Genomic DNA, 44,425 nt, shown 5'->3' with positions numbered 1-44,425 from the left:
GACGTCCGCCGCCACGTATTCTGTCTGTCTGCCGGATAATGCGTTAACTATCACACTTTCTGCCGACGCGTTCGGGCTGGCGGTGACAACAGCGGTGTTTGCCCGTATCGCGGTGCTGGATGAACCCAATGAGGATGCGTACTGGTTCGGCGAACTGCGTGAATATGCGCGGCAACACCCGGAAACCGAACTGATACGCGCAGTACTGGATTTAAGTACGCCGGAGAAGGTGCTGAGCCCATCATTAACCCGCAGTTTAAATAATAATCACAATTGAGATTGCCAACACAGGATGTTGCGGTTAATCCTGCTCTTTTCTTAAGCGCCTGACCAGTATGAGTTATCCCGTGATGCTTATCTCGTCAGAACATCCGTAGCAGTATTGGGCGCGATGATGCGAAGTTGGTGGAATGGCAGCGACAGTGATTTAGAGAGCCATAAAAATCTGATAAAAATTGCCGATGAAAAGGGCACTGTTCCAACACGTGTCCGTTACCGGTTTGTCGAAGATGTAAAAACCGGGCAATCAATCCCCGTGGGATACCATACCAATGAAGAAAGCGGGTTAGAACAGGTCAAAGTTCGCCATGTACAATACAATAGTTCACTCAACCAATATGAGTTTTGGGAAGATGATGCAGATTCACCAACACTGGTTTGGTATGCAGATCCACAAACAGGCGGAATATCGCAAAATGAAATTAGTGGTCAGTATGGGAAGCATGATACCTCAATAAACGTCAAAGTTATCCCGCTTGATCCAACGCTCACCAGCCAAACGCCCGGCTTACCGATCCCAGAACAGCGAACATGGCGGGACGGAATACTTGTTAACCCGCAGCAAGATCCGAATGAAATCGCGGGGAACAAAACGGAAACGCCGATCTCAGATGGCACAGACCACGGGCCGACGAAGACGACCACCCCCTTACAGGAGCATGATTTCCGGGATTATATTCTGATTTTCCCGATCTCGAATATACCAGCGATTTATGTTTATTTGAGCGATCCTTATGGTGGAACGGAAAAAGGTAAATACAGTGGTCGTACCTATGATCCAGATAAAGCGGGTGGCCCTATTCAAGATTTAGATTGGAGAAATGTTGAAATTACACAAGAAGGATTAGATAAAGTTAAACTACATACCAGCAGATTTGAAGAAAGTATTGATAATACAATAATGATCGAGCGTTTAGAGAAAATTCTATCAGGAGAGATACTTACCACCGATTATGATAGGCGATACTACACACATGAAATAAGGGAATTAGAACGTTATCGTGTTGTAGGTGTTCCCGATGGTGTTCATGATGAGGATATTTGGAATCATGCCCATGCTGCAACCCTAGAGGATTACAAAATTCATGAAAGAACATATCCTCTATATACACCTGAAGCCATTCATGCTGCTGATCTTGCAGAAGAAGCTAAATATAAATAGAGAGATAATAATATGCGTCCATTAAAGCAAATGATAAAAAATGAATCTGTCGAAGATATACTTTTAGTGTTTTCTCTTAAAAGCTCCTACCCATCTATAGATCGTATGTATGTAAGATTTAACTTTGAAGTCATTGAAAAAAATGAACTATGGACGACGTACAAAAGGCTACTAGACGAGGGGAAATTATCTAAAGATGATAAAGGGAAGACAATTAAAGGTCCGAATTGGAAAGAGCCTGAGTTTTCCAGAACAAAAAAGTATAGTAAATTAATTGATTGATTTTTAAAAAGAATTGTTAAAAGCTATTTGTTTAAATAAATAGCTTTTATTTTAAAAGGTTAATACCAAAATATCAGAGCAGTCATGGATGATAAATATCATTGCCCATGTTGTAATCATACTGCCCTTGATGAACTTGGCAAATACCTTATTTGTGACATTTGTGGATGGGAGGATGATCCTGTGCAGTCTAAAAATGCTGACTTTCAAGGAGGAGCTAATGAAATGAGTTTAAATGAAGCAAGAAAAGCATTTTCAGAAGGTAAGAAAATAATCTAACTTTACCTACACTAAAAAGTGTTCGTAAATTATTTTTCCCATATCAAGTTATGTTACACCGCTGACTGACGCGCTGCGCTTGTCTTCTCCGTGCTACCGGGCTAATACATTAACCCGGTAGCACGGAGAGCTGAAAAACACCTGCCAGAAAAAATATTTCCTCACCTGCTCCTCATTTTTCTCCTCACTTTTTATTTTCCTCACTGTGAAAACAGGTGAGGAATTGATAATTTTTTATCCTTAAAAATCAATGTATTTTGTGCTCCTCACTTTTTCCGTATATAGGCGAAAAAAGTGAGGAATACGGTGAGCAGTAAAATTCCTTTCCTCACTGTTCCTCACTTTCTGACTCACTTTTTAATCTTCATTGTTCTGATTCATGATGGTGAGTTCCTGCCCGTGGCGGGTAATCAGTCTGTCTTGCTCCAACTTGGTTAACCAGCGGCTGAAATTCTTCACATTCACGCCCATCGATTTTAAATCATCACGCACAAGGGCAATGCTGCAAGGTTCTTTCAGGGCAGTGCGCGACCGGATACACTGCCATAGTGCCGTATGGTTATCGGTTTTATTGGCGACATGATCCATTTCTTCCTCTTCGACCGGATCGCGTGGCCTGTCAATCAGAGCCAGTGACGTAATATCTTCACCATCTTTATCGGTAAAAAGCTCCACCACGCGCATATCATAGGCTTTGGTGTCCGGCTCTTCGGCATCTTTCATTTTGGTACAGGTGATAACCAGCGAGCCACCTTTTTTCCCTTCCCGGTTGATTTTGTATTCAACATCCAACGCGGCACGGAGGGCGCTGGAACTTCTCGCGCCTTTACTTTCGTCTTTGCCGGAATGGTGCACCACGAGAATGCTTGCCCCTGTTTTGGCTTTCAGTTCGTCACAACCCCGGACAAACGCACCCATATCTTTTGAATCATTTTCATCCGCACCGCCAAAGCAGCGGGCTGACGTATCCAGAATAATCAGGCGCACCGGCTGGCCTGTTTCCGCTTCAACCTGCCGAGCGGCAATCACCAGCTCATGCACTTCGGTAGGCGAGGCCGGAAAAACGGGAGTGTTGATCAGGTACATATTTTCAACCGTCTGCCCGTTGACGATTTCCCATGCTTTGATGCGCCGGGGCAGCCGATCCCACCTTCACCGACCACGTACAGTACAGCACCCTGAGCAACCGATTTTCCAGCCCATGCTTTACCTGTAGCAATATGACAACCCCACGCCCCCGCCAGAAAACTTTTATATGAACCGCTCGCCCCGTAAATGCTGCACAGGGAATGCGCCGGAATAATGCCCTTAACCACGTAGTCTAACTGTGCGTCAAAGCCCTCAGAGCCGACTGAGAGTGGTAACTTTGTTTTACGATTTGGATAAATGCTCTCGACGTTGTCATAACGACGGGTTTCTATTGCGTCACTGCTCATCGGTTCTTTCACCTGATATAACGCCTTATTGAATGCCTGTTGTGCTGCCTCAATGCCGTATTGCTGGCGATAATCATCCCAGTCGGCTTTAGTATTCTGTCGGTGGTAAAGAAATCCAACCATTCACCGCCAGCGCTGCTTTTTCTGCTGAGATCCTGCCAATATTCACTTTCGGTTTGCCGTGCTTATCCAGTTCGTTAGGGCGATGCCAGTCATTATCTGCGGCAATAATGATTTTTACGTCCGGCCAGCGTTCCCGAACGGCTTTGGCGACAGAAAATAAATTGCCTGCATCCAGTGCCGCCAGAGCGCTGCCTTGATGTAACTGGTTAACGGTCAGGGCTGTGGCGTAACCTTCGGTGATGATCACCGTGTTGGGATACGTTTCCAGCGCTGATGCGGCAATAAACGCTCCTTTCTTCTGGCTGCCAGACAGTAATTTTTTCTCGTCATTGGGTTTGATAATCTGTGCGCCGGTGATTTTTTTATCCAGTGTTGTTAGTGCCAACACCATCGAATTATCGGGCAACAGCCTCTGATTAGGGTAGTACAGCCCCTTTGCAGTCAGATAAGGAGACTGTCCAGCAACAGTTTGTGCTATCAGTGCCGCGACTCTTTCGGCAATGGGCTGTGTCGGGTAAGTGATTTCTCTGGCTGGCTTGGGGGCGGGCAAAGGCAGCGCCAGCGCATCCGCGACAACTTTGGCTGCTTCCGTAATTGTGATCCGATTGGTTCTTGCCACTAAATCCAGTCCATCGCCATAGTTCGAGGCATCACACTGGCGGCAGTGCCAGTTGCCGTGATGGTGATCGTCGATAAAATGAAAACGGTCGGTGCCGCCACAAACCGGACAGGCACCATGTTTACCCTTTGCCGGAACATCAATACCGCAAGCGGGCAGCAGGTTTTGCCACGAATACATTGCGGATGTTTTTACGGTCTGGCTCAGATCAAGCGGTTTTGGATTGCCCGCTGTTTTTTGAACTGTAAATTCAGGGCGAGTTTGGGTATGCTGTGTATCAGCCATTATTTTTTACCTTACGAATGGTTGTTGGTGAAACGCCCTGTCAGTGTTACGAGCACTTCGGGGCGTTATATTTTATGTTTCTTATGTCATCGTTTTTTCTGTGTTATGCCGCCCGCGATTCTGCAATACGCTGGGCGATCCAGTCATCAATCTCTTCTGCAATAAAGGCCACTGAGCGAGGTCCGATTTTGATCTGCTGCGGGAATGCGCCGTCGCTAATCAGTTTGTAAATCCACGCTTTGCTGTAACCTGTTCTGCGTTGCACTTCCGGCAGACGGATCAGACTTGTTTTTAATGCTGTCATTGTCATATTCATTCTCCTGTTACCGAGTCCCTGAGCGCTCATTTTGGACGTTGCTTGATGACAGGCGGATTATTTAAAATGCAAGATTAAATGAACAGCGTTAATTGTTTTTCTCCCGATGAAAATTAACGGGTTGCAAATTGTACTAACGGTTCTTTTTGTCGTGCAGCGGTTTGGCAAAGTCATACGGTGTGATGGATTTTTCCCGGTTCGCATCCAGATAATCCGCCCACCACTGCACCATCAGCCGCCGTTCATCCAGATGTTTAGAGGTGTGAATATACGCCGCCCGCACGTTGTTGCGTTCGATGTGGCTGAGCTGGCGTTCGATGGCGTCATCACTCCACAGGCCGCATTCTCCCATTGCACCACGTGCCATTGTGCGGAAGCCGTGCCCGCAGACTTCGGTCTGGGTGTCGTAACCCATTGCCCGTAATGCCTTGTTAACCGTGTTTTCGCTCATGACTTTCACGGAATCATGATCGCTGGGGAACATCACTTCGCAGTTGCCACTCAGCTCCTGCAATGCGTTGATAAGCCGGACAGCCTGACGGCTCAACGGGACAATGTGATCGGTTTTCATTTTCATGCCACGTTCAGAAAAGCGAACGCCTTTGATGGGTTGCCTTGTGGCGGGAATTTTCCACACCGCATTTTCGAAGTCAATTTCCTGCCAGCGGGCAAATCTCAGTTCGCTGGAGCGCACAAACGTCAGCAGCGCCAGCTCGACCGCGATTTTGGTCAGTAAGCGCCCGCGGTAAGCAGACAACCGGTTCAGGAAATCCGGTAAACATTCATGGGGCAGGGCGGGATGGTGACGGGATTTGGTGGTGGTGAGTGCGCCAGTCATATCATTGGCCGGATTGGTTTCCAAAATATCATTCTGGACGGCATAACGCATGATGGCGGTAACACGCTGACGCAGCCGCTGGGCGATATCGTGTTTGCCTTGCTCATCAATGGCCTTGACGGGGGCTAAAAGCTGGCTGGTACGTAATGTGGTAATATCGCGTGAGCCGATATGCGGGAAAATAGACTGCTCAAGGCTGCGCAGCACTTTTTGACGGTGGCTATCGCTCCAGCGTTTGTTACTGGCGTGCCATGCACGGGCGACTTGTTCAAAGGTGTTAACTTTGGCGGGTGTTGGTGTGCCTTTTTTCTCAGCTTTGGGGTCGATCCCCTGAGCCATCAGCTTCTTGGCTTCATCGCGCTTAGCACGGGCATCGGCTAATGATACCGCCGGATAAACACCGAATGCCAATCGGTCTTCTTTCTTATCGGTTGGGCGATAATATTTCATCCGCCAGTATTTCGAGCCGCGTGACGAGACTTCTAAATAAAGACCACCACCATCGGCAAGTTTGTAGGTTTTTTCTTTGGGCTTTGCAGTTTCGATTTGTCGTGCGTTTAGTTTCATTATTAAGAGCATTCCTGTCATCGAACGGTAAGTGCCCCGAATTATGCCCTTCGCTGCATCTTGATTGCAACAGACGAAACTAGACCTAAAAATAAGAAAGGGTGTTGATTTTGCAGGATTTGCTGAGAATTGTTTGACTGGGCTGGACTTCACTGGAAGTTGAAGTGGTGCCCGGAGGCGGAATCGAACCACCGACACGGGGATTTTCAATCCCATCGTAAGTTAATTCAATGTAAAATTTCCTAATTTGTACAATTTGTACGCTTAACCAATTGAATAAGTGTACAAAATGAAAATACTTCCGATAATTTCCCCTAAAGGCGGTGAAGGTAAGTCCACAAAAGCGGCTAATCTGGCCGGATTCTTGGCCGATGCCGGTTTACGTTCTCTCCTGATTGATGGCGATTATTCGCAACCCACATCCAGCAGTATTTTTAACCTGGGCTATGAAGCCCCCGCGGGGCTGTATGAATTGTTGATGCAGACGGTGGATCTGAATCAGCCAAACCAGTTTATTTCACGCTCAGTGATCAACAACCTCGATATCATTGTCTCCAATGATCCCGATGAACTCCTGCCGACGTCGATGCTGCACGCCCCTGACGGGCGTCTTCGTCTGCGCAATATTTTGCAACATCCACTTTTTCATCAATACGATGTCATTATTATTGACTCCAAAGGTGCAACCGGGGTAATGACAGAACTGGTCGTGCTGGCTGCCACACATCATGTGCTGGGGATAATTAAACCGATTTTGCCGGATGTGCGGGAGTTCCTGCGCGGCACGCTGCGGATGCTGACCCGCCTTAAGTCATTTGAAAATTACGGCATTCAGCTTCCGCTGATCCAGATACTGGCCAATGGCATTGAAGGCACTAATTTAGATCGCGACACGCTCAATGAACTGACCGATATTATCGAACAGCAACGGTATGATGCGTCCGCGCTGGGCGGCAGGTGTGTTTATCAGTTGCTGAACACCCGAATAGATCTGCTGGATATCTACAAACTGGGGCATGTTCGTGCCCAGCCCGTTCATCGTCTTGAGTATAAAACCACCCGCAAAAGTCCCGCCGCCGCCCAGACCATGTACAGTCTGGCCTGTGAATTGTTCCCTGAATGGCAAGCGAAATTTGATGCCGTGCTGGTCAACCAACCGACGGGGAACGCGCAATGAATATTATCTGGCGAGCCGTCTGTTTTTGTTATGACAATGCGGAATTACCCTTTACGGATACACAGGATGAATGGTTTGTGTTTGTCGATGCGCCTGATCGTAAAGCGGCACTGGCGAAATACCAGACATTATTACCCATTATCTGGGAAGTGTCGCCTGAGAACGTCGGGCATTTCAGTCCCCGTCATGAAGAGGAATTACGCGAGCTGTCACTGATGTCCGCTACACCGGATGATTTGGCCCTGCTGGAGTGCGGCTGGGAAAATGGCAAACCACAGTATTTGACCGCAAAAGAAGTCTTGTTTTGGGTTTCTTCTCCGCATTTGCAACAGCGTTTAGTGAGGGCACTGAATGCCGTCAACAGGGAGGTGACCCATGAATCTGGATCATGAGGCTTTACAGGCCATCAGTGAAGCGGAACCCAGCTATGCTTATGCCGAGGTGGGCGTGATTGGCGGCCTGGTACTGGAAAATGATCGTTGGGATAGCATTGTTCAGCTGCTGGTTGCCGACGATTTTTTCTTCCCGGCGCACCGAATAATCTATCAGGCCATTGCTGAACTGAGCGAAAAAAACTGTCCGTTTGACCTGATCACCCTGACCGACAGGCTGACACAGTGGGGACAAATAGACAGCGCCGGCGGTTTTGCCTATGTCGCGGAAGTGTGCAAAAACACGCCCAGTGCGGCCAATATTGAAGAATATGCCCGCATTGTGGCGGAAAAAAGCCGGTTACGTCAGTTACTGGCACTGGGTAAATCCCTCAGTGCGGAAGTCTTTCAGCCCAATATTCTGTCAGAAACCCTGATTGAGCAGGCAGAAATCCAGTTGTTTAATCTGGCGGAAAAAGGGGCAGCCCGGCAGCATCAGGCCGTGACCCTGCTGCAAGGCGCAGATACCCTGATTGCCCATCTGGAACGCATACAGGGCAGCAATGGGATCACTGGCACCCCCACAGGATTTCAGGCGCTGGATGAAATGACCTGTGGCTTACAGGCGGGCGACCTCATTCTGCTGGCCGCCCGTCCTTCCATGGGGAAAACGGCACTGGGGCTGGCCTGTTGTCTCGGTGCCCTGCGGCATCGGGACGATGCGGTGGTACAGATTTTCAGCCTGGAAATGCCGATCGCCCAATTGATACTGCGTTTGTCGGCGATGGAAGGCAGCGTAGCATTAAGTGCGCTGCGCAGCGGTCTGCTGGATGATGAACAGTGGGGACGCATCAGCCAGAGTCTGGATCAGTTTGCCCAATGGGATAAGCGGCTGATTATTGATGATTGCAGTCACCAGACCCCCGCGCTATTGCGCGCCCGTGCCCGCCGTTATACCCGCCAATACGGCAAACCCGCTTTGATTATGGTGGATTACCTCCAGTTGATGTGCGCCCCCGGGCAGGAAAATCGCACTCAGGAAATTGCCGATATCTCCCGCAGCCTGAAAGCGTTGGGCAAAGAACTGGGTTGTCCAATACTGGCGTTGTCCCAGCTGAACCGGCAGGTGGAAGGCCGCGCCGATAAACGTCCGAACAACGGCGACCTGCGGGATTCCGGTTCGCTGGAGCAGGATGCCGATCTCATTCTTCATCTTTACCGCGATGAAGTCTACCACCCGGAAACACCGGACGCTGGGATTGCAGAGATCATTATCGGTAAGCAGCGTCAGGGACCGACAGGCACGGTGCGTGTGCGGTTTGACGGCCGGTATACGCGTTTTTCTGATATCGACAGCGGCGGGAGGTAAAGGATGGGACGCAATACGCTGAATTTAGGCAGTGCCTTGTTGCAGCAGGGAAGACAGGCCGTGGCTACCCGCAATGACAGTCAGCCGATGGCGGAAATGCCAATGGTATTGACATTAGATCAGTTACGCCCCAATCCGGATAACCCCCGCACCAGTCGCAACCCGCGTTATGACGATATCAAGACATCGATCAAAGCCCGTGGGCTGGATACGGTGCCGAAAGTCACACGTGATCCGGACGGCGATGAGGTCTATATCTTCAGTGATGGCGGGAATACGCGCTATCAAATTCTGTCTGAGCTGTGGCAGGAAACCGGGGATGAGCGTTTTTATCGCATTCACTGCCTGTTTAAACCGTGGCCGGGGCGCTTACAGTGTGTGATCGGGCATCTGGCGGAAAACGAGCTGCGGGGTGAACTCAGCTTTATTGAAAAAGCGCAGGGTATCCGCAAGGCAAGGGCAATTTATGAAGAGCAGCAACAGAAAAAAATCTCCCTGCGGGAATTGTCAGCGCTGTTGCGTCAGGCGGGTTTCCCTGTCAGCGATGGTCACATCAGCCGGATGGAGCATACTGTGAAATACCTGTACCCGTGGATGCCTAATCTGCTGGAATCCGGGCTGGGTTCGTCACAGATAAGACCTTTACTGGCCTTGCGGCTGGATGCCGAGGCGGTCTGGCAACAGCATGTGACCAGTATAAACCCGGAACCGACCGTCACCTTTGATGAAGTCTTTGGTAACTGCTGCCGCAAGTTTGATTCCCCTGAATCCTGGTCGCCGGAGATGTTCCGGGATGAGCTGATTGGCGATTTATTGCAGGCACTGCCACACCCGCTGCTCAATTATGACCGCTGGGTACTGGAATTAGATCCGAAAGAAAGTAACCGCCGACAACTCTTTGGTGAGCAGGCCGCCACGTTTGATCCTGTGCCAGTGCCGGAAGAGCCTGAGACGAAAAAAACGGAGCAGGTTCGAGTGCCAGACAGAGAATCGAACCCACGAATAATGGCTAAATCCGGTACTGAAACGGTGCAGGCACCTGAGACGAAATGCTCTCCGGTTGATAAGGCACAAACGCCTGCTACGTCTCCCCGAAAAAATCCGGTCATTCCACCTTATCAGCTGGATGGTCCCGATAATCCGCCTGAATCAACGCTGCCTGTTTTTGATGCAGAATGCCTGTCTTTTGCCCAAACCGGGCTGGAGCCGGTCAGTTCGGTCTGGGCGATTTCCCCGATGCAGGATGATATTGAACATCTGCAAAACATGGCATTCCGGCTGGCGTTTGAACTGGCGGAAGTGATCGGCTGTGACAGCGATTTGTTGTCGGAATCGGAGGCGGGTTCGGCGGGATTTTGTCTGGTGAATCCGCAAAATGCCCATCCTTTTTCGCGTTTATTGCACGCCCTGACCGGAGAAACCACGGCTGACAGCAGTGAGCTGACACTGACTGCTGTTCTGCTTGGCACCGCCAGGCGGGAAGAATCTCCTCTGCTGGATGATACCCAGACCGTGAAGTTTCTGCGGCTTATTCGGGTTATTCGCCGCTTGCGTGAGCTTCAGCGTGAGATTGTTCCGGAGACGTTGACGATGTAGCGATGCCAGTGTGGGTGCCTGCTTTTCAGTGTGTTGTTCATTCATTGCGTTTTGACTGGCCTGATAGTGGAGGAAGTGTATGAATCATTTATCGCAAGCCACCAACAGCCTGCTGATGCAGCTGGTGATGGATTTGAAGAACGGCTATATCCGCCGTTGTGAGGCATTGGGGCTGGCACCTGCGGAGATGCTGATGTTGCAGCGCCTGACGATTGAAGATTTGCATTACTTAGGCAACAGCCCGGTGTCGGTGCTGAGCGTTCATGTTCATCACGCCAATCTGGTGCGCATCTTACATCAGGCGCGTATCGAGCAGCAGCGGATGAAACGGATTGACCGGGCACTGGAATTGGGCGGCTCTATTGAGCTGATGCACTATTTTTTTGGCCTGTCCAGTCTGGAAATTGCCGCCCGCCGACGTATTGCCGGCATGGCAGTCCGGCCGGGGCGCGGCTCGTCACTGACGGAAGATGAAAGCCGTGACCTGTGGCAACGCTGGCAGGCGGCAATGATTACCGATGCGGACAGTGCTGAAGGGCTGGATATCATGATGGAGATGGCTGAACACCATGCGGTCTCGCTGACGTCCGTCTGGCGTGCCGTGAAGGACTGGCAGCAGAGTGGTGAAGCGATGCCGGTAAAAAAACAGGCATAAAACAGGGAATGAAGGAAACGATGTCAGGAAAATTAACGGAAATGATCCCTGGTCTGCATGTGCCCACAACCGCACCGTTGTCACTGCGCCATAAAGCGCGACATCAGGTACGGTGCTACCAGCAGGGCGGGCGCAATTACGTCCGGCTGAAAGAAAAAGGCAAGGGGTATCTGAAAATCAATGTGGGCTTGTTCTGGCGGCTGTTAAGCCGTGATAACGGGCAATCGTGGGAGCTGATGCTCCATGAACGCTACAACAATGAAATTCGTAAATCCTAAATATGACTGAAGTTATGTCATTCTGCACCTTGTTGCAACAGGGTGCAGCCCTGACATTATTTTTTAAGGCTAACGCCGCAGAAAAGGGAACATGATGAACCTGTCCGCCGACAGCATAATTGCACACACCATTGCCAAAATGAAAATGCGCCTGGAAAAACAGGCGGACAATGACGTCTCACAACTGCGCAGTGGCCTGCTGTTTATGGGCAATATTCATGATGCCTATCCCCGCCGTCTGTTGCTGGATGATCGCCTGTCGCCACTGGATAAAACGGGCTGGATGATGATCCGTCTGTATGCGCAACACCATGAAGGGGCCGTTTTTCCCAGTTATGATGAATTACAGGTCCTGCTGGCTTCGCCCTATAAAGGCAAAGCCTCCCGTGAAACCGTCAGCCGGGTATTACTGATGCTGCGGATCACCGGCTGGCTGAGTTTATGTAAGCGGATCAGGGATGAACACGGACGGGTGCGGGGCAATATTTATGCGCAACACGATGAGCCGCTGACCTGCCGTGATGCCGAAATGTTAGATCCCCACTGGCTGGATACGGTGGCGGAAGCCTGTCGCAGTAAAAACCGCACCATCAGTCAGACCGCCTGGGCTGTGTTGACCGATATCAAAGACGACCCGATGATGCGCCATCGTCACAGTCATATCCGTTTGCTGGAAGAACGGTTGAATGCCGTGCAGACCCCGCAGCAAAGGGTGATGCGCCAAAACTTTCAACAAGGAAAACAGCTAACCGAACTCAGTCATATAAAGCCGGGTTCGGAAACCGAACTGAGTCAGCAAAAGGAACACACTGTGCTGAATTCGGCATCCGAACTCAATTTTAAATCAACGCGTTATAGTGATCCCGTTAAACCGAACCGTTATGTACGTTCTTTCACACAGGGTGTGAATAAAAAAACATACGTAGACCCGCAGTCCGCTCTTTTTCTGCCAGAGGGACTTTGCCGACAACTGGAGCCGGAAGCGGTGACGATGCTGAACAGCCAGTTGCAGGCGTTGCCTGATGAACAGGCGCAGACCGTGCTGAATTGTCTGGATAAGGCGTTACAGGCCGGAAAAATCGGCAATCCGGTCGGCTGGTTGCTGGCGATGATGAAACGGGCACGGGAGGGAAAATTATATGGACAACCTGAAACCGCTGTTACTACGTCTGCCGCTGCGAAGAAGCTGGTTGAATTCACCCAACATGTTGAGCGTCCCGCTTCACCTTCCTCACAAGCCCATGTCCGCAACATAGTGAAAGACATCCGTCAAAAGCTGACGCTGGCAAAATATCACCGCGATGTTATTGATTAAAAAACGCACGCTGCTGGCAGTGCCAGCATTGACTAAAAAATCGCCTTTTTACGATAAGCAGGCTTTCGGTGGAACGACAGTCTGGTCAGTATGGCACTTTGCTTTTCCTTTATTCCCGATGATGTTTCGGCCAAATCAGGTCGTATGACGCTTCTGTTTTTATTGCTGTATAAATATCATACAGCACTGGCACTGCCAGCACTGAATAAAAAATCGTCTTTTTACCATGAGCAGACTTCCTGTGGAAAGACAGTCTAGTCAGGATGGCACTTTGCTTTTTCTTCATTCCCGATGATGTTTCGATCAAAATCAGATCGTATGACGCTTCTGTTTTTATTGTTGTATGAATATCATACAATGCTGGCAGTGCCAGCACTGACTAAAAATCGCCCTTTTTACGATGAGCAGACTTTCTGTGGAAAGACGGCCTGATCAGGATGGCACTTTGTTTTGTTGTTGTATCAATATCGTACATTGCTGGCACTGCCAGCAGTGCCTGAAAAATAATCGATTTTAACCTCAAGTCAATCCCGTCGATTTTCCTCTTATTCCATAACTGGTTATCCATTGAGTTGCAGACGCCTTTGCCCTAATAGTCTCACCGACTTATCAAGGCAATACAGGAGTTCTTGTGCATGTCTGATTCAGAAGAAAAGCAATCATCTCAACCACATTTACGTGTGGGCGTCTTAACATCTTCATTAACGATTGAACTGCATACCCACTATGCCATCCGTCTGTGGGCAGGGCGCAGACGGGAAGAGATCAGCAATCCACGAAAATTTTCAGACATTCTTGGGATGCCGCAGGTGATTAAACGCGCGGGCACGATCAGTGTGGATGCCGCTGCCGATAATCCGTATGCCGATACCTGGCTGGTGAAGCTGGAACAAGCGCTGGATAAGGCTTCCGTCAATCTCCAGCAAAGTCTTGCCACTTTGCAGGATACGTTGAACGCGGTACCACAGCAGATCACCTTATCCGCCGTTTCCTCCGTCGAACCGCTGAATATCGGGGTTTACAGCCACTCACCATTAGGCTATCGCTGTGTCTGGCTGCTGGTGGGTTACGACCAGCTGGCGATGAAAACGTTTCAGGTTTTTCATTACGGGCTGATTTCACGTTCAGATCGTGATGCCTTTCTGCACAATGGCAGCCGTGCCATCCGCCAGATTTATGGCATTGTACGCTCTTACCGTTCACTGGCGGTCACCCGGCAGGATATTGCGGAAAAAACGCCGGCCGGGCTTGAAGCGATTAAGTGGCTGGGTGAACCCCATCCCGACATTTTGTCAGGCAAGTTGCAGTCGGTTTTCTCGCCGCCATTGCGCCCGGCTGCGCAAGGCTGAGGGAGGGCAACTATGCCACTTTATCTGTGTGAAAAACCCTCCCAGGCCAAAGACATTGCCAAAGTCCTGGGGGTGAAACAGCGCGGGCAGGGATTTCTCTCCGGATCCGGTGTGATTGTCACCTGGGCCATCGGGCATTTGCTGGAGGTGGCCGCGCCCGAACACTATGGCGAGCAATTTGGTCCGCCGTGGCGCATGGAGGTGCTGCCGGTGCTACCTTCGCAATGGCAATGGACAGTCAAAAAAGAGACGGCCGGACAGTTTGCGGTGATCCAGCAATTATTGAAACAGGTCGATGAGGTGATTATTGCCACCGATGCTGACCGCGAAGGGGAAGTTATCGCACGGGAGTTGCTGGAGTATTGCCATTTCACCGGTACGGTCAGGCGTCTTTGGTTGTCGGCACTGGATGAAACCAGCATCCGGCAGGCACTGGCGGCGATATTGCCGGGTGAGCAGACGGCCGCACTTTATCAGGCCGGACTGGGACGGGCACGCGCTGACTGGTTGACGGGCATCAACCTGACCCGTTTGTATACCCTGAAAGCGCAGGCCCTGGGTTTTGGCGATGTGCTGTCCATCGGGCGGGTGCAGACCCCGACACTGGCACTGGTGGTGAACCGGGATAAGACCATCGCCCAGTTTGAGCCAAAACCTTACTGGCAATTGGTGGCTAAACTGGAAAAAGACCGCATGCGTTTTCGGGCCAAATGGCAGCCGGTAACGGATGAGTGTGATGAAGAAAACCGTTGTATTAAGCCGGATATTGTTCAGGCCGTTCAGCAACGTTGTCAGCAGGCAACACACGCCACCGTCATGGATGTCAGCAAAAAACGGGAGAAAACGCCCCCGCCGCTCTGTTTTGATTTGGGGACATTGCAGCAGACCGCTTCCCGTCACTGGGGGATGGGGGCGAGCCAGGTGCTGGCGATTGCCCAGTCCCTGTATGAAACCCATAAAGCGACCACCTATCCGCGTACGGATTGCGGCTATTTGCCAGCGTCCATGCAGGCAGATATTCCTGTCGTGTTGACAGCACTGGCGCGCACCGACCCGGCTATGGAGACCATTATCAGCCAGCTGGATAAACAATGTGTTTCCCGGGTCTGGAATGACAACAAGATCACGGCGCACCATGCCATTATTCCCACACGTCATGCTTTTGATCTCACCCGGTTAACAACCGACGAGTTAAAGATCTACCAGCTTATCCGTCAGTATTATCTGGCACAATTTCTGCCGGCGCAGGAAACCGATGTGACTGCGGTAACACTGGATATCGGCGGGCAATTATTCCGGGTGAAAGGCCGGGTGACTGTGATCACAGGCTGGAAGGCACTGTTTGCAGATGGAACGAGAGAGCACGAAAAGGAAGACGAGCAGGAAGCCGATTTACCCCTGCCGGCCCTTAACCAGGGCGATCGCTGTCAGGTGATTGAGGCAAAAATTCAGTCACTGTACACCAAACCGCCGGCACCGTTTACTGAAGGTACCCTGATTGCCGCGATGAAAAATGCCGCCAGTCTGGTCAGTGATCCGCAATTGAAACAAATCTTGCGAGAAAGTGCCGGGCTGGGTACGGAAGCGACCCGGGCCGGCATTCTGGATACGTTGTTTAAACGCCAGCTGATTGAGCGGAAAAAGAAAGCGATCCACGCAACGCCCTTGGCGCAGGAACTGATTGCCGGGCTGCCAGCGGTACTGACAGATCCGGGCATGACCGCGTTATGGGAACAATCGCTGGAAGATATTGCACAGGGCAAAGCGTCGCTGGCGGTTTTTATGCAAAAACAGGCGCAGTGGCTTTTGCATTTAGTCGAGCGCGGCAAGGCACAGCCGCTGCATCTGACGTTGCCGAAAACCCCCGAATGCCCGAACTGTGGCGGCCGGATGCGGCAACGGCAGGGAAAAACCGCGCCGTTCTGGGGTTGTGTGAACTACCCGGCCTGTAAAGGCATGCTGAATGACAAAGCGGTCACCCAATCGCGCAAAGCCCGGCGGGCAAATCAACGGACATGAAGATCTGATTGTGGATTGACGCCTTGACAGGATACTTTAAGAATTAACCTGTTTCTTAAATGATCGGTGGGCCTGCAACGATCGCCTCCGGGTGGCTGTAAAACTCCCGTAGCCTGAAAGGGAGCGCCTCAACGCGGTACATCTGCCCACCTTTGGAAGCGGATATTGCCAGCTCAACGGCAATGAAGGTTCATTATTCTTTATCAGCGCGTCAGTAACGTATCTGTCTGACACCCGGCGGGGAAAAACCTTCCCGTCAGGGGACAGGATTTTCTCCGTTACCCCTTATTGTTTACCTCCATGGAGAACATCGTATGTCTGAGAACGCAACAGCATTAACCAAAAACGACTATTTCAACCTGAATATCAAGGGACTCGGCTATTTGAATCATATCCGCCATGTCAGCACCGCCAGTGGCACGTTCCTGAGCTGTGTGATTAATGCGTTAAATGGTCCCGGTGATAATCCGGTCTATGTCCGTTTTGATATTACCGTGGTCGGTAAGGAAGCGACCAGTCTGGTGGGTCGTTGCCAGAAGGCCGTAGACGAGGACAAAAAAGTGTTGCTGGGCTTTACCTTAAGTAACCCGTCCACCGATATTTTTACCCTGAAACGCGGCGATCATGCCGGTGAACAGCGCGTCAGCCTGAAAGCCCGCCTGATTAAAGTGGACTGGATTAAAATCGGGCAGGACAAAGTGTATCAGGCCGAACAATCCGATTCGACGCCGCCACAAAACGGTGTTGCGCAAACCGAATATGCAGAAAATTCATTCTGATATTCATTCTACTCCACTGACTTGCCCTGATGTTTCAGGGCAGTCTCTTTGCTAACAAATACAATAGGGTACAGAGATGACTATTCCCCCCATTGGCGTTCTGGCACTGCAATATTGTTATAAGCAATTACCGTTAACGGTGTTGCAAACCCGTGCAGGTTTTTATATCGGCACGATGGATGAGGGCGTCCCGTGCTCTCGTGAATCAACAGAGTATTTTGCCCGCCGTGAGCAGGCGGAGTTTGCCCTGAAACAGGGGCGCTGGACACAACGTCAGTCAGCGTAACAGAAAGGAAATCGATATGTCTTCACGGGGTATCAACAAAGTGATTTTAATCGGTAATCTGGGGCAAGATCCGGAGATCCGTTATCTGCCAACCGGCGGTACCGTGGCAACGCTGTCACTGGCAACATCAGAAAGCTGGCGGGATAAACAAACCGGTGAAATACGGGAGAAGACCGAGTGGCACCGGGTGGTGATCTTCGGCAAATTAGCCGAAATTGCGGCGGAGTACCTGCAAAAAGGCGCTCAGGTTTACATTGAAGGCCAGCTGCAAACGCGCAAATGGCAGGACCAACAGGGGCAGGATCGCTATTCAACCGAAGTGGTGGTGAATGTGAATGGCACGATGCAGATGCTGGGCAGCCGTGGAGATGCAAAACAGACGGCGGTTCAGCAAACTGGGCATAAGCCAGCACCGAAGCCACCGTCTTCTAAACCCGCCAATAAGGAAAGAAAGGTGACTCCGGCAGTACAACCTGCTGTGTTACCGGAAGAGGAGAACGTCGATTGGGATTCAGAGATCCCATTCTAGATCATGTATAAAACAAAAGTATAAAAATAACTTCTTTTATTGGTTGATTTAAATGATAACCCAGCAAATATGCTGGGTTTTTTTGTTTGCCCAGCAAAACTGGCAAGCCTTTCAGACTGAAAGAATTCTGAATCGCCCCGATTGAAAGGAATATAATCCAGCTGGAAAAGATGTTGCCAGACAGCTGCTGGGTCTGAAGGAAGTAAGAGGTGCATAGAGTAAGCGAATCTGAGTTAACTTGATTGGTAGGCAAGCGTACAAAATATCGTGAAGTCCAATACTCAGTCAGATCAACCGGGTAGAGTGGAGTTTCTTACAGGGAGAAGGTGCATTGATCACTTAGCTAACTCATTTTTTCCCAAAATTGTGCCAGTAGTACGCTATACCACCAAGTGGTAACATTCTGACTTGACTCAATTTTTGTAATGCTACAGAGTATCTATTGTACAGGAGGCGATTCAAATCACTCATGAAACAAAAATTACGCAAATATTACGCAAATTTAATTCACAGGAGCTAATTGTATGCACCTTAGCAACTTTGGACTGGATAGCTTAACTTCTGAAATAATAAAATGACAAAAATTGAACAGTTACAACGTTTGGTTGATCGATTCAATAGTGACTTAGATTACTATCGTTCCAGTCGCTATAATGAGACTCAATTAAGAACAGATTTTCTTGATCAGTTCTTCATGATCCTTGGATGGGATATCACAAATTCGAACGGTAAGCCGACGAATGAGCGTGAAGTATTGGTTGAGGAAGGTTTAAGAGCTAGAGCAGGAGAAAACACTAAAAAGCCTGATTACACGTTCCGTTTCTTCTCAGAACGTAAGTTCTTCGTCGAAGCTAAAAAACCGAGTGTTCTGGTTTCAACTGATCCAGAACCAGCAAAACAAGTTCGTCGTTACGGCTTTACAGCAAAATTAAAAATCTCAGTTTTATCAAACTTTGAATACACTGCAATCTATGATTGTTCTAACCAAGTCTCAGAAGACGATACTGCTTTTAATTCCAGAATTAAATTATATCACTTCACTGAGCTAGTTGATAATTTTAATGAAATTCAGCAGATTCTTGGTAAAGACAGCGTGTATTCTGGTCGATTCGATTCTGAATGGTCAGACATTGAAAACAACATTTCGCGCTTCAGCGTTGATGATCTGTTTTTGAAACAAATCAACGATTGGCGTTTGATGCTGGCTAATGAATTCATTACTATCAAACCTGAATTAAGTGAAGAAAAACTAAATGACTTAACGCAGAATTACATCAACAGCATAGTGTTTTTGCGTGTCTGTGAAGACCGAGATTTGGAAGATTATGAGACACTTTATCATTTTGCTCATCAAAAAGATTTTCAATCTCTTATCAGTAAATTACAAGATTCTGATCGAAAATATAATTCAGGCCTATTCGCCCTTGAAAATATTGACGAACTGATTAGTAATAAAAATTCTTGTATTTGGACAATCATCGAACAGCTTTACTTCCCCCAAAGTGCATATTCTTTCTCCGTATTTTCTTCCGATATTTTAGGGAGTATTTACGAAGTGTTTTTGAGTGAAAAAATACGCATTAAGGAGCCTGGCGAAGTAGAGATTCAGCCAAAAGAAGAGCACATTGATCGGGATGTTGTTACTACTCCCAGTCATATCATCAAAGATATTATTCGAAATACTGTTATTGAGTTCTGTAAAGACAAATCTGACGAGCAGATATTAAACTCTAAATTTGCAGATATTGCTTGTGGCTCAGGCGCTTTTTTACTTGAAGTATTTCAGACGATTCAAGATATTTTGATTGACTACTATATTGAACATGATCGTTCGAAATTGCAACAGCTAACTGAGCACAGTTTCAAATTGAAACTCTCTGTTAAAAAAGAGATTCTAACTCGCTGTATTTACGGTATTGATAAAGACTTCAACGCTGTTAAAGCCTGTTCGTTTGGTCTACTTCTCAAACTACTTGAAGGTGAGTCAAAAGAGACTATAGGCCCCAATACGCCAATTCTACCAAAAACAGATAGCAATATTCTTTTCGGAAATAGTTTGATTACTCTGTCTGACAATGTGAAACCAACTGATCTTTTTAGTGTTAATCCATTTAACGTTGGTCATAGCTTTGACGTAATTGTGGGTAATCCACCCTACATGGCAACCGAACACATGAAGCAAATAACGCCAGCTGAACTACCAATTTACAAGAAGAAATACAAATCCGCTTTCAAACAATTCGATAAGTATTTCCTTTTTGTAGAACGTTCAATGCAACTTCTGAAGGATAATGGCTATTTAGGCTATATACTGCCGTCAAAATTTACCAAAGTAGGTGCTGGTAAAAATCTACGTAAATTACTTTCTGATAATAAATACCTTTGTAAACTAATTTCGTTTGGTTCGAATCAAATTTTCAAAAATAAAACAACCTATACTTGCTTATTATTTTTGAAAAAATCTCAGCAAGAAAAGTTTTCTTTCTATGAGGTGAAGAATTTCAAGAAATGGCTCATTCGTGAAGATACATTCTTGCTATCAAGTAATTATGAAGTAGATAAATTGGATTCAGATACTTGGATTTTGGAAAAAGAAACCAATGAAATCTTGCAGAAGATGTACAGTAAGTCCCAGCGATTAGGAGATATCTTAGGTCAAAAAGCGATTGCAAACGGTATTCAAACCAGTGCCAACGATTACTATATTCACAAAGAGATTAAGATCGAACAAGGCTATATTTACTTTGCATACGATGGTCATGAATATCATGTTGAGAAAGAATTGACTCGCCCATACTTTGAAACTCAGCGTTCAGGAGAAGAGCATTTCTATACGTATAAAGACGTAGAGCCGAATGCTTTCGTCATTTATCCATACAAAAAAATAGGTGATAGAGTTCAACTTATAGAATATGCGGATTTAGAGCAGAATTACCCGAAAATGTTCGAATTCTTGCAAGTAATAAAAGATAATTTAGATAATGGCAAACGTTCTATTAAGCCTGATCCTACTACACCTAATGAATGGTATAGATATGGCCGTAGTCAAGCTCTCGAAAACTGCGATGTACCACAAAAGATCATTGTGGGCGTTTTATCAAATGGCTATAAATATTCAATAGACAATAACAGGACCTTCATATCATCAGGGGGAACCGCTGGTTACAGTATCATTAATGTTCCTGAAACTTGTCCTTATTCTATTTACTATATTCAAGCGATTCTATCTTCAAGATACTTAGAGTGGTTTGCTTCGATATATGGTGAAGTATTCAGAGGTGGTTTTGTCGCCCGTGGGACAAAAGTTCAAATACGGATGCCAATCCCAATAATCAATTTTGGCAATATAGAAGAAAAAGCGAAGCATGACGTTATTGCAGATTTACAACAAGGAATGAACAAACTGCATTCAGATATATCCAAAGCAGATACACGCTCGAAAATCGTTTTAGAAAGACAGTTCGACACTGCAAAAGAACAAATGGATAAGTTTATAAAAGATTTGTTCGATCTTGGTGTGCTAGACAGTAGAATCCCTTCTGTTACTGATTTATATAACCATTTGTAATTTAAAAATAAAAAGCAGCTCATATTAAGTGAGCTGCGATTTTGATACATACTATTTACGTAAACGTCTATCTCTTAACTTTTTCCAAATAGACATTAGGTTTTCATTATCTTCATTGGTAAAACCTAATTTAGATAAAATTGCGTCTCCTTGCATTCGCATAGCATCTTCAACTTTACCTTCTTTCACTAGCTGGTTCAGAGTAATCATATCGTGCTTATTACCTTCAATGACTGGGATATAAAGCTTTTCTATTTCAGAAGGAACAAGCTCTAATACCCCACCACCATAATAACGCCCTTCTAACTCTGCTGTGATGGCTGTGAGAGGGTTTAAAAAACTGCACACCAAGTTTTCTGCGCTTGTGAAAGTCGAAGATACACGATAAGCCGTATCTGTTGTGTATGCTCCAAATTGGTTTAAAATCAGTCGAGGAGCTTCGTGACAACGTTTCAGCATGCCAATTTCGGTGCTGTAAACGGATGGCACCTTATACCAAGGCTTGCGAATACGGCACTTATAACGTTCGTGATATTTCTCAGCTTCACCAAGCTCAATATAATCTTTTACCTTTGCAGGAGGCTTTTTAAGCTCTTCTTCGATGTATAAAAAGTTTGTTGGAAGACCTTGATCCTGATTGCTCTCATGTTGTACTTTGTCATACAAGATACCAGGGCAGTGTTGACTACGGCCAAACATAGGATGAGCGTATTGTTCTAATCCATATTGCTTGATAGTTTCGTTATCTACTAAAAAGAACTTGTTGGCTCCTGTTACAATGCCAACATCAACTTTTGCTATGTCTCTGAATTTATGTATAGATTCATGACTAATAAGCTTTTTAATAAGTGACAGTTCGTTCTTTTCCAAGATTGCTTTTGTCCACTTACCTTCTATTGTTTCGCCGTTTATTCCCAAGGTCTTGTTAAATAGCTCATCAGGGGATTCTTCAAGAAAGTCGAAACCATTTACACTAACAATACCAACACCTTCTGATGGCTGTTCAAGCCGTTCTTTCTTCTCAGCTAAAATAATGACAGCCCCTTGCAGAGTATCTTCAAACCAAATCTCTTTCGGGTCGAGTATCACGATTTTTGAACAGACTTGTCCCATATAGCTACGAAGCGATTGAGCATGCATTACGTGAATAATCTCAGAAGGGATAACCATTCCCATTCGACCACCATTCTTAAGTAAAGCAAGAGTCGATAGCAAGAAAGGAACCCAAGCATTTGTATGTTTAGTAAACTTCTGTCCTAATTGCTTAAAAACAAGTTCAGCCTGTTCCTGAAATGATTTTTCAAGAAATTGGTATCTTATAAAAGGAGGATTGCCGATAACAGCATCAAACAAACTATGTTCTAGATTCAGTTGCTTGTTTGCCCAGACTAGAAAATCACCTTCTGTAACAATAGCATTGTCAAAGCCCAAGGTTTGACAACGTTCAGATGCTTTTTGAGCTTCTGTATCAAACAATTCAAAACAAGAAAGCTTAATAGTCTTATCACATTGATTATTGTTAAGTGATTGAATGAATACACCATCACCGCAGCTTGGCTCTAAAACTGATTTAGGCCGTTTACTTAACACCCATTTAGTTACGTAATCTGCTAAGTTCTGAGGTGTGTAGTAACCACCTCTTAGCTTTTGGCTTGTCTGGTCTGCTTTAAATTTCATCATCTACCTTTGAAAAACTCTTAATAAGTTCATTTCTTTTTTCTTCTATATGTTTCTGAGCCTTATCTACAAACCAGTCTTTAAGTGTTTGTTGTTCATGCGCTAATATTGAGTATAGGGCTTTTTTTAATTCTGGATCGACTTCCAAAACTATACGCCCTGATTCACCTTTCGCCATTAGATAACCTATGTGATATTTGTTATGTAACATAAGTTACAGATTTTTAGGCTAAATAGAAAGCTTCATTGGTAGAAAAATTTGAGTACCTTGGAAAGGGTTCTCTTTGTACCACCTATGGAGGTTTGTTAACGTAAGTACATATTGTTTCAATCAAGCCTGATTTAATAGTCGACTTTGAATGTGTAAGACAATACAAACCAAAATTCGAAAAAGAATTTTTCATCACAAGAAAATTTGAGAAATATATTAAAGCGGTTAAAACTAAATAACATTCCAAAATAGTGCTACACCTTGCACAACATAAGCCCTTTGTATTCAAATGGTTGAAGGCACTATGTGTAGCAACATTATGAAATCCTATTTAGCGACAAACATGTTCTTACGTAGTCTGGAATATCGTTTTACTAAGCTTTAAAATAACCATGATCAGTTAGATGTATGAGCTATTATTATGGTGCCTTCTTGTTGAATTGTTTTTTATTTGAACAGAGTCGGTAACAAATAACTTAATTTACTTGTTAAACTTACATATTCGATTATTGAATTAGATAACTTAATCAGTTAAAGTAAAAAAGCTATCAGCAAAATCTGATAGTCGGGGATTTGCAACCCTGTTAAAGAGTAACCCACTGGTAGAAATTTTCTGCCAGTGTGCCTGCTATCGCACCTTCAATGGCGGTTCAGGCAGGGGAGGCTTCGGTCTCGCCGGACGGTTACTCCCGGTATTGCAAACCCTGTCTGAACTACCACCAATAATCAACAGAAGGGGAAGCAGGTATGACTCACACTCAACAAGACTGGCACCCAGCCGAAATTATTTGTGCATTACGCAAGCGTGGTACGACACTCGCCGCTTTATCCCGTGAATCGGGGCTCAGTTCTTCTACACTGGCAAATACCTTATCCCGCCCATGGCCTAAAGGGGAGTTTATCATCGCTACCTGTCTGGAGATGGCGCCGTCTGAAATCTGGCCCAGCCGTTATTTTGACCGCAACGGTAATTTGATTGAGCGGAGAAGACGTCAATCGGTGGCTGAATAATGTTCCGTTATTACCCATGCTACGTAATACGATAATACCGGTTCAGGGTTTATCCGTTATTTCCTATTACGACACCTTTATTTTCAGCAAACACAGTTGAGTTGTTCATTGAATACATCACCGGGTTCCTTGCATAGTCAGGATTATTTTACGACTGAGCAGGAACCTATTTGGCATGAAAATAAACGCGTTAATCGGCTTAATGGCGGTCATACTGACGGGATGCGAGACTCCCGTAAAACAACCGCTATCTCAGCCTTCCCAAAGTCGTTTTCCTTCCGTCACGCTGACACGCAACATTCAGCCTGTTTCACCGGATATTTATGGACAACAACCTGAAGTTGTTCGTTATGGCCGTTATTTGCTGGTCAGTACCGACCCGACAGAAGCACAACGTGCCCCGCTTTCCCAATTGGTTGATATCCATATCCCTGCGTCCCAGAATCCCACTGTTGCTGATGCGATGCGTTATGTGTTGCGTCAATCGGGCTACACATTATGTGCACCGGATAAAACCCATGACATCTTATATCGCCAGCCATTGCCCTCGGTGCACTATCAGTTAGGCTCTGTCCGATTACGCACCGCATTGCAAATCATGGCAGGCCCGGCCTGGCAACTGGACGTGGATGAGGTGCAGCGTGTCGTTTGCCACCATTTGCGGAAGGGCTATCAGTTACCGACCCCGGCTCAACACTCTCAGCAAGGAGAGCGCTGATGAAATTGCATCGTTTCGGTTTATTGGTCTGGTTACTGAGCAGTTCAGTATGGGCAGCCACACCGGCACCGCTAGCTTCGCAGCAGACACAATCGACAGAAAGCCAGCTGCAATCCCTGAAAAGCCAGGCTGAACAGTGGAAGCTAAGTGCCGGTGAATACCAGCGCTATCAGTACCTGATAAATGGGCCACGGGGTATCCAGTCACCGGGGCTTGATCCGCTGACCACATTAGGCATTGAAGCCGACAGTGATGCCGAACGCCGTCGTTATGCTGAACAGTGGGTTAAATCAGAATTTGCCCGTACCGAGAAAGAATTGCGCTTCCAGCGGGAAGTGGATGCGGCCTGGCAGCGGCTGTTTCCGGATATGTTGCCAGTCAATATGACAACATCGCGCGAGACAAATGGCCGGCTGGCACTGTTTGTCAGAGCCAAAGATTGTCCACAATGTGAAATCCGTTTGAGCGAAGTCCTGGCGGCTAACCCGCCCGTCGATATTTATTTGGTAGACAGCCAACGTAATGATGACACCTTACGGCTGTGGGCCAAAAACCATCATATCCCTGTTGAACGGGTACGCAACCGGCAAATCACACTGAATCATGATGCGGGGCACTGGTTCCGGTTCGGCAAGGGGCTGATGCCGGTACTATTGAGGCAAGGAGAGCAGGGATGGCACATCACATCATTATAATGAAACGGCTGAGCCTGTTACCCATTATCGGCCTGTTATGGATTAATACCTGTCAGGCTGAACTGAATGTCATTGCTGATTTAGGCGGCCAGGATGCCTCGCCTTTTTATGAAAGTATTCATGCCCAACCGGGGGATATTCCTGCACGACCCCCGTATTCCTTACCAGAAATGGTTGGCGAAGCCGCGATGTTGCCCGTTAAAACACCGGAACTGACACCGGGGCAGGTGATAAGCCGATCACTGCAATTGCCGGGCATTGGGGCGTTATTTCTGATTGGCGATGATCCTGACTCACGCCAGTGGTTAAGCCAGAATGCCGCCCGATTCAAGCAATTGCACGCCGTGGGGCTGGTCGTCAATGTCAGTGAGATAGCCGGTTTACAGTCACTGCGGGCATTAGCACCGGATGTCTTGTTATCGCCGGCTGCCGGTTCGGAATTGGCTCGCCGGTTGCAACTGCAACATTATCCGGTGTTAATCACCGAAACGGCGCTCTCTCAATAGTTATCATCATGAGCCGCCGTTACGTTGTTGAAGCCCTGTTACGTCCTGCCGTCGAGCTGAATACTGCGGTGGTCTCCGCCGTTGCCGCGTTTGTTTGTATCCGGGCCCCCTGGGCTATCGCACTGGCCCCCTCAGTCAGTTATGTCATGGCCGGTGGTTTTGCGGTATTGGCGATGATGCGCACATGGCAGGGTATTCAGGTACTCCGCTATCGCCGAAACCTGCGTCGCTTGCCGCGTTATCAGATGGGCACAAAACAGATCCCCGTCAGCCATCAGCGCTTGTTTCTGGGCAGGGGATTTCGTTGGCAGCAGAAGCATACCCAGCGTTTGCAGGATACGCGGCGGCCGGAAGTCGAACGCTTTGTGCAACCGTCCCGGTTCTATCAGCTTGCCCGTTTACTGGCGCACCGAACGGAATACCGTTGGCCGAAATTGTCGGTCTTGTTACGCAACGATTCCCCGTTCAATCCGGTGCGACCACTGCCACCGGTTGGCGGCAATCCCATGATCCACGGTATTGAGCCACAGGAAGCCGACGTGTTTATGGATCTGCGTGAGCGGGTCGGGCATACGCTGATAATGGGCACGACTCGTGTGGGGAAAACCCGGCTGGCCGAATTGCTGATAACCCAGGATATCCGGCGGGGCGAGGTGGTGATTGTCTTTGATCCGAAAGGCGACGCTGACCTGTTAAGGCGGATTTGGGCAGAAGCGCACCGGGTGGGTCGTGGCAGTGAACTTTCCCTCTTTCATCTGGGCTGGCCGGAAATTTCGGCGCGTTATAACGCGGTCGGGCGATTTGGCCGGGTATCGGAAGTCGCCTCCCGTCTGGCGGGTCAGCTCAGTGGGGAAGGGAACAGCGCTGCTTTCCGTGAGTTTGCCTGGCGCTTTGTTAATATTGTCGCCCGGGCTTTAGTCGCGCTGGGACACCGGCCGGATTACACTTTGATCACACGTTATGTTAATAATATCAGTGAACTGTATCAGCTCTATGCCACTAAAATGATGGCAGAAAGGCAGCCCGCCCTGCTGGAACAAATCAACCATTACCTCGGCAAGCTGAAAGAAAAAGATATCCCACGCAATATGCAGGGGCAGCCGGATGCGCTCAGACTCTGGGCGATGGAAGTCACGCTGAGTTCAGAAGCGGGTAAGTCGCTCTACGATCCGATTCTGGACGGGTTACGCTCTGCTGTGCGTTATGATCGTACCTATTTTGATAAAATTGTCGCTTCTTTATTGCCGCTATTGGAAAAACTGACCACGGGCAAAATCGCTGAACTGTTATCACCGGATTATCTCAATATGACGGATCTGCGCCCCATCTTCGACTGGGAACAGGTGATCCGCAAGAACGGGATTGTGTATATCGGGTTGGATGCACTGTCTGACAGTGATGTGGCTTCGGCGGTGGGCAACAGTATGTTTGCCGATTTGGTCAGTGTCGCGGGGCAAATCTACAAATATGGTATGAATGCAGGATTGCCGATTCGCCATGATGGGAAGCTCGCGATTAACCTGCATTGTGATGAATTTAATGAGCTAATGGGCGATGAATTTATCCCACTGATCAATAAAGGCGGCGGTGCGGGCATGCAGGTCACCGCCTATACCCAGACCTCCTCCGATATCGAAGCCCGTCTCGGCAGCCCGGCTAAAACCGCACAGGTGATCGGTAACTTCAATACCCTGATTATGCTGCGGGTGCGGGATAACCGGACAGCCGAGTTACTGACCAGCCAGTTGCCGGAAGTGGAAATCTACAGCAAAACGCTGGTCTCAGGGCACTCTGATATTGCCGATGTTGAACAGGGGCAGGATTTTACCTCGTCCACGCAGGACAGGGTAGGTACGGTCAAAACGCCGCTGGTCACCCCTGCCGAAATGATTAACCTGCCGAAAGGGCAGGCGTTCGCCTTACTGGAGGGCGGGCAACTGTGGAAAATTCGGATGCCCCTGCCAACGGGGGATGACGACGATGCCCTGATGCCGGCGAGCTTGCAGAAAATCGCCGAACAGATGCGACGACATTACCGTACCCGTGAAGCCTGGTGGGAAGAGAAAGGGTAATTTCAGGTCATGGCACAGTCAGAAAACCAATCCCGTCCATCTTCCCAACCGCCCCGCCAGCATGGCCTGCTGTATCATGTGTTATGGGCATGGCCGTGGCAACTCATTGGGTTTATTGTGATGTCCTGGCTATTCAGTCTGTTACTGGAATATCTCGGTATAGCTTTTTTCTGGCCAGAACAAGGTGCCTCTCATAGCCAGACGGTGATGAAAACCGAGCTGCAATTTTTATCCACGGAATTGACCCAGAGCCTGTTGTTGTCAAATCCCGCACAAACGGTCTCTGACTGGCTGGCGCAGGCGTATCAATGGATTTTTGTCGACAGTGGTTTTATGCCCTGGATACAGGGTCAGCGGTACTATCAGCTCAATAGCCGTAATGATTTTATGCGTGAATTCAATACGGTATTGCATGGCATATCGGAGCATTTGCGGGAATATTGTCTGGCGACGGTGTTTATCACCATGGTGACGTTAATCCGGTTAGCTATTCTGATGTTATCCATCCCTTTGTTTGTAATGGTGGTTTTAGTCGCACTGGTTGACGGGTTGGGACGGCGGGATTTACGCCGTTATGGCGCAGGCTATGAATCCAGTTTTGTTTATCATCATGCCAAACGGGGCATTAAACCGGCCTGCACCATTCCCTGTGTGCTGTATTTATCCTGGCCGGATGTGGTCTATCCTGCGGTGATATTGCTGCCAGCAGCGCTACTTTTAGGTATGGCAGTGATGATCACTGCCTCAATGTTTAAAAAATATTTATAGTACATGACGCTGCACGATGGCATACAAAACGGTTGTTTGTTTTGTATGCCATCGTCAGCAGACAAGCCGCATCGCGGCGCGTCAGCTAATTACTCATTAATCTCTATTGATGTAATTTTGTAACTATCAAATTTATATGCAAAAGGATTTGTTGGTGCTTGTATCTTCCATGATTCCCTTGGGCCAAGATTCTGTGCCATATCCATAGTGTTACCCACTAAGGTATTTCCTTGATAGAGATTGAACTTAACAAATACATATTTTATTGTTTTGTTTGTATTGTTTTGGGCGTCACCAATTATTATCGGAATACCATTTTCCCCATTTTTGATTTGGAGATTTGTGACAGTTACCCTGTTATCGCTATTAGCGAAAGAAGAAAAGCTTATTATGATAAATAATAAAGATAATAAAAGGTGGATTTTTTGAACGATATGTTTCATACCATGATTCCTAATGTTATTGATATCTTAGATAAGTGTTATCGCTTCCCGCGAATTATTTATCGCAAGCATATTATATTGGACGAGTTTTCATCTCTTAATTACTATTAATGGTTATATTTCGATGGAATATTCACCACCTGCGTCATCCATTCAAACCCGTCACAGGCTTTACCGATATGGCTCCCCCCCTTCGGATCAAAATGATAGTGATGATGTGAGATATCTTCACAATAGCCAACAAAGGGCTGATCAATACGGTGAAGCTGAATAACGGCCGCTTGCTCTTTGGACGTCGGGAAAAATGCCCCACCGACTTCGGCAAACAGGTCGGTATCATCCTGCTGTGTGCCACAGTGTTCGCAGTGATTTATCCAGTGCTGCCTGCGCAGTCGTTGGCTGACTGCTTTTCGCAGGGTGTGGTGAAAACCGGGCAGCACGCTACGCACAATAGTAGGAATATCGGCGATATAAAACAGAAACGCCGGGCTGTCCTGCTCGGTATAGCCCACTTCCGTGCCGGGTTCATCATCGTTATCCGCTTCCAGTAGCTGGTGTCCGGCCGGCAGCATAAATGCCGTCACGGTGGTGGGTTGATGACAGTGTGGGCACGACGTCTGGGTTTGGGCGAGATACCAGAATTCCGCATGGACATTGTAGAACGGTAACCAGTGCATAAACGGGGCCGGGTCAAAACTGTGGTCGATATACCAGGTTTGGGCGGCCGCATCCCAGTGAGCGCCCAGCTTCCGTACTTTCTCGTATTCATCGTCGGGGACGTTTAAATCAATTCGCAGCATATGTCTTCCTTCATTATTAAATCGTTAACGAAATAAATTAGTCAGACTATTTAGCTAATTTTCACCAAAGCATAAAGAGTTTATTGCTGACTGCCGCGAAAAAACCCCGCATTCTCGGCATCTTGGCATCCATGATAAGGTAATTATCTATGCGCGGTGGCTTTTCGATATCCTGTTCTGTTTGTCTGCTGGGGTTGGCTGTGTTGTGTATGCCGCTGGCTCAGGCGGCCGAGAAAGATGAGCTGGCCAGTGCAAAGCGTCTGATTGAGCAGGTGCAAATGGCTCTGGAGCGCGCAAGTATTGCAGAAAAGCAATCTGACACCGCAAAACGCCCTCATTATGACTTTGATTATCCGCGCATCAAAGCCGATCTCAACACCATTAAAGCCGGTATCGATCACTACCTTATGCCTTCCCGTGACCAGCCCCATGAATCCGGCTTGTTATCCGGCCATTACCGTCAGGAAAACCCGCAATGACGCCGGCGCAACGCCATGCCTTTGAAGTGGCCTCCGGGCACTTTGATATCACTTTTTTGTATCTGGTGTGTGTCGGATTTTTCTTAGCCACCTTATTTTTCTGGGCGGCCTGGGCGGCGGTGGATGTCTGGAACGGCTGGGCAAATGAAAAAGTGCGTAATCAGACCCTCAGCCAGTTTGCCCTTCGAACCGCGGTATTGCTGGTCGTGGCTGTCTGGATGTTTGCGAGCTGAGGCAATGAACACAATGAAAAGGAACAGAGTCACTATGAAGCCCATTTTTACCGTCTGCCGGCGTATCGGTACCAGAATAAATGCCTTTCTTTTATTGTGCTGCCTGTCCTGTGAATCCGCCCGGGCCGATTTACCGGCTATCGAACCGCCCAAAAGTGGGGGCGGGGGCGGATTGCTGGGACAGGCGAAAGGGTATGCGCAGGATGGCATTGTGATTGGCGGACTGATTTTATCAGCGGTGGCCTTCTTTAAAGTCGCCTCCGCTGCCGTCGAAACCTTTTCCGAAGTGCGGGATGGCAAATCGACCTGGACCCAGTTTGGTGCCATCGTCGTGGTCGGCGTGGTGCTGTTGGTTGCCGTGATTTGGCTGCTGTCGAAATCGGCCAGCATTATTTTTTAAGGGCATCACCATGCAGACAATCGCTTTCTTACCGGACCGTTTAAACGCCGAACCGGTGGTCTTTCGCGGGTTCACCACGCCGGAGCTGGGACTGGCCGCCTTGGCGGGGATCGTGCTCGGACTGGCCGTCAGTCTTCCCCTGATCCCCTTAGCCGGTTGGGTCATGCTGCCGACCGGCATGTTGGTGATGCCCTTGTTACTGATTAGCTTTGGCGGGCGTTGGCTTGCGCATGTTAAACGTGGCAAGCCGGAAAATTATCTCTGGCTGAAACTGGAAGAGAAAAAACGCCGATTGGGTTTCGGTGATCCGGCCTGGATTATTGCCGCCCAGGGCTGGTCGTTGCGCCGCAGCAGGAGAGCACGATGAGCCGGTTTCGTCATGCGGTGAAAAACCGGGATCAGCATATTCTGACCCTGAGAGTGGCGTGCGGTATTTTGGTGCTGGTATTGCTGCTGAGCCTGACGGGCTGGATGGCGTCACCGCGCAATCTCACTATCCATCATCCGCCGGACTTACGTACCGGCAGCACCCGGGCGTGGTGGGAAGTGCCGGCGCCTAGTGTCTACAGTTTCGCCTTTTATATCTTCCAGCAACTGAATGCCTGGCCGAAAAATGGCGCACAGGACTATCCGGCCAAAATTGATGCACTTTCTCCTTATCTGACGCCGGCCTGTCAGGGTTTTCTGCGGGAAGATGCCAAAACCCGGGCAGACAGTGGCGAGCTGCTCGACCGGGTGCGCGTGGTGTATGAAATTCCCGGCCGGGGCTATGGGACGCGCCGTGTGACGGTGCGTGACCGGGATAACTGGGTCGTCCGGCTGGATTTGGTGGCCGATGAATATTATCACGACGAACCGGTCAAACGGGCACTGGTGCGCTATCCGCTGAAAGTGGTGCGTTGGGAGGGCGATGCCGAGCGTAATCCCTTCGGATTAGCACTGGATTGTTATGACGGCATGCCACAGCGGCTGGAAGCGATGCCACAGCCTTTGGAAAAGAAAAAGGGCGTATTTCAATGAAAGGATATCCACTTGGCTGTCGCCGTGTTTGGCTGGGTTTGGCCTGCCTGTTGCTGTTTTGCGTCGGCGCTAAGGCCGATGAACTGGTGAAGTGGGAACGTATGCCATTATCCATTGCGCTTAAGGTCGGTCAGGAGCGGATTATTTTTGCGGACCGGAATGTCCGTATCGGTTTGCCACCGTCACTCAGTGATAAATTGCGGGTACAAAGTGCCGGCGGGGCGGTGTACCTGAAAGCCAGCCATGCCTTCCCGTCAACCCGCCTGCAATTGCAGGACAGTGAAAACGGCGAAATCATCTTACTGGATGTGACAGCAGGAAAAACCGATGCCACTGAACCGGTACGGATTATTTACCCGAATGAAAAACAAACCACCTCAAAAGAACAATCTCAGTTCCAGGGCAGAACTGAATTGTCAGCGCCCGTTCCGGTGGTATTAACCCGCTATGCCGCCCAGCAACTGTATGCACCATTACGTACTGTCGAGCCGGTGACAGGCATCCAGCCGGTGAACCTGCATTTGGCCTCATCCATCACCACCCTCTACCCGTCAGAGCCGATTGAAATTATCCCGCTGGCCGGCTGGAGACTGCACCACCACACAGTGGTAGCACTGAAACTGCGCAATACGGCCAAACGCACTGTCACCCTCGACCCGCGAGAATTACAGGGGCAGTTTGTCGCGGCCACGTTCCAGCATCGCTGGCTGGCTGAAACGGGGACGCCGGAGGATACCACGGTATTGTACCTCATCACAAAAGGGCTGCCGGATAATACCTTTATCCCTGAGCCGGTATCGGTGAAACCAGGAGGCCGCCATGGAAGTTAAGTCCAATGCGTTGGTGAAAATACTGGTGCCGGTGGTATTGCTTATCGGCGGGGTTATTGGCATCAAAAGTTGCCGTTCAACGGAAAGTGCCGCGCCCGGCACGGCAGCGAATCATGTGCTGGCCACGCTGTCACCGGAAGAGTTGCAGGCGCTGGGTGTCGGGGGCGATACGCCGGAAGATACCCTGCGTACCCTGATAGGCGCCCTCAATAAAGTGCGGGCAGAGCAGAAACGTTTAAGCCAGCAGAATGCCGATATTTTAAAAGAAAATAACCAGTTAAAAAGTCAGAATCAGGATGTTGCCAGCCAGATAGATACGGCGGTTGCGGCTATTCGTCAGGACGATGAACAGCGTCAGCGCACGTTGCAGGGTGAGCAGCAGGGATTACTGGCACAGATTGATTGGCTCACCGAGCGGTTAAATTCAGCGCCGTTGCCTGCTCAGGACAGCCAGATGCCGCTTGGCCTGGGACTGGCAGGCCGTCAGTATGCGGCCAACCCTGTCACGGGGCAGGACGAACTTATCTGGGTGACACCGGCCGATGAAAAACCGGTTGATCTCCCAAACGGGGCTGACGGCAAACCGGCCACTAAATTCCCGACCACTTTTTTAAGTGAACAACCGGCAACGGGGCAAAATACCCCACCGATCCCTTTGCTGAAGGAAGAAAACGAAAAACCGGTCTATACCCTGCCGGAAAATGCCACGCTGGCAGGCAGTCAGGCGATGACTGCGTTGCTCGGTCGGGTGCCGGTCAATGGCACAGTGACAGACCCTTACCCGTTCAAGATCCTGATTGGTAAAGATAACCTGACCGCCAACGGTATCGAACTGCCGGAAGTGGAAGGGGCGGTGGTGTCCGGCTCGGCCAGTGGCGACTGGACCCTTTCCTGCGTACGGGGACAGGTCAATTCCATCACGTTTGTGTTTCAGGATGGCACCGTGCGTACCCTGCCGGGCAAAGGGCAAAACCCGCAGGGTATCGGCTGGTTGTCGGATGAAAACGGCATTCCCTGTATCAGCGGTGAGCGTAAATCCAATGCCAGCACCTATCTGCCAACGTTGTTTGCCCTCTCGGCCATGAATTCAGCCGGGGACGCCTTGAACGAGAGTCAGCGCACCGCCCAAACCAACGGCACCGGCGGTATCACATCCGCCTTAACAGGCAATGCCGGACAGGCGGCATTAGGCAAAGCGATATCAGGGGGGATGAAGGAGATGGGCGAATGGCTCAAACAACGTTACAGCCAGACGTTTGATGCGGTTTACGTCCCGCCCGGTGCCGGCGTTGTGGTGCATATCACCCAAAGTCTGGCGATGGATTACGAAACGAAAGGCCGTAAGGTGCGTTACGACGTGAGTGAACCTGCTCAATATGATACTAATCAGGAAGCCTTAGATTAATGGAAAAGCCAGTCTTTCAATGGCTGTTCAGTGCCAGCCAACCCTATTGCCTGCAAATTAACAGACCCCCACACGCTGAACCTGTACCGGTTCAGCTCTACTGGCGGCCTGCCCATAAAAAAACATCCCGGCTCTGTCTTGCCATCGGCAATGCGTGTCAACCGCTGGGTGACGGTGATTTTACTGTTTTTCGTCTGTCAGACACACAGTGGCAATCGATGGTGGCAGGCAGCAACAAGGCTGAGCCGGAACAGTGGGAGCGCCTGGCGTTTATGGTATCGGAACTGGCCGTCCATCCTGAGTTTGCCACCTTTACTGCCATTGGCACTACGGAGGTTCAGCTATGCGAAAAATAAACGCAGTTGTCGTGTTGTGTCTGTCAGGGCTGATGGCCGGTTGTTCAACTTCGAAAGACACGTTGTTGCCTGCCGGAAAGCAGACGGTGCTGGCGATGTGGCAGGGCAATAAAGCCGGCCACACGCCCGTGCAGGCAAGAACCGCATTGCGCAGAATGTTGACCGGGACCGAACGGAAACGAGCGCTGGAAGCGCCTGACCCTTACCGCCGTTCGGCTGAACATGAGATCAGCCAGCAATTTCCCCGTCTCCCCAACCCCGATATGGTGATGTATGTCTTCCCGCATCTGGCCGCCGGCAATACGCCGATACCGGGCTACAGCACCGTGTTCCCGTTTTATCAGCAGGTGCAGTACGCCCTGCCGGGTGAACGTACGGAGGCACTGTGATGGAAATCCCCAAACCGCTGCACCGCCCGGGCCAGCTGCGTGAAGCCGATGAAGCCGCGATTTACCGGGCCAACCCTTCCATTATCGATTATCTTCCCTGGGTGGAATATCTGGAAGACGGGCAATGCCTGTTGCTGGATGATGGTGTCTCTGTCGGGGCGGTCTACCGCATCGAGCCTGTTGCCACCGAAGGGCGTCCAATGGAGAGACTGATTGAAATTCGGGATCAGCTGGAAGATGCGATCCAGGACAGTCTGGAAGAGGACGATATCTCACCGTGGGTGGTGCAATTTTTTTGTCAGGACGAAGATGATCCTGCGGCCTATCTCAATACATTGCGGGATTACGTCAAACCCTGGGCGCAAGGGACCGCGTTTACGGCGGCTTTTCTGGCTGAATCTGAGCGCCACCTGAACAGCATTGCCCGGCCTGAGGGGATATTTCAGGATAGCCTGATCACCGGGCAACCGTGGCGCGGGCAGCAGCGCCAGACGCGCATGGTCGTGTATCGCTGGCTGCCTGCTCACAAATCACAGGCAAACCACTCAACGTTATCTTCAGTGGCCGCACTCAATCAGGTCTGCGAGCGTCTGGTGTCGTCACTGGCGGCGGCGGGAATTGTGGCTGTTCGGCAGCATGGCGCGCAGATCCATCGTTGGTTGTTACGTCATTTTAATCCATCCCCGGACTGGGGTATGGCAAAAGCCGATTTTTATCGCACGGTGAGTGATGAAACGCCCCCGCAGCACGATCTCCCGCTTCATCATGATTTTGCCGAAAGCCTGTGGTTTACCCCGCCGGTGTCTGATCCTGACAATGGTATCTGGTGGTTTGATGGCCTGCCACATAAAGCCATTCCGGTTGAACGTCTGCGCCGTCCGCCAGAACCGGGCACGCTGACGGGGGAAGTGAAACGGGGGGATAATATCAATGCCCTGATGGATATGATGCCGGAAGGCACCGTGGTTTCTTTGACCATCGTGGCGCAGGCACAGGATACGTTGGAAGCGGATTTTACCCGGCTGGCAAAAAATGCCGTGGGGGAAAATACCGAATCGGCGCGTGTCCGGCAGGATGTGCAGGAAGTCAAAGCCTTACTGGGACGACGCCATAAACTGTACCGCAGCGCGCTGATCTTTCTGGTGCGGGGCAACGATGTCACTGACCTGAACCAGCGGGCGCACCAGTTATCATCAACGTTACTGACCGCCGGATTACAGCCGGTGCGACCGGAATTCAGTGTGTCCCCGTTGAATGCCTATCTGCGCGCTTTGCCGATGGGGTTTAATCCGCAGAAAGATAAGCAACACTGGTACAGCCGCCTGAGCTGGGTGCAGCATCTGGCCGGACTGATGCCGGTGACCGGCCGTTCAACCGGCACCGGGCACCCGGGGTTCAGCTTCTTTAATCGCGGTGGGGCACCGCTGACCTTCGATCCGATGAATAAACAGGATCGCACCCAGAATGCGCACTTATTATTATTTGGCCCGACCGGGGCAGGCAAATCCGCCACGTTGTGCGCCTCCTTGGTGCAACTGATGGCGATCCACCGACCGCGCCTGTTTATTGTCGAAGCCGGCAACAGTTTTGGTTTACTGGCCGATTACTACGCCAGCCTGGGGCTGACGGTCAATAAAATCGGTATTAAACCAGGCTGTGGCGTGAGTCTGGCGCTGTTTGCCGATGCGCACCAGCTGCTGCAACTGAGTCCCAGACAACTGTGTATTCATGAAGCCGATATTCCGGATGCCGATGAATCGCAGGATGAAGGGGATGAACAGCGTGATATTCTGGGTGAGATGGAAATCGCGGCCCGGCTGATGATCACCGGCGGTGAGAAAAAAGAGGAAGAGCGTTTAACCCGTTCCGACCGGGGTTTGATCCGCGAAGCCATGATGATGGCAGCACAGATCAGCTTTGTTGAGCAACGTCAGATGCTGGCTTCTGACTTACAAAATGCGCTGTATGCTATCGCCCGCAATCACCGGCAGGATGAGCATGGGCAACCTTTAATTACGGCACACCGACGGGCGCGGGCAGATGAAATGGCCGGCGCCATGTCGATGTTTACCCAGGGTTTTGAAGGCGAACTGTTTAACCGTCCCGGCACCCCGTGGCCGGAAGTGGATGTCACCCTGATTGATTTGGGCACACTGGCACGGGAAAACTACTCGGCGCAAATGGCGCTGGCGATGGTCTCACTGATTAATACCGTCAATAACCTGGCCGAACGCGATCAGTATCAGGACAGGGAACTGCAACTGGTGATTGATGAAGGGCATATCACCACCACCAACCCGCTGCTGTCGCCCTATATGACCAAGGTGGTGAAAATGTGGCGTAAACTGGGCGCCTGGCTGTGGCTGGCGACGCAAAACCTCGCCGATTACCCGGATACGGCTGAGAAAATGCTGAATATGGCCGAATGGTGGCTGTGCCTGACCATGCCCCCGGATGAAGTCGAGCAAATCGCCCGTTTCAAAAAACTTAACGAAGAACAGAAATCTGTCTTGCTCTCCGCCAGTAAATTACCCCGCTGTTATACCGAGGGCGTGGTGCTGGCGAAAAAAATCGAAGCCCTGTTCCGGGTCGTGCCCCCGAGCCTCTATCTGGCGTTGGGGATGACGGAAAAAGAAGAAAAAGCAGAACGGCGGGCGTTAATGCGCGAGCACCAGTGCAGTGAACTGGAGGCGGTGATGTGGGTGGCCAGAAAAATGGATATCGCACGGGGGTTAAAGGCTGATTTTGTGGATCACGGCACAACAAACGTTACTGGTTGATGGTTTGGTTCTTGGAGCGCGAGTGGTGGTAAAAAAAAGATCCCAGCACGATGGCTGGGATCGCGTTCAGGTTAATCTTCGTACTTGAATTCTATATTAATTTTCATCTTCTTAAGGTCAACAATGAGCAAACAGCCATTCCATGCGGGACGAGCGTTAGTCAAATTGTTTTCCACGTAATACTTCCTTAATTCTACTAATAGTAACCTAAGGTCATAACTGGCGTGGGCATCAGGGAGAAACCAGTCTTCGTGCCCTTCGTTATCTATATAATCGTATTCATATTCACAAGCATCACCTTCTGGGGATAATGTTGCACGTACTAGTATTTTCTGCGCATCTTCCGGCCCTGCATCAACAAGTAATTGGCCAATTTTATTATGAAGCATATCTAATTCCTTCATTTTTCACCACCTCCAGGAGCATTGCTAAAATCTTTCACTATTGGTCTACCACCATCAATAGAATATGTTACGTTAAAGCTTTCAGGGCGTTTACTCTCACCTTTGTAAACAGGTACAATTTTAACATCAATTTGCTTACCGTCTTTCAAATCCTTGGCCCAAGAATTCTCCATCTTTTTCCATTCACTTTTATTCAGATTTCCATTCATTGGGAGAATATTTATTTTCTCACCTGGCCCATTAAAGATACTGGCAAATAGATGACCCCCTTCATCACCTGGATTGCCACTTTTCCCTGTCTTGCTCTGTTGATAAGTATTACGGTCGTTTTTAGACAAAGACAGAGAGCCTTCAGCAATGATGGTACGGCTTAATGAATCAGTTTGGAACGTTTTATTTCCGTCTACATGATAAATTGTATTTGGTTGCGGCTTATTCAATTGCTTTTCCCAACCACCTGTTTTACCAGAGTTTACAACAACAACTGTTGGCTTTGTAGGCGAAGAACCCAGCTGATTTGTTTGTTGATTATGGGCTGAATTGGTGCCTTTTCCTTTAATTGAAAACTTTGTTTCGTTACCTACCAGTATCTCAGCACCGTTAAACACATACTCCAGTATTTCACCTTTTGTACTGATATAGTCATTGATGACGGCATTGTCTTTATCCGTTTCTGTCTTCACAAACTCAACAACATCGCGATCAAAATAAAATTCGCCGATACCTTGGAATTCTCCTATCGCTTCATTGGCGAGTTCGCGATGCGCAGCACCACAAATAGTCGGCCTGTCCTTACAGGTGGTTTTGACTATATCCCGATCTTCTGCCAGACTCTTACGCATTTTCTCAAAGATAGGTGTCGTATCTTCGCCTTTTTCTTTTGCTGCCTTGACTTGTCGGTTCAATTTATACAGATCATATTTCAGGAAGTTATGCTCAAGAACTATTTCACCGGCGCCCGCGCCACCGTGGGCTCCCTGTGCACTATTTGTAGCAAATGCCCCGGCAATACCACCAATAATCTTGCCGCCTGCCAGAATTTGAGCTGGATCATTAAATGTTTTAGCCAGTGTTACAGACGCAAGCCTGGCGGCAAATGCACCCGCTGCTGCAGCTTTTGCATCGCCCCCACCAATGTGTGCGGCAATAGCTGATACTGCGGCATGGCTGATAGCCTTTTCAGTAAAACCTAATGCAGCCCCATTTTTTCCGATGAAATCCGCACCTTCGATATTGGCTTGGGTGCCTACATTGGCAAGTAACGCAGTAGTGAAATTGTCTTTAAAGCTGCCACCGTTGATTGCAGTATTTAAACTCGAGCTAATAACAGATTGCCCTGCAACACGTTGGGCGACTTTGCTCCATTCACTATTACTTAACAAAGGTACCTTAGTTACACCGTTAGCCGCTTTTTCTACACCCATAAATTTGTCAAACCCGGCCAACGCACCACCAATTGCCATCGCAGTAATGGTTGATTTTACAGTATCCCTACTGCCCATATCTTTGAGGGTCTTGGACAGGTTTCCTTCATTATTAATAAGACTAACTGCTGCCTTAGAAGCCAGAGCTCCAATACCTGCAGAAACTGCTCCGTATGTAGTAGTACTTACTGTTGCCGCTGTTGCAGCACTGGCTCCGGCTGCGGTAGCTGCACTACCGGCTGTACCTGCGGCAGCATTAGCCGCAGCAATAGTTACTCCAGCCCCAGCCGTGACTACAGCCACAGCAATGGCAATAACAGCAGCTGCGACAGGGTTTAATGCTTGACTTTTATAATCCCAATTGTCATAAGCATCCTGTACTTCATTCCAGTGTACATCTTGCCGTTGAGCTAACCCTTTTAGCCAAGCCGTTTCAGAGGTGTTGCCAAAATTTGCTAATACATTTTTCAAATCCTGGGCTTTCTGTGTTTTGATGTCAGCACTAATCCCATTTGCTGCATCAATCGTTAATTTTCCACCAATGTGAACAGAAGGTAACACCCATGTTTCTGCAGTATGCCCGCTATCTCTGTTCTTAATGAAGAACCCTTTAGATTTACTAATAGTGTGTTCGAAGGAAACGTCTTTAACAGATTTAAAATTTATTTTTCCGTGTGTACTCGTTAACTTAGCATTATTATTGGTTTCGATTTTACTGGCTTCATAAGTACTATCATCATGACTGAGTATATTAATATCACCATCCGCAATGAATTCGGTTACTTTATTTGTCACGCTGTGGTGAGTATGGTTAGTGGTTTTTTTCTTACCATACCAGGTACGCTTTGTTTCACTGGTTTCATAATGACTGATGTCTTCCGTTGCCTGAGCATAGAGGTAACCACCTTGAGCGGAGATATTCATGGCACCTTTAGCAATTAACTTGGTAGCCTGAAATAGGAGGCTACCATTGGTCATAATGGTTAAATTACTTCCGCTATTTAAGGTGCTACCTTTATGGGTAATATTTGTTGTTGACCCTCCGCTTAAATCAGTTACCGTTGATTTAAGAAATATATCAGCGCTAGAAATAATCGAAAGAGCTTTTTGGGAAACTAAGTCAGAACCTGTCAAATAAATATTCCCAGTCCGATTAATTAATGAGATGTTTTCGCCTTTTAGTTTGCTATTCTTAAAAATTACTCCATTAACTGCTGTCAAAGACAAATCTTTTCCTGATGAAATTTCTGCTTTATTAGCAGAGATAACATTATCTGAAATAATGTTCAAATCAGTTTCGGAATTTATTTTATCTGAAACATTGATATATTTACCATGTAAAAAGATGTTTTTAGCTGATATGGCGTTTGATTCTTTTGGTGCCAGATAATCATAATCTGCCACATTCTTCTGGACTATCAAATTATTAGAAAAATCAATGACTAGATTTTCTTTTGCAGATACCGCATTATCCAATAATTTATCTTCCATATTTTTTGCTGAATTTAATTTTGTTTGTTTAGCGCTATTCCAATTATACCATTCTATATTTTTATCGTTAAAACCAATGCCATTTGGTTGGTAATGATAAACATCAGGAATTGCTATGGTTGATCCAGAAATAAAATAAATATCGGTAGATGAACTGGCATTTTTAAGTGTAAATGAATAAGGCTCTGAATGGTAAGTAATGTTTCTGAAATTTCTAAAATTTTCACCAGTTAAAAATGTATTATTTTGACTATTTATTTGGCTATTTATATTCCATAAGTTATTGCTATTTATATAGATATTATTTCCGGCTGTAATGGAGCTTGGGTGAAAACTTTCCAAAACCCCTACATCGCTGGTTAAATGTTTTATATTATCCTTAATTGATTCAAGATATTCTTCATCCTCATCATTTATTCCTCCTTCATACTCATATTGCTCTAAAATAATGTCATGTTCTTGCTGAAGTAAATCAATCTCTGATTGATCAATTGAGTCGCGGGTTACATTTCCATTCGCTGATGTGAAATAAAGATTGCGTATATTATATAAATCATTAGCTCTAATGATTAAATCACCTTTATTAGTTTTTATTGTAGCAGACCTATTTTGGATGAGATCACTCTTATCTCCTTGTGCATTTTTCTGAAGCCACATGTTGTTATTAGCTTGTAGAATCGCTTTTTCACCGATGTTAGTTATAGTATCGCCAAATACTCGCATATCTTGGCCGGCAATCACTCCACTTTCATTGGTTATCTTATTAGCTGCCAGAACAATATTTCGTCCAGACTGAATGTGAGGAGTATATTCATAACTTTTCTCAATACTAATCTCCTTAGCGCCAACATTTAAGTCTGTTTTAGCTTTAATGTTGCCGAGTTCCATTCTGCCATTAGAACTTAATGTGGTATCGTGTTGATTACTGGTAATATTTTTAAGATTAACGCCAACGCCATCTTCCGTTGCTATCAGGCGTATTTTATTGGCATACATACCACCCAACGCCTTAGTATCAACAGCCAATGTTGGACGACTCCCTTCACCAGCAGTGGTTTTGGTGGTGCCGTCTTTAAAGGAAATTTGGTTAGCACCCAGAGTGAGTGCAAGATTATTAGCCTGGATTTTGCCATTTAACTCAGTGGCTCGGCTAATAATATCGACATAATCTGTTGACTGACCATTTAACCCTTTCCCCCCAATCGTGATTTGGCCTTTTGTCACACTCAGCGCTTCAAGTGCACCCTGAGTATCAAATTGCGGTTTACCGGTCGTCAGTACGGCACCTGAGGTATTAATAAAGCCGCACCCATCACAAGTGATACCATTGGGGTTGGCTATCATGACATTGGCTTTCTGGCCGGCCACTTCCAATTGTCCCAGTAGTTCAGAACGGCTGCTTCCGGTGACTTCGTTGATAATGAGTTCGGCTGCCTTGCCCTGCAGGTTAGCATTGGCGTTGATTTGACCGGCCAATTGAGAATTAACCGCTTGTGTGGCGTTATTTAATACGGCGCCCTGGGTGCCGGTATTAAATTCTTGATACGTATTGTGAGATATTCCGGCATTATTGGGCGTCGCAATATTCACGATCGGTACATTGCCATTGTGATGCACCTGTGTCTGCGGATTATCAGGTGTAATACCGCCTGCCACGGCCGAGTTCAGCGGGTATATCCCTGTCAGATAAATCAAAAAATAACAGGTTCCCCTTGCCACAGGGCTATTAAATTTATCCATATTGTGTCCTTTGATTAAATCAAATCCAAATTTTTTGGTATGGTTTTATTAAAAGTTGAGTGATGCAGACCAATAAACGATCCAGTGGTCTGGTCTGAGGTGAGTGGGATAAGCCAGTGGCTTTCCTATTATGACCGTCTGACTCATCCTGTTGTGATTGAGTGAAATACCCAGTGATGCTCCCGTGACATTACCTCCTTCGATTTGTCCTTTTTTGTTGTTTTTTAACCACCCTGTATCCAGTGCACTATTTAAAGAAAGTTCACCCAATAAAGGGAGCGTGGTTAATTTCCAGTTCAGTTCATTGCGCCAATATCCGCCATTATTTCCTATGAGATTCTGTTCTTTAAATCCCCGGACGGAATATTGCCCGCCTAATGAAAGGCGCTCGCTGGCATAAAGATTATCTGGAGTAAACTGCCCATACAGGGAGGTCAGGTAATAAATATCGTCAGTGACAGGAATGAAATAACTGCTGCTCAGGCTGAATTTACGAAACTGACTTTTGGGGGCATTGCGGGCGCCAGAGTTATCTTTCGTCGTTCCCAAAATATCCAAACCATGGCTGAATGTCGGGTTGAATGTCATATAGCCTCCCGACAGTGTAGTACTGTAGTTAGCTCCCAAACTGATAGTATTTAACGTCGGGCTGTTAATGGATAACTTGATGCCAGCCGTAACGTTGGAAGTTTGGCGACGGACTAACCCCATATTCAAAGCCAGTTTTTGTTTACCATCACGGTATAACGTCCGGTTTATTTTTAATTGATGAGTTTGCCCCTTACTTTCATGGCGGGCATTGAATGTATCTGGGGATATCATTTGGAATGAACTGTTTTTGGCATACTGGTAATCAAATGACCAGTAGCCATAAGGGATTGTCACCCCCGATGCGATACTCCAGCTCTGGTGATTATGGCGAAAATCACTGTTACGGTTGGCTGAGATTGACCACCTGTCTGCAAGGTGTATACCCATCGTAATTGAAGATGCTTGATTTTTTACTTAAATTAGATCATGTTGATGCCCATGAAAATTCATCTGACGTCAGACCAAAAACACGCCCTCGAATTAATGCATGATACGACTCGTGATG

45 protein-coding genes and 2 pseudogenes are annotated in these 44,425 nt (G+C 48.0%); 34 read left to right on the top strand and 13 right to left on the bottom strand.

Translation table 11 applies throughout. From position 1 onward, the window contains the following. The 5 genes and pseudogenes from Xenpb_RS16140 to Xenpb_RS16125 form a co-directional block, all read left to right on the top strand. Window positions 1-277: antirestriction protein (locus Xenpb_RS16140; RefSeq protein ID WP_187655252.1), on the top strand; the 277-nt coding region annotated here is incomplete at its 5' end. Between the two features lie 114 nt (window positions 278-391). Next, window positions 392-832 (top strand): annotated as a pseudogene (locus Xenpb_RS20530) (S-type pyocin domain-containing protein); the annotation flags it as partial. Next, entirely contained in the window at window positions 824-1,441 is a 618-nt protein-coding gene (locus Xenpb_RS20525) for an S-type pyocin domain-containing protein (RefSeq protein WP_368666835.1), read from the top strand. The pseudogene Xenpb_RS20530 and the gene Xenpb_RS20525, both read left to right, overlap by 9 nt. A 12-nt stretch (window positions 1,442-1,453) precedes the next feature. Continuing rightward, window positions 1,454-1,723 carry an immunity protein gene (locus Xenpb_RS16130; protein ID WP_187655251.1) on the top strand — a complete coding sequence of 90 codons (270 nt, stop codon included), beginning with the start codon at window positions 1,454-1,456 and terminating at the stop codon, window positions 1,721-1,723. Between the two features lie 84 nt (window positions 1,724-1,807). Next, the gene (locus tag Xenpb_RS16125; protein ID WP_187655250.1) at window positions 1,808-2,002 is read left to right on the top strand and encodes a CPCC family cysteine-rich protein; all 195 of its coding nucleotides are present in this window, start codon (window positions 1,808-1,810) and stop codon (window positions 2,000-2,002) included. A gap of 357 nt (window positions 2,003-2,359) precedes the next feature. On the opposite strand, the pseudogene Xenpb_RS16120 reads toward Xenpb_RS16125, so the two are convergent. The 4 genes and pseudogenes from Xenpb_RS16120 to Xenpb_RS16105 form a co-directional block, all read right to left on the bottom strand. Beyond that, a pseudogene (locus Xenpb_RS16120) lies at window positions 2,360-3,378 on the bottom strand (helicase RepA family protein); the annotation flags it as partial. A gap of 148 nt (window positions 3,379-3,526) precedes the next feature. Beyond that, window positions 3,527-4,465: a primase-helicase zinc-binding domain-containing protein gene (locus Xenpb_RS16115; RefSeq protein WP_368666834.1), complete on the bottom strand. Its 939-nt coding sequence runs from the start codon at window positions 4,463-4,465 to the stop codon at window positions 3,527-3,529. A 103-nt stretch (window positions 4,466-4,568) separates the two neighbouring features. Continuing rightward, complete coding sequence (locus tag Xenpb_RS16110; RefSeq protein WP_187655249.1) at window positions 4,569-4,775, bottom strand: AlpA family transcriptional regulator; 207 nt, start codon at window positions 4,773-4,775, stop codon at window positions 4,569-4,571. Window positions 4,776-4,914: 139 nt separating this feature from the next. Then, the gene (locus Xenpb_RS16105; RefSeq protein ID WP_187655248.1) at window positions 4,915-6,186 is read right to left on the bottom strand and encodes an integrase arm-type DNA-binding domain-containing protein; all 1,272 of its coding nucleotides are present in this window, start codon (window positions 6,184-6,186) and stop codon (window positions 4,915-4,917) included. A gap of 289 nt (window positions 6,187-6,475) precedes the next feature. Between Xenpb_RS16105 and Xenpb_RS16100 the strand changes: the two genes are divergently transcribed. From Xenpb_RS16100 to Xenpb_RS16070, 7 genes are all read left to right on the top strand, one after another. Next, on the top strand, window positions 6,476-7,363 hold the full coding sequence (locus tag Xenpb_RS16100) for a ParA family protein (RefSeq protein ID WP_187655247.1): 888 nt from the start codon (window positions 6,476-6,478) through the stop codon (window positions 7,361-7,363). Continuing rightward, complete coding sequence (locus Xenpb_RS16095) at window positions 7,360-7,755, top strand: hypothetical protein (protein ID WP_187655246.1); 396 nt, start codon at window positions 7,360-7,362, stop codon at window positions 7,753-7,755. Before Xenpb_RS16100 ends, Xenpb_RS16095 begins: the two co-directional genes overlap by 4 nt. Further along, the gene (gene dnaB-PI, locus Xenpb_RS16090; protein ID WP_187655245.1) at window positions 7,739-9,103 is read left to right on the top strand and encodes an SPI-7-type island replicative DNA helicase; all 1,365 of its coding nucleotides are present in this window, start codon (window positions 7,739-7,741) and stop codon (window positions 9,101-9,103) included. The genes Xenpb_RS16095 and dnaB-PI overlap by 17 nt, the downstream gene beginning before the upstream one ends. Window positions 9,104-9,106: 3 nt before the next feature. Then, window positions 9,107-10,699: a ParB family protein gene (locus tag Xenpb_RS16085; protein ID WP_187655244.1), complete on the top strand. Its 1,593-nt coding sequence runs from the start codon at window positions 9,107-9,109 to the stop codon at window positions 10,697-10,699. Window positions 10,700-10,778: 79 nt separating this feature from the next. Beyond that, complete coding sequence (locus tag Xenpb_RS16080) at window positions 10,779-11,354, top strand: DUF2857 domain-containing protein (RefSeq protein WP_187655243.1); 576 nt, start codon at window positions 10,779-10,781, stop codon at window positions 11,352-11,354. A gap of 20 nt (window positions 11,355-11,374) precedes the next feature. Beyond that, the gene (locus Xenpb_RS16075) at window positions 11,375-11,632 is read left to right on the top strand and encodes a hypothetical protein (protein WP_187655242.1); all 258 of its coding nucleotides are present in this window, start codon (window positions 11,375-11,377) and stop codon (window positions 11,630-11,632) included. A 91-nt stretch (window positions 11,633-11,723) separates the two neighbouring features. After that, window positions 11,724-12,947, top strand: a complete 1,224-nt coding sequence (locus Xenpb_RS16070; protein ID WP_187655241.1) for an STY4528 family pathogenicity island replication protein — start codon at window positions 11,724-11,726, stop codon at window positions 12,945-12,947. A 109-nt stretch (window positions 12,948-13,056) separates the two neighbouring features. On the opposite strand, the gene Xenpb_RS16065 is transcribed toward Xenpb_RS16070, so the two are convergent. Next, entirely contained in the window at window positions 13,057-13,323 is a 267-nt protein-coding gene (locus Xenpb_RS16065) for a hypothetical protein (protein WP_187655240.1), read from the bottom strand. Between the two features lie 3 nt (window positions 13,324-13,326). Further along, entirely contained in the window at window positions 13,327-13,515 is a 189-nt protein-coding gene (locus Xenpb_RS16060; RefSeq protein WP_187655239.1) for a hypothetical protein, read from the bottom strand. Between the two features lie 67 nt (window positions 13,516-13,582). Here Xenpb_RS16060 and Xenpb_RS16055 point away from each other — a divergent pair, with 67 nt between their 5' ends. From Xenpb_RS16055 to Xenpb_RS16030, 6 genes are all read left to right on the top strand, one after another. Next, window positions 13,583-14,296: a PFL_4669 family integrating conjugative element protein gene (locus Xenpb_RS16055; protein ID WP_187655238.1), complete on the top strand. Its 714-nt coding sequence runs from the start codon at window positions 13,583-13,585 to the stop codon at window positions 14,294-14,296. 12 nt (window positions 14,297-14,308) lie between these two features. Then, entirely contained in the window at window positions 14,309-16,315 is a 2,007-nt protein-coding gene (locus Xenpb_RS16050; RefSeq protein WP_187655237.1) for a DNA topoisomerase III, read from the top strand. Between the two features lie 314 nt (window positions 16,316-16,629). Further along, window positions 16,630-17,094 carry an STY4534 family ICE replication protein gene (locus Xenpb_RS16045; protein WP_187655236.1) on the top strand — a complete coding sequence of 155 codons (465 nt, stop codon included), beginning with the start codon at window positions 16,630-16,632 and terminating at the stop codon, window positions 17,092-17,094. Between the two features lie 76 nt (window positions 17,095-17,170). After that, window positions 17,171-17,380, top strand: a complete 210-nt coding sequence (locus Xenpb_RS16040) for a hypothetical protein (protein ID WP_074021426.1) — start codon at window positions 17,171-17,173, stop codon at window positions 17,378-17,380. Between the two features lie 16 nt (window positions 17,381-17,396). Continuing rightward, window positions 17,397-17,909 (top strand): single-stranded DNA-binding protein, encoded by a 513-nt coding sequence (gene ssb, locus Xenpb_RS16035; RefSeq protein ID WP_187655235.1) that lies wholly within the window; start codon window positions 17,397-17,399, stop codon window positions 17,907-17,909. Between the two features lie 574 nt (window positions 17,910-18,483). Then, window positions 18,484-21,477 carry an N-6 DNA methylase gene (locus tag Xenpb_RS16030; protein WP_187655234.1) on the top strand — a complete coding sequence of 998 codons (2,994 nt, stop codon included), beginning with the start codon at window positions 18,484-18,486 and terminating at the stop codon, window positions 21,475-21,477. A 51-nt stretch (window positions 21,478-21,528) separates the two neighbouring features. On the opposite strand, the gene Xenpb_RS16025 is transcribed toward Xenpb_RS16030, so the two are convergent. Continuing rightward, window positions 21,529-23,154 (bottom strand): N-6 DNA methylase, encoded by a 1,626-nt coding sequence (locus tag Xenpb_RS16025; RefSeq protein WP_187655233.1) that lies wholly within the window; start codon window positions 23,152-23,154, stop codon window positions 21,529-21,531. Next, window positions 23,144-23,332 carry a hypothetical protein gene (locus tag Xenpb_RS16020; RefSeq protein WP_047768403.1) on the bottom strand — a complete coding sequence of 63 codons (189 nt, stop codon included), beginning with the start codon at window positions 23,330-23,332 and terminating at the stop codon, window positions 23,144-23,146. The genes Xenpb_RS16025 and Xenpb_RS16020 overlap by 11 nt, the downstream gene beginning before the upstream one ends. Before the next feature lie 780 nt (window positions 23,333-24,112). On the opposite strand from Xenpb_RS16020, the gene Xenpb_RS16015 reads away from it, so the two are divergent. The 6 genes from Xenpb_RS16015 (at window position 24,113) to Xenpb_RS15990 (ending at window position 29,135) form a co-directional block, all read left to right on the top strand. Next, window positions 24,113-24,376 carry a helix-turn-helix transcriptional regulator gene (locus Xenpb_RS16015; protein ID WP_187655232.1) on the top strand — a complete coding sequence of 88 codons (264 nt, stop codon included), beginning with the start codon at window positions 24,113-24,115 and terminating at the stop codon, window positions 24,374-24,376. Between the two features lie 175 nt (window positions 24,377-24,551). Then, the gene (locus Xenpb_RS16010; RefSeq protein WP_187655231.1) at window positions 24,552-25,094 is read left to right on the top strand and encodes a PilL N-terminal domain-containing protein; all 543 of its coding nucleotides are present in this window, start codon (window positions 24,552-24,554) and stop codon (window positions 25,092-25,094) included. Further along, a complete protein-coding gene (locus tag Xenpb_RS16005; RefSeq protein ID WP_187655230.1) occupies window positions 25,094-25,789 on the top strand; it encodes a TIGR03759 family integrating conjugative element protein in 696 nt (231 codons plus the stop codon). Before Xenpb_RS16010 ends, Xenpb_RS16005 begins: the two co-directional genes overlap by 1 nt. Continuing rightward, window positions 25,768-26,295 carry an integrating conjugative element protein gene (locus Xenpb_RS16000; protein ID WP_187655229.1) on the top strand — a complete coding sequence of 176 codons (528 nt, stop codon included), beginning with the start codon at window positions 25,768-25,770 and terminating at the stop codon, window positions 26,293-26,295. Before Xenpb_RS16005 ends, Xenpb_RS16000 begins: the two co-directional genes overlap by 22 nt. 8 nt (window positions 26,296-26,303) lie before the next feature. After that, a complete protein-coding gene (gene traD, locus Xenpb_RS15995) occupies window positions 26,304-28,367 on the top strand; it encodes a type IV conjugative transfer system coupling protein TraD (protein WP_187655228.1) in 2,064 nt (687 codons plus the stop codon). Window positions 28,368-28,376: 9 nt separating this feature from the next. Beyond that, entirely contained in the window at window positions 28,377-29,135 is a 759-nt protein-coding gene (locus Xenpb_RS15990; RefSeq protein ID WP_187655227.1) for a TIGR03747 family integrating conjugative element membrane protein, read from the top strand. An 89-nt stretch (window positions 29,136-29,224) separates the two neighbouring features. Here Xenpb_RS15990 and Xenpb_RS15985 read toward each other — a convergent pair whose 3' ends face one another. Both Xenpb_RS15985 and Xenpb_RS15980 read right to left on the bottom strand, forming a co-directional pair. Continuing rightward, entirely contained in the window at window positions 29,225-29,578 is a 354-nt protein-coding gene (locus tag Xenpb_RS15985; RefSeq protein ID WP_187655226.1) for an FxLYD domain-containing protein, read from the bottom strand. Between the two features lie 107 nt (window positions 29,579-29,685). After that, window positions 29,686-30,378 (bottom strand): DUF5710 domain-containing protein, encoded by a 693-nt coding sequence (locus tag Xenpb_RS15980; RefSeq protein WP_187655225.1) that lies wholly within the window; start codon window positions 30,376-30,378, stop codon window positions 29,686-29,688. Window positions 30,379-30,527: 149 nt separating this feature from the next. On the opposite strand from Xenpb_RS15980, the gene Xenpb_RS15975 reads away from it, so the two are divergent. From Xenpb_RS15975 to Xenpb_RS15930, 10 genes are read left to right on the top strand one after another with little or no spacing between them, the layout of a single operon-like run. Next, window positions 30,528-30,857 carry an RAQPRD family integrative conjugative element protein gene (locus Xenpb_RS15975; protein WP_187655224.1) on the top strand — a complete coding sequence of 110 codons (330 nt, stop codon included), beginning with the start codon at window positions 30,528-30,530 and terminating at the stop codon, window positions 30,855-30,857. Then, window positions 30,854-31,090, top strand: coding sequence for a TIGR03758 family integrating conjugative element protein (locus Xenpb_RS15970; RefSeq protein WP_187655223.1), 237 nt, complete (start codon window positions 30,854-30,856; stop codon window positions 31,088-31,090). Before Xenpb_RS15975 ends, Xenpb_RS15970 begins: the two co-directional genes overlap by 4 nt. Window positions 31,091-31,124: 34 nt before the next feature. Continuing rightward, window positions 31,125-31,490 (top strand): TIGR03745 family integrating conjugative element membrane protein, encoded by a 366-nt coding sequence (locus tag Xenpb_RS15965; protein WP_074021445.1) that lies wholly within the window; start codon window positions 31,125-31,127, stop codon window positions 31,488-31,490. Between the two features lie 10 nt (window positions 31,491-31,500). Continuing rightward, the gene (locus tag Xenpb_RS15960; protein WP_187655222.1) at window positions 31,501-31,857 is read left to right on the top strand and encodes a TIGR03750 family conjugal transfer protein; all 357 of its coding nucleotides are present in this window, start codon (window positions 31,501-31,503) and stop codon (window positions 31,855-31,857) included. Further along, a complete protein-coding gene (locus tag Xenpb_RS15955; protein WP_187655221.1) occupies window positions 31,854-32,510 on the top strand; it encodes a PFL_4703 family integrating conjugative element protein in 657 nt (218 codons plus the stop codon). The genes Xenpb_RS15960 and Xenpb_RS15955 overlap by 4 nt, the downstream gene beginning before the upstream one ends. Next, a complete protein-coding gene (locus tag Xenpb_RS15950; protein WP_187655220.1) occupies window positions 32,507-33,340 on the top strand; it encodes a TIGR03749 family integrating conjugative element protein in 834 nt (277 codons plus the stop codon). The genes Xenpb_RS15955 and Xenpb_RS15950 overlap by 4 nt, the downstream gene beginning before the upstream one ends. Further along, the gene (locus tag Xenpb_RS15945; protein ID WP_187655219.1) at window positions 33,330-34,745 is read left to right on the top strand and encodes a TIGR03752 family integrating conjugative element protein; all 1,416 of its coding nucleotides are present in this window, start codon (window positions 33,330-33,332) and stop codon (window positions 34,743-34,745) included. Before Xenpb_RS15950 ends, Xenpb_RS15945 begins: the two co-directional genes overlap by 11 nt. After that, window positions 34,745-35,101: a hypothetical protein gene (locus tag Xenpb_RS15940; protein ID WP_187655218.1), complete on the top strand. Its 357-nt coding sequence runs from the start codon at window positions 34,745-34,747 to the stop codon at window positions 35,099-35,101. Before Xenpb_RS15945 ends, Xenpb_RS15940 begins: the two co-directional genes overlap by 1 nt. Beyond that, the gene (locus Xenpb_RS15935) at window positions 35,089-35,490 is read left to right on the top strand and encodes a TIGR03751 family conjugal transfer lipoprotein (protein ID WP_187655217.1); all 402 of its coding nucleotides are present in this window, start codon (window positions 35,089-35,091) and stop codon (window positions 35,488-35,490) included. The genes Xenpb_RS15940 and Xenpb_RS15935 overlap by 13 nt, the downstream gene beginning before the upstream one ends. Beyond that, on the top strand, window positions 35,490-38,270 hold the full coding sequence (locus tag Xenpb_RS15930; protein WP_187655253.1) for a conjugative transfer ATPase: 2,781 nt from the start codon (window positions 35,490-35,492) through the stop codon (window positions 38,268-38,270). The genes Xenpb_RS15935 and Xenpb_RS15930 overlap by 1 nt, the downstream gene beginning before the upstream one ends. Window positions 38,271-38,341: 71 nt before the next feature. On the opposite strand, the gene Xenpb_RS15925 is transcribed toward Xenpb_RS15930, so the two are convergent. Genes Xenpb_RS15925 through Xenpb_RS15915 form a run of 3 tightly spaced genes read right to left on the bottom strand, consistent with a single transcriptional unit; the run spans window position 38,342 to window position 44,307 of the window. Beyond that, the gene (locus tag Xenpb_RS15925; RefSeq protein ID WP_074023996.1) at window positions 38,342-38,674 is read right to left on the bottom strand and encodes a hypothetical protein; all 333 of its coding nucleotides are present in this window, start codon (window positions 38,672-38,674) and stop codon (window positions 38,342-38,344) included. Continuing rightward, a complete protein-coding gene (locus Xenpb_RS15920) occupies window positions 38,671-43,329 on the bottom strand; it encodes a DUF637 domain-containing protein (protein ID WP_187655216.1) in 4,659 nt (1,552 codons plus the stop codon). Before Xenpb_RS15920 ends, Xenpb_RS15925 begins: the two co-directional genes overlap by 4 nt. 48 nt (window positions 43,330-43,377) lie before the next feature. Continuing rightward, on the bottom strand, window positions 43,378-44,307 hold the full coding sequence (locus tag Xenpb_RS15915) for a ShlB/FhaC/HecB family hemolysin secretion/activation protein (protein ID WP_255523165.1): 930 nt from the start codon (window positions 44,305-44,307) through the stop codon (window positions 43,378-43,380). Window positions 44,308-44,425 lie beyond the last annotated feature (118 nt).

It is taken from the genome of Xenorhabdus sp. PB62.4, assembly GCF_014467285.1.
Taxonomy (GTDB): domain Bacteria; phylum Pseudomonadota; class Gammaproteobacteria; order Enterobacterales; family Enterobacteriaceae; genus Xenorhabdus.
Note: the sequence above shows the minus strand (reverse complement) of the source record. Positions and strands in the feature narration are given on the sequence as shown.

Bases quoted from the DNA above. Each gene is read 5' to 3' on its own strand.
- Xenpb_RS16115 (WP_368666834.1), bottom strand. From the start codon at position 4,465: ATGGCTGATACACAGCATACCCAAACTCGCCCTGAATTTACAGTTCAA.
- Xenpb_RS15925 (WP_074023996.1), bottom strand. From the start codon at position 38,674: ATGAAGGAATTAGATATGCTTCATAATAAAATTGGCCAATTACTTGTT.
- Xenpb_RS16100 (WP_187655247.1), top strand. From the start codon at position 6,476: ATGAAAATACTTCCGATAATTTCCCCTAAAGGCGGTGAAGGTAAGTCC.
- Xenpb_RS15975 (WP_187655224.1), top strand. From the start codon at position 30,528: ATGCGCGGTGGCTTTTCGATATCCTGTTCTGTTTGTCTGCTGGGGTTG.
- Xenpb_RS16125 (WP_187655250.1), top strand. From the start codon at position 1,808: ATGGATGATAAATATCATTGCCCATGTTGTAATCATACTGCCCTTGAT.
- Xenpb_RS15930 (WP_187655253.1), top strand. From the start codon at position 35,490: ATGGAAATCCCCAAACCGCTGCACCGCCCGGGCCAGCTGCGTGAAGCC.
- Xenpb_RS16005 (WP_187655230.1), top strand. From the start codon at position 25,094: ATGAAATTGCATCGTTTCGGTTTATTGGTCTGGTTACTGAGCAGTTCA.
- Xenpb_RS16070 (WP_187655241.1), top strand. From the start codon at position 11,724: ATGATGAACCTGTCCGCCGACAGCATAATTGCACACACCATTGCCAAA.
- Xenpb_RS16030 (WP_187655234.1), top strand. From the start codon at position 18,484: ATGACAAAAATTGAACAGTTACAACGTTTGGTTGATCGATTCAATAGT.
- Xenpb_RS16075 (WP_187655242.1), top strand. From the start codon at position 11,375: ATGTCAGGAAAATTAACGGAAATGATCCCTGGTCTGCATGTGCCCACA.
- Xenpb_RS16110 (WP_187655249.1), bottom strand. From the start codon at position 4,775: ATGACAATGACAGCATTAAAAACAAGTCTGATCCGTCTGCCGGAAGTG.
- Xenpb_RS16020 (WP_047768403.1), bottom strand. From the start codon at position 23,332: ATGGCGAAAGGTGAATCAGGGCGTATAGTTTTGGAAGTCGATCCAGAA.
- ssb (WP_187655235.1), top strand. From the start codon at position 17,397: ATGTCTTCACGGGGTATCAACAAAGTGATTTTAATCGGTAATCTGGGG.
- Xenpb_RS16045 (WP_187655236.1), top strand. From the start codon at position 16,630: ATGTCTGAGAACGCAACAGCATTAACCAAAAACGACTATTTCAACCTG.
- Xenpb_RS15940 (WP_187655218.1), top strand. From the start codon at position 34,745: ATGGAAAAGCCAGTCTTTCAATGGCTGTTCAGTGCCAGCCAACCCTAT.
- dnaB-PI (WP_187655245.1), top strand. From the start codon at position 7,739: ATGAATCTGGATCATGAGGCTTTACAGGCCATCAGTGAAGCGGAACCC.
- Xenpb_RS16025 (WP_187655233.1), bottom strand. From the start codon at position 23,154: ATGAAATTTAAAGCAGACCAGACAAGCCAAAAGCTAAGAGGTGGTTAC.
- Xenpb_RS15945 (WP_187655219.1), top strand. From the start codon at position 33,330: ATGGAAGTTAAGTCCAATGCGTTGGTGAAAATACTGGTGCCGGTGGTA.
- Xenpb_RS16130 (WP_187655251.1), top strand. From the start codon at position 1,454: ATGCGTCCATTAAAGCAAATGATAAAAAATGAATCTGTCGAAGATATA.
- Xenpb_RS16105 (WP_187655248.1), bottom strand. From the start codon at position 6,186: ATGAAACTAAACGCACGACAAATCGAAACTGCAAAGCCCAAAGAAAAA.
- Xenpb_RS16040 (WP_074021426.1), top strand. From the start codon at position 17,171: ATGACTATTCCCCCCATTGGCGTTCTGGCACTGCAATATTGTTATAAG.
- Xenpb_RS15935 (WP_187655217.1), top strand. From the start codon at position 35,089: ATGCGAAAAATAAACGCAGTTGTCGTGTTGTGTCTGTCAGGGCTGATG.
- Xenpb_RS16055 (WP_187655238.1), top strand. From the start codon at position 13,583: ATGTCTGATTCAGAAGAAAAGCAATCATCTCAACCACATTTACGTGTG.
- Xenpb_RS15990 (WP_187655227.1), top strand. From the start codon at position 28,377: ATGGCACAGTCAGAAAACCAATCCCGTCCATCTTCCCAACCGCCCCGC.
- Xenpb_RS16015 (WP_187655232.1), top strand. From the start codon at position 24,113: ATGACTCACACTCAACAAGACTGGCACCCAGCCGAAATTATTTGTGCA.
- Xenpb_RS16000 (WP_187655229.1), top strand. From the start codon at position 25,768: ATGGCACATCACATCATTATAATGAAACGGCTGAGCCTGTTACCCATT.
- Xenpb_RS15985 (WP_187655226.1), bottom strand. From the start codon at position 29,578: ATGAAACATATCGTTCAAAAAATCCACCTTTTATTATCTTTATTATTT.
- Xenpb_RS15950 (WP_187655220.1), top strand. From the start codon at position 32,507: ATGAAAGGATATCCACTTGGCTGTCGCCGTGTTTGGCTGGGTTTGGCC.
- Xenpb_RS15955 (WP_187655221.1), top strand. From the start codon at position 31,854: ATGAGCCGGTTTCGTCATGCGGTGAAAAACCGGGATCAGCATATTCTG.
- Xenpb_RS15915 (WP_255523165.1), bottom strand. From the start codon at position 44,307: ATGGGTATACACCTTGCAGACAGGTGGTCAATCTCAGCCAACCGTAAC.
- Xenpb_RS16080 (WP_187655243.1), top strand. From the start codon at position 10,779: ATGAATCATTTATCGCAAGCCACCAACAGCCTGCTGATGCAGCTGGTG.
- Xenpb_RS15960 (WP_187655222.1), top strand. From the start codon at position 31,501: ATGCAGACAATCGCTTTCTTACCGGACCGTTTAAACGCCGAACCGGTG.
- Xenpb_RS16060 (WP_187655239.1), bottom strand. From the start codon at position 13,515: ATGGATAACCAGTTATGGAATAAGAGGAAAATCGACGGGATTGACTTG.
- Xenpb_RS16095 (WP_187655246.1), top strand. From the start codon at position 7,360: ATGAATATTATCTGGCGAGCCGTCTGTTTTTGTTATGACAATGCGGAA.
- Xenpb_RS15920 (WP_187655216.1), bottom strand. From the start codon at position 43,329: ATGGATAAATTTAATAGCCCTGTGGCAAGGGGAACCTGTTATTTTTTG.
- Xenpb_RS15980 (WP_187655225.1), bottom strand. From the start codon at position 30,378: ATGCTGCGAATTGATTTAAACGTCCCCGACGATGAATACGAGAAAGTA.
- Xenpb_RS15965 (WP_074021445.1), top strand. From the start codon at position 31,125: ATGAAGCCCATTTTTACCGTCTGCCGGCGTATCGGTACCAGAATAAAT.
- traD (WP_187655228.1), top strand. From the start codon at position 26,304: ATGAGCCGCCGTTACGTTGTTGAAGCCCTGTTACGTCCTGCCGTCGAG.
- Xenpb_RS16010 (WP_187655231.1), top strand. From the start codon at position 24,552: ATGAAAATAAACGCGTTAATCGGCTTAATGGCGGTCATACTGACGGGA.
- Xenpb_RS15970 (WP_187655223.1), top strand. From the start codon at position 30,854: ATGACGCCGGCGCAACGCCATGCCTTTGAAGTGGCCTCCGGGCACTTT.
- Xenpb_RS16050 (WP_187655237.1), top strand. From the start codon at position 14,309: ATGCCACTTTATCTGTGTGAAAAACCCTCCCAGGCCAAAGACATTGCC.
- Xenpb_RS16085 (WP_187655244.1), top strand. From the start codon at position 9,107: ATGGGACGCAATACGCTGAATTTAGGCAGTGCCTTGTTGCAGCAGGGA.